Origin of the sequence: Nocardia carnea (assembly GCF_029868855.1) — a bacterium.
GTDB classification, from domain to species: Bacteria; Actinomycetota; Actinomycetes; order Mycobacteriales; family Mycobacteriaceae; genus Nocardia; species Nocardia carnea_A.
Genome location: NZ_JARWOV010000102.1, coordinates 1 through 46,671 on the forward strand (window position 1 = coordinate 1; position 46,671 = coordinate 46,671).

At 67.0% G+C, this 46,671-nt stretch carries 47 protein-coding genes, 1 pseudogene and 1 riboswitch; of the genes and pseudogenes, 25 read left to right on the plus strand and 23 right to left on the minus strand.

All coding sequences use genetic code 11. The features are described from left to right. The 3 genes and pseudogenes from QH195_RS09200 to QH195_RS09210 form a co-directional block, all read left to right on the plus strand. A pseudogene (locus tag QH195_RS09200) lies at window positions 1-131 on the plus strand (inner membrane protein YhjD); the annotation flags it as partial. Between the two features lie 976 nt (window positions 132-1,107). Continuing rightward, on the plus strand, window positions 1,108-1,455 hold the full coding sequence (locus QH195_RS09205; protein WP_280420247.1) for a hypothetical protein: 348 nt from the start codon (window positions 1,108-1,110) through the stop codon (window positions 1,453-1,455). A 483-nt stretch (window positions 1,456-1,938) separates the two neighbouring features. Continuing rightward, window positions 1,939-2,226, plus strand: a complete 288-nt coding sequence (locus tag QH195_RS09210; RefSeq protein WP_280435039.1) for a hypothetical protein — start codon at window positions 1,939-1,941, stop codon at window positions 2,224-2,226. 198 nt (window positions 2,227-2,424) lie between these two features. Here the strand turns inward: QH195_RS09210 and QH195_RS09215 are convergent, their stop codons facing one another. Continuing rightward, on the minus strand, window positions 2,425-2,649 hold the full coding sequence (locus QH195_RS09215) for a hypothetical protein (RefSeq protein ID WP_280420249.1): 225 nt from the start codon (window positions 2,647-2,649) through the stop codon (window positions 2,425-2,427). 60 nt (window positions 2,650-2,709) lie between these two features. Between QH195_RS09215 and QH195_RS09220 the strand changes: the two genes are divergently transcribed. Further along, on the plus strand, window positions 2,710-4,215 hold the full coding sequence (locus QH195_RS09220) for a PLP-dependent aminotransferase family protein (protein ID WP_280435040.1): 1,506 nt from the start codon (window positions 2,710-2,712) through the stop codon (window positions 4,213-4,215). A 196-nt stretch (window positions 4,216-4,411) separates the two neighbouring features. On the opposite strand, the gene QH195_RS09225 is transcribed toward QH195_RS09220, so the two are convergent. Together QH195_RS09225 and pta are read right to left on the minus strand one after the other, a co-directional pair. After that, the gene (locus QH195_RS09225) at window positions 4,412-5,611 is read right to left on the minus strand and encodes an acetate kinase (RefSeq protein ID WP_280435041.1); all 1,200 of its coding nucleotides are present in this window, start codon (window positions 5,609-5,611) and stop codon (window positions 4,412-4,414) included. Between the two features lie 26 nt (window positions 5,612-5,637). Continuing rightward, complete coding sequence (gene pta, locus QH195_RS09230; RefSeq protein WP_280435042.1) at window positions 5,638-7,710, minus strand: phosphate acetyltransferase; 2,073 nt, start codon at window positions 7,708-7,710, stop codon at window positions 5,638-5,640. A gap of 157 nt (window positions 7,711-7,867) precedes the next feature. On the opposite strand from pta, the gene QH195_RS09235 reads away from it, so the two are divergent. Continuing rightward, the gene (locus QH195_RS09235; RefSeq protein ID WP_280435043.1) at window positions 7,868-8,695 is read left to right on the plus strand and encodes an alpha/beta fold hydrolase; all 828 of its coding nucleotides are present in this window, start codon (window positions 7,868-7,870) and stop codon (window positions 8,693-8,695) included. A 190-nt stretch (window positions 8,696-8,885) separates the two neighbouring features. Next, on the plus strand, window positions 8,886-9,845 hold the full coding sequence (locus tag QH195_RS09240; protein WP_280435044.1) for an AraC family transcriptional regulator: 960 nt from the start codon (window positions 8,886-8,888) through the stop codon (window positions 9,843-9,845). Window positions 9,846-9,994: 149 nt separating this feature from the next. Here the strand turns inward: QH195_RS09240 and fgd are convergent, their stop codons facing one another. Continuing rightward, complete coding sequence (fgd, locus tag QH195_RS09245; RefSeq protein ID WP_280435045.1) at window positions 9,995-11,005, minus strand: glucose-6-phosphate dehydrogenase (coenzyme-F420); 1,011 nt, start codon at window positions 11,003-11,005, stop codon at window positions 9,995-9,997. A 203-nt stretch (window positions 11,006-11,208) separates the two neighbouring features. Here fgd and QH195_RS09250 point away from each other — a divergent pair, with 203 nt between their 5' ends. Beyond that, window positions 11,209-11,964: an HAD-IIA family hydrolase gene (locus tag QH195_RS09250; RefSeq protein WP_051158047.1), complete on the plus strand. Its 756-nt coding sequence runs from the start codon at window positions 11,209-11,211 to the stop codon at window positions 11,962-11,964. 107 nt (window positions 11,965-12,071) lie between these two features. Here QH195_RS09250 and QH195_RS09255 read toward each other — a convergent pair whose 3' ends face one another. The 4 genes from QH195_RS09255 to QH195_RS09270 all read right to left on the minus strand — a co-directional run bounded on the left by QH195_RS09255 (window position 12,072) and on the right by QH195_RS09270 (window position 15,707). Continuing rightward, the gene (locus tag QH195_RS09255) at window positions 12,072-13,316 is read right to left on the minus strand and encodes an NAD(P)/FAD-dependent oxidoreductase (protein WP_348537349.1); all 1,245 of its coding nucleotides are present in this window, start codon (window positions 13,314-13,316) and stop codon (window positions 12,072-12,074) included. A 100-nt stretch (window positions 13,317-13,416) separates the two neighbouring features. Next, window positions 13,417-14,631, minus strand: a complete 1,215-nt coding sequence (locus tag QH195_RS09260; RefSeq protein WP_280435047.1) for an O-succinylhomoserine sulfhydrylase — start codon at window positions 14,629-14,631, stop codon at window positions 13,417-13,419. Beyond that, window positions 14,628-15,044 carry a rhodanese-like domain-containing protein gene (locus QH195_RS09265; protein WP_280435048.1) on the minus strand — a complete coding sequence of 139 codons (417 nt, stop codon included), beginning with the start codon at window positions 15,042-15,044 and terminating at the stop codon, window positions 14,628-14,630. The genes QH195_RS09260 and QH195_RS09265 overlap by 4 nt, the downstream gene beginning before the upstream one ends. Window positions 15,045-15,060: 16 nt before the next feature. Further along, a riboswitch (SAM riboswitch) is annotated at window positions 15,061-15,173 on the minus strand. Window positions 15,174-15,236: 63 nt separating this feature from the next. After that, window positions 15,237-15,707: an Rv0361 family membrane protein gene (locus QH195_RS09270; RefSeq protein WP_280420259.1), complete on the minus strand. Its 471-nt coding sequence runs from the start codon at window positions 15,705-15,707 to the stop codon at window positions 15,237-15,239. Between the two features lie 225 nt (window positions 15,708-15,932). Between QH195_RS09270 and QH195_RS09275 the strand changes: the two genes are divergently transcribed. Continuing rightward, entirely contained in the window at window positions 15,933-17,321 is a 1,389-nt protein-coding gene (locus QH195_RS09275) for an FAD-dependent oxidoreductase (protein ID WP_280420260.1), read from the plus strand. A gap of 73 nt (window positions 17,322-17,394) precedes the next feature. After that, window positions 17,395-18,279, plus strand: a complete 885-nt coding sequence (locus QH195_RS09280; protein WP_280435049.1) for an amidohydrolase family protein — start codon at window positions 17,395-17,397, stop codon at window positions 18,277-18,279. 183 nt (window positions 18,280-18,462) lie between these two features. On the opposite strand, the gene QH195_RS09285 is transcribed toward QH195_RS09280, so the two are convergent. Then, on the minus strand, window positions 18,463-18,945 hold the full coding sequence (locus QH195_RS09285; protein ID WP_280435050.1) for a DUF456 domain-containing protein: 483 nt from the start codon (window positions 18,943-18,945) through the stop codon (window positions 18,463-18,465). A 155-nt stretch (window positions 18,946-19,100) separates the two neighbouring features. Between QH195_RS09285 and QH195_RS09290 the strand changes: the two genes are divergently transcribed. Next, a complete protein-coding gene (locus QH195_RS09290; protein WP_280435051.1) occupies window positions 19,101-19,907 on the plus strand; it encodes an MOSC domain-containing protein in 807 nt (268 codons plus the stop codon). Window positions 19,908-20,368: 461 nt separating this feature from the next. On the opposite strand, the gene QH195_RS09295 is transcribed toward QH195_RS09290, so the two are convergent. Beyond that, window positions 20,369-20,905, minus strand: a complete 537-nt coding sequence (locus QH195_RS09295) for a TetR/AcrR family transcriptional regulator (RefSeq protein ID WP_280435052.1) — start codon at window positions 20,903-20,905, stop codon at window positions 20,369-20,371. A 90-nt stretch (window positions 20,906-20,995) separates the two neighbouring features. Here QH195_RS09295 and QH195_RS09300 point away from each other — a divergent pair, with 90 nt between their 5' ends. Further along, window positions 20,996-21,946, plus strand: a complete 951-nt coding sequence (locus QH195_RS09300) for a quinone oxidoreductase family protein (protein ID WP_280420265.1) — start codon at window positions 20,996-20,998, stop codon at window positions 21,944-21,946. Between the two features lie 134 nt (window positions 21,947-22,080). Here the strand turns inward: QH195_RS09300 and QH195_RS09305 are convergent, their stop codons facing one another. Beyond that, complete coding sequence (locus QH195_RS09305; protein WP_348536821.1) at window positions 22,081-22,626, minus strand: PadR family transcriptional regulator; 546 nt, start codon at window positions 22,624-22,626, stop codon at window positions 22,081-22,083. Window positions 22,627-22,673: 47 nt separating this feature from the next. Here QH195_RS09305 and QH195_RS09310 point away from each other — a divergent pair, with 47 nt between their 5' ends. After that, a complete protein-coding gene (locus tag QH195_RS09310) occupies window positions 22,674-23,240 on the plus strand; it encodes a peptide deformylase (protein ID WP_280435054.1) in 567 nt (188 codons plus the stop codon). A 114-nt stretch (window positions 23,241-23,354) separates the two neighbouring features. On the opposite strand, the gene QH195_RS09315 is transcribed toward QH195_RS09310, so the two are convergent. After that, window positions 23,355-23,963: a TetR/AcrR family transcriptional regulator gene (locus QH195_RS09315; RefSeq protein ID WP_280435055.1), complete on the minus strand. Its 609-nt coding sequence runs from the start codon at window positions 23,961-23,963 to the stop codon at window positions 23,355-23,357. Between the two features lie 98 nt (window positions 23,964-24,061). Between QH195_RS09315 and QH195_RS09320 the strand changes: the two genes are divergently transcribed. The 4 genes from QH195_RS09320 (at window position 24,062) to QH195_RS09335 (ending at window position 27,066) form a co-directional block, all read left to right on the plus strand. After that, window positions 24,062-24,943, plus strand: coding sequence for an alpha/beta fold hydrolase (locus QH195_RS09320; RefSeq protein ID WP_280435056.1), 882 nt, complete (start codon window positions 24,062-24,064; stop codon window positions 24,941-24,943). A gap of 113 nt (window positions 24,944-25,056) precedes the next feature. Continuing rightward, a complete protein-coding gene (locus QH195_RS09325) occupies window positions 25,057-25,986 on the plus strand; it encodes an ABC transporter ATP-binding protein (protein ID WP_280435057.1) in 930 nt (309 codons plus the stop codon). Beyond that, on the plus strand, window positions 25,983-26,834 hold the full coding sequence (locus QH195_RS09330) for an ABC transporter permease (protein ID WP_280435058.1): 852 nt from the start codon (window positions 25,983-25,985) through the stop codon (window positions 26,832-26,834). Before QH195_RS09325 ends, QH195_RS09330 begins: the two co-directional genes overlap by 4 nt. Beyond that, window positions 26,824-27,066, plus strand: a complete 243-nt coding sequence (locus QH195_RS09335) for a helix-turn-helix transcriptional regulator (protein ID WP_280420272.1) — start codon at window positions 26,824-26,826, stop codon at window positions 27,064-27,066. The genes QH195_RS09330 and QH195_RS09335 overlap by 11 nt, the downstream gene beginning before the upstream one ends. Before the next feature lie 59 nt (window positions 27,067-27,125). On the opposite strand, the gene QH195_RS09340 is transcribed toward QH195_RS09335, so the two are convergent. Further along, window positions 27,126-27,503, minus strand: coding sequence for a MerR family transcriptional regulator (locus QH195_RS09340; protein WP_280420273.1), 378 nt, complete (start codon window positions 27,501-27,503; stop codon window positions 27,126-27,128). Window positions 27,504-27,556: 53 nt separating this feature from the next. On the opposite strand from QH195_RS09340, the gene QH195_RS09345 reads away from it, so the two are divergent. Then, the gene (locus tag QH195_RS09345; RefSeq protein WP_280435059.1) at window positions 27,557-28,186 is read left to right on the plus strand and encodes an NAD(P)H-dependent oxidoreductase; all 630 of its coding nucleotides are present in this window, start codon (window positions 27,557-27,559) and stop codon (window positions 28,184-28,186) included. A 104-nt stretch (window positions 28,187-28,290) separates the two neighbouring features. On the opposite strand, the gene QH195_RS09350 is transcribed toward QH195_RS09345, so the two are convergent. Beyond that, window positions 28,291-29,094 (minus strand): alpha/beta fold hydrolase, encoded by an 804-nt coding sequence (locus QH195_RS09350; RefSeq protein WP_280435060.1) that lies wholly within the window; start codon window positions 29,092-29,094, stop codon window positions 28,291-28,293. Between the two features lie 273 nt (window positions 29,095-29,367). Further along, entirely contained in the window at window positions 29,368-29,907 is a 540-nt protein-coding gene (locus QH195_RS09355) for a methylated-DNA--[protein]-cysteine S-methyltransferase (protein ID WP_280435061.1), read from the minus strand. Window positions 29,908-30,056: 149 nt separating this feature from the next. On the opposite strand from QH195_RS09355, the gene QH195_RS09360 reads away from it, so the two are divergent. Further along, window positions 30,057-31,154 (plus strand): CaiB/BaiF CoA transferase family protein, encoded by a 1,098-nt coding sequence (locus QH195_RS09360; protein WP_280435062.1) that lies wholly within the window; start codon window positions 30,057-30,059, stop codon window positions 31,152-31,154. Between the two features lie 86 nt (window positions 31,155-31,240). Here QH195_RS09360 and QH195_RS09365 read toward each other — a convergent pair whose 3' ends face one another. After that, window positions 31,241-31,828: a PadR family transcriptional regulator gene (locus QH195_RS09365; RefSeq protein WP_280420294.1), complete on the minus strand. Its 588-nt coding sequence runs from the start codon at window positions 31,826-31,828 to the stop codon at window positions 31,241-31,243. 118 nt (window positions 31,829-31,946) lie between these two features. Between QH195_RS09365 and QH195_RS09370 the strand changes: the two genes are divergently transcribed. From QH195_RS09370 to QH195_RS09380, 3 genes are read left to right on the plus strand one after another with little or no spacing between them, the layout of a single operon-like run. Next, a complete protein-coding gene (locus QH195_RS09370) occupies window positions 31,947-33,068 on the plus strand; it encodes an aromatic ring-hydroxylating dioxygenase subunit alpha (RefSeq protein ID WP_280435063.1) in 1,122 nt (373 codons plus the stop codon). A gap of 1 nt (window position 33,069) precedes the next feature. Beyond that, a complete protein-coding gene (locus tag QH195_RS09375; protein ID WP_280435064.1) occupies window positions 33,070-34,059 on the plus strand; it encodes a PDR/VanB family oxidoreductase in 990 nt (329 codons plus the stop codon). Between the two features lie 53 nt (window positions 34,060-34,112). Continuing rightward, window positions 34,113-35,459 carry an MFS transporter gene (locus QH195_RS09380; protein WP_280435065.1) on the plus strand — a complete coding sequence of 449 codons (1,347 nt, stop codon included), beginning with the start codon at window positions 34,113-34,115 and terminating at the stop codon, window positions 35,457-35,459. Between the two features lie 118 nt (window positions 35,460-35,577). Here the strand turns inward: QH195_RS09380 and QH195_RS09385 are convergent, their stop codons facing one another. From QH195_RS09385 to QH195_RS09395, 3 genes are all read right to left on the minus strand, one after another. Beyond that, window positions 35,578-36,108 (minus strand): polyketide cyclase, encoded by a 531-nt coding sequence (locus QH195_RS09385; protein ID WP_280420281.1) that lies wholly within the window; start codon window positions 36,106-36,108, stop codon window positions 35,578-35,580. Window positions 36,109-36,305: 197 nt separating this feature from the next. Then, entirely contained in the window at window positions 36,306-36,905 is a 600-nt protein-coding gene (locus QH195_RS09390; RefSeq protein WP_280435066.1) for an ABC transporter permease, read from the minus strand. Beyond that, window positions 36,902-38,020, minus strand: a complete 1,119-nt coding sequence (locus QH195_RS09395) for a medium chain dehydrogenase/reductase family protein (RefSeq protein WP_280435067.1) — start codon at window positions 38,018-38,020, stop codon at window positions 36,902-36,904. Before QH195_RS09395 ends, QH195_RS09390 begins: the two co-directional genes overlap by 4 nt. A 104-nt stretch (window positions 38,021-38,124) precedes the next feature. Between QH195_RS09395 and QH195_RS09400 the strand changes: the two genes are divergently transcribed. Further along, on the plus strand, window positions 38,125-38,760 hold the full coding sequence (locus QH195_RS09400; RefSeq protein ID WP_280420284.1) for a TetR/AcrR family transcriptional regulator: 636 nt from the start codon (window positions 38,125-38,127) through the stop codon (window positions 38,758-38,760). A gap of 65 nt (window positions 38,761-38,825) precedes the next feature. Here the strand turns inward: QH195_RS09400 and QH195_RS09405 are convergent, their stop codons facing one another. From QH195_RS09405 to QH195_RS09415, 3 genes are all read right to left on the minus strand, one after another. Further along, complete coding sequence (locus QH195_RS09405) at window positions 38,826-41,042, minus strand: serine/threonine-protein kinase (protein WP_280435068.1); 2,217 nt, start codon at window positions 41,040-41,042, stop codon at window positions 38,826-38,828. A 191-nt stretch (window positions 41,043-41,233) separates the two neighbouring features. After that, a complete protein-coding gene (locus QH195_RS09410) occupies window positions 41,234-42,289 on the minus strand; it encodes a glutamate ABC transporter substrate-binding protein (protein ID WP_280435069.1) in 1,056 nt (351 codons plus the stop codon). After that, window positions 42,286-43,644 carry a hypothetical protein gene (locus QH195_RS09415; RefSeq protein ID WP_280420287.1) on the minus strand — a complete coding sequence of 453 codons (1,359 nt, stop codon included), beginning with the start codon at window positions 43,642-43,644 and terminating at the stop codon, window positions 42,286-42,288. The genes QH195_RS09410 and QH195_RS09415 overlap by 4 nt, the downstream gene beginning before the upstream one ends. Window positions 43,645-43,829: 185 nt before the next feature. Here QH195_RS09415 and QH195_RS09420 point away from each other — a divergent pair, with 185 nt between their 5' ends. The 3 genes from QH195_RS09420 to QH195_RS09430 are packed head-to-tail and all read left to right on the plus strand — an operon-like array spanning window position 43,830 to window position 45,786. Beyond that, on the plus strand, window positions 43,830-44,594 hold the full coding sequence (locus QH195_RS09420; protein WP_280435070.1) for an NUDIX hydrolase: 765 nt from the start codon (window positions 43,830-43,832) through the stop codon (window positions 44,592-44,594). After that, on the plus strand, window positions 44,594-45,364 hold the full coding sequence (locus QH195_RS09425) for a RibD family protein (RefSeq protein ID WP_280435071.1): 771 nt from the start codon (window positions 44,594-44,596) through the stop codon (window positions 45,362-45,364). Before QH195_RS09420 ends, QH195_RS09425 begins: the two co-directional genes overlap by 1 nt. Further along, the gene (locus QH195_RS09430) at window positions 45,334-45,786 is read left to right on the plus strand and encodes a deaminase (protein ID WP_280435072.1); all 453 of its coding nucleotides are present in this window, start codon (window positions 45,334-45,336) and stop codon (window positions 45,784-45,786) included. The genes QH195_RS09425 and QH195_RS09430 overlap by 31 nt, the downstream gene beginning before the upstream one ends. Window positions 45,787-45,995: 209 nt before the next feature. Here the strand turns inward: QH195_RS09430 and QH195_RS09435 are convergent. Further along, window positions 45,996-46,671 (minus strand): OB-fold nucleic acid binding domain-containing protein (locus QH195_RS09435; RefSeq protein ID WP_348537350.1); only part of this gene is annotated, 676 nt, incomplete at its 5' end.

Genomic DNA, 46,671 nt, shown 5'->3' on the forward strand with positions numbered 1-46,671 from the left:
TGGAGATGCCGGGGTCGCGGTGGCTGTTGTGGCTGCTGTCGACGCTGCTCGCATTGGTCGCCTCGTGGGCGTTGTTCGCCTGGATCATCGCCCGGCTGCCGCGGGAACCGGTCACCGTGCGCAGCGCCGCCTGGTTCGCGCCCACCACCGCGCCCTCGCTCCACCATATCGCCGACCCCCACCCCGCCCTGGCCGCCGCGGCGCCCGAAACCGTGGCCGGGTTCGGGGCGATGGCCACCACCACCAGCGAACACCACGACGAGCTGGTGGCGATGCGCAAGGAAATCGAAGGGTTCCTGCGACAGTTCATCATCGATTCCGCAGTAGAGGCCGCGGTCACTGCCGGTATCACCGTCGCCGCCTCCTTTGTCACCTTCGGTGCCGCGGCCCCGATCGGTGCCGCGATCGGCGGATCCCGCCTGGCTACCCTGTGCGCCAAGTACGGGGCGAAGATCAAGCCGTTCATCGCGCTGTTCAAAACCCGCGGCCTCGGCCGCGGGTTCAAAGACGTTCCGGACTTCTCCAGCCACAAAGTGGAGATGGACCGGATCTGGCAGATGATCAACAAGAAGGCGCCCGGTGGGCGGCGGCCCACCGGTACGAACTGGTCGCTTACCCCCGAAGATGTCAAGGTCCTGCAAACGGGGCAGATGCAGACGCGACCGGATGGAACGACGCTGAACCAGCTGCTGTTCCGCGGTACACCGTTGAGCCCTGAAGAGCAGCAGCAGGTTCGCGCGCTCAATGAGGCATTGGCCAAATTACCCTCGCATGAGGGGCCTGTGGTGCGGCATATGAACCTGTCGCCGGAACAGCTCGCCCGCTACGAACCGGGTAAGCCGATCACCGAAAACGGGTTTACGTCGACCTCGCTGAAGCCGGACGGCACCAATTCAGCGTTCGCCGACACTCAGAATGTCGAGTTCCAGATCGTGAGCAAGACCGGCAAGCCGGTCGGCGAATACTCCGGACTCGACGACGAAGTGCTGTTCGGAGCCGGGACACCGTTCATGGTGCACAACAAGGTTCCCGGCCCGAACGGGACCACCATTATCCAGATGACCGAAATCTAGGCGGGGCTCGATGTTGGAACGATTCAAAGGTCGCATGAGGAAGGGACGTGAAATGTCCGGTGCCGACTATCTCAATAGCGAGGAATACACCCACAATCAGGCAATATTCGATCAACTCAACGCCGAGAAACGTAATCTCCGTGCCGCCCGGGACGCCGACCCGAATCGGGGCACCATCGACGATATCGACCCCGAAACGCTGCGAAGGCTACGTGCCCGCGCCAACGACATGGTGACTCCCGAAACCGAAGGGTGGCATCAGGACGCGGACCACTGGTACAACGGTGCCGGCGAGGTCGTCTACACCCGCGGCGCAGACGGTTGGTACGACACCAGTGGTATTCGCGTCTATGACCTGGTTTACAACCGGATCACTCAGTAGCGCCATGGCTGCTTCTCATGCGAAGCAGCCATCCAGCGCCTTGTCCGACAACATGGCGAACCGGAAAACCGGTGGTGTCCCTTGATTTGTCCGGGGGGCCTGAGCGTTGTCAGGATTCACCCGGCGCCCGGGCTTTGCAGATGCCGGACTCAGCCCGCCAGTGCCGGCCACGTATCCCTATCGGCCCGCGGGTACGGGCCGCCCACGCCCCGTACCCGCGACTGAACCTTGATCGAAAGTCGTGGCACGTCCGGAGCATTCTGGCTTCGATGCACAGCATTCCTTCGCTCCGGCGAGATGAAAGCCCTCACGGTTGCCGTTGATCTGGGTTTCGACGTTGGCGTAAGAGACATTTTCGGTAGCCCAGCCGATGGCCACTCGGTCGGTGCTCTGCCTCGCGGTGTTCGATGGGCGTTTCCAGGTTCTTGCGGTATCGGTTAGGCTGGCCGCTCGTCGAACACCCCGGGGGATGTGGAGGTGCGTATGGGCAGGAAATCCACCGGTCGATTCGCCGTGACAGTCTCGCTGTGCGCCACGACTGCGCTGCTCTACGGGTGTGCGCAGGACACCGGTGGCCACGCCACGGCCGCGGCTCCGGTGGTAGCGCAGGCGACGACCGAGACCCCGCAGGAGCGCAGTCTGCGTATCCGGGACGAGCTGGTGCGGCTGGGTTGCGATACCAATTCCTGTATCCAGACCTATTTCGCCTGTGAGGACGGTTTGCTGTCGGGTGAAGCGTGTGAGTTCTACCGGCAGCATCCGCTGAAGTAGCCGAAACCAGTCCAGTTGAAAAACTGGACTGGTCGATTGCTGTGGATTCTCGGGTGCGGTGGCCGCCGGATCGGGGACGGTCCTCGATATTTCTGTGCACCCGCGGCCGGGTCGATCGGTTCGGTCGGCCCCGAGTTCCCGATTCGGCCGACCAGCGCTACCGGCCGGTGACCTGCGCGGACTTCCAGGGCGCGGGTCTCAGGTGGTGCGGGTGCGCAGCGACGGTGCTTCCCGGTGCGACCGTGCGGCATTCAAGTCCCGGTACCCGCGTTCGGTGTCGTATCGCGTCGCCGATTCATCGGTGATCGAACCGAGCGGCCGGTACCGCTCCAGTAGTTCCGGTAGTCGTGATTCGGTGACCAGGTACTGGTAGGCGAAAAAGACGAAGGTTCCCACTCCCACGAGTGCCACAAAGAGTGTCATGTTCCCACTATCGCTCGATTGGACTTGCCGATAAAGAGCCAATCGGTCGATACTGGACTTATGTCGACGAGAGTGCTCGGCGCCGCGGGGTTGGCCCGCGATCTGGGGCAGTGGCGCGGCCCGGACCCGGCATCGGCGGAGGGAGGTGCCCGGCGTCCCGCCCGGCCCGCCTATCTCGCCCTGGCGGAGGGAATCCGGCTGCTCATCCACGACGGCCGGGCGCCGCTCGGGATCGCCCTGCCCAGTGAACGCGATCTCGCCACCACCCTCGGGGTCAGCCGCACCACCGTGACCTCCACCTATGCCCTTCTGCGCGAACACGGTTACCTCATCACCCGGCAGGGCTCGCGGTCCACCGTCGCGCTGCCGCCGGCCATCGCGCACGACGGTGGCCGTGCCGGGCGCGGGATTCTGGCCACCATGGCTACCGGTGCCCAGCCCGCGGTCGACCTGACCTATGCCGCGATGACCGCTCCGCCGGAGATGGAGGAGGCCTATTCTATTGCGCTGCAGGGGATTCCGTCGTATTTGAGCACCCACGGCATGGACCCGGTCGGTATCCTGCCGCTGCGCGAAGCGATCGCCCGCCGCTACACCGAACGCGGATTGCCGACCGGCGCCGATCAGATCCTGGTGACCCTCGGCGCCCAGCACGGCCTGCGGTTGCTGCTGAACGTCCTCGCGCCGCCCTCGGCCCGGGTGCTCATCGACCATCCCACGTACCCGAATGCGATCGAGGCGATCCGGGATGTCGGTGCCCGCCCGGTGCCGGTGCCGTTACGTCTCGAGGATCCGGGCGCGGCCTGGGATCTGGACGGTCTGCGCAGCGCCGCTCGGCAGACGGCGGCGAGCCTGGCCTATCTGGTGCCCGACCACAACAACCCGACCGGATTCCTGATGGACGAGCCGGCGCGTGCCGAACTGGCCGCGATCGCCCGGGAAACCCGGATGACGCTGATCATCGACGAATCCATGGCGAACCTGTCGCTCGGCGATACTGGCCCGGTCGCGCCGATCGCCGCATTCGCGAAGGGCGCCGAGGTGATCACCATCGGCTCGGCGTCCAAATCGTTCTGGGGTGGTCTGCGGGTCGGCTGGATCCGGACCTCGGAAACGCTGATCACCCGGCTGCTGACCACCCGCGCGACCGTCGACCTGGGCACACCGGTAATGGACCAGCTCGCGTCGGTCCATCTGCTCGAGCATGCCGAACCCATTCTCGCGCGCCGCCGCAAAATGCTGCGCGATCAGCGTGAGGCACTGCTGACGGCGATGGCCGAGGAACTGCCGGACTGGTATGTGCTGCCCGGTGTGGGCGGAATGTCGGTATGGGCGCAGCTGCCCGCCCCGGTCTCGACCGCGCTGGCCGCCACCGCCCCCAATCACGGTGTGCTGCTGGCGGCGGGACCGCGGTTCGGGGTGCAGGGCGCGTTCGAACGTTTTCTACGCCTGCCCTATACGAACCCCGAACCCGAACTCCGCCGGGCGGTCACGGCCATAGCGGCCGCATACGACAGTCTGGGGCCGCGGGCCGGCGACCAGTTGCAGCCGCTCACCTGTTACTGACAGCGTTTTCGGTAACTCGTGGGGTTACCCGGCACCGTCCTTCTCGGGCGTCATCGGTTCTCACCGTGATCGGCGTGTGAACCCCGGGCGAACAGCGTCCTGCTCACGATACGCCCGGATATGGGGGAGCCCAGGAGGACAGCGCCTCCGGGCGCCGCCCGACGTCAGCACGGCTGTTCCCCGGGCACGGCGCGATTCACGAGTTCTGGGTAACCGCGACCGCGGCGCGGGCGATGGCGAGTTCCTCGTTCGTCGGGACCACCAGGACCTGCACCGGGCACTCCGGTGGAGAGATCCGGCGGGGCCCGCGCTCTTTCACGGTGTTGAGACCGGGATCCACCACGATCCCGAACCGGTGCAGCCCGGCGAGAGCGTCCGCGCGCACATCGGGGTTGTTCTCGCCCACGCCCGCCGTGAACGTGATCGCGTCGACCCCGCCCAGGTCGATCAGGTAGGCGCCGAGATAGTGGCGCAGACGGTGCACGTAGACGTCATAGGCTGCGCGGGCCGAAGTATCACCGGAATCGATCCGGCGGCGCAGTTCGCGGAAGTCGTTGACCCCGGCCATCCCGCGTAGCCCCGACCCGCGATTGAGCAGCCTGTCGATACCGTCGACGTCCAGATGTGCCGTCCGCATCAGGTGCAGGATTATCCCGGGGTCCAGATCACCGGATCGGGTGCCCATGACCAGCCCCTCCAACGGGGTCAGCCCCATACTGGTGTCCACCGGGCGTCCGCCGCGCAGGGCCGATACCGAGGCACCGTTACCCAGGTGGAAAACGATCTGGTTCAGCGTTTCCGGTGGGCGGCCCAGGAATTCGGCGGCGCGACCGGAAACGTATTCGTGCGAGGTGCCGTGGAAGCCGTAGCGGCGGATTCCGTGCGTTTCGGCGACCTGGCTGTCGATCGCGTACGTTCTCGCGGCAGCCGGCAGACCGTGGAAGAAGGCGGTATCGAATACCGCGACCTGCGGTGTATCGGGCAGCAGTTCGCGAACGGCCTCGATCCCGCGGATATTGGCCGGATTGTGCAGCGGCGCGAGGGTGCTCAGCTCGCGCACAGTGTTCAGGACCGCGTCGTCGATCAGGGTGGGCCGGTAGAAGACCTCGCCGCCGTGCACGACGCGATGGCCCACCGCGGTGATCCCGGCGGCGGTGAGATCGTGGCCGGTTTCGGCGAATTTTGCGAAGGCCAGGCGCAAACCGGCGGTGTGGTCCGGGATCTCTTGCTGTTCGGTGACTGTCCGATCCCCCGCGGTGTGCTCGATCGCGCCGCCTTCCTCACCGATCCGCTCGACGAGACCGGACGCGATGATCGAGCCCGAATCCGGCTCCATCAGCTGGTATTTGATCGAGGAAGAACCCGAGTTGACCACGAGTACGCGAATCGGTTCCATCGCCGTCTCCTGTCCGCCGGACCGCGTCACTGCTGCTGCGCCTGAATGGCGGTGATGGCCACCGTGTTCACGATATCGGTGACCAGCGCACCCCGGGACAGGTCGTTCACCGGTTTGCGCAAACCCTGCAGCACCGGCCCGATCGCGACCGCACCCGCGCTGCGCTGCACCGCCTTGTAGGTGTTGTTGCCGGTGTTCAGGTCCGGGAAGATGAAAACCGTGGCCCGGCCCGCCACTTCGGATCCGGGTAGTTTGGCGTCGGCGACCGTCGGCTCGATCGCGGCATCGTATTGGATGGGTCCCTCCACCAGCAGTTCCGGCGCCCGGTCCCGCACCAGCGCGGTCGCGACCCGCACCTTGTCCACATCCGCGCCGCTACCGGATTCGCCGGTGGAATAGGACAGCATCGCCACTCGCGCGTCGATACCGAAACGGGTCGCGGTGGCCGCCGAGGACATGGCGATATCGGCCAGCTGCTCGGAGGACGGATCGGGGACGACGGCGCAGTCGCCGTAGGCGAGCACCCGATCGGCCAGGCACATCAGGAACACACTCGAGACCGTCGAAACCCCCGGGACGGTCTTGATGATCTCGAAGGAGGGGCGGATGGTGTGCGCGGTCGTGTGCGCGGCCCCGGACACCATTCCGTCGGCGAGTCCGCGATGCACCATCATCGTGCCGAAATAGGAGATATCGGTGATCGTTTCGCGGGCCCGCTCCAGCGTCATGCCCTTGTGCTTACGCAGTTCGGTGTATTCGCGGGCGAAATCCTCGAGGTGTTCGGAAGCGCGCGGGTCCAGCACCTGCGCACCGGTGATATCCACCCCGAGCTCCGCGGCCCGGGCCCGGACGGCCGTTTCGTCACCCAGGATTATCAGGTCGGCGACCTTGCGTTGCAGTACCCGGCCGGCCGCACGCAGCACCCGGTCGTCGTCGCCTTCGGGAAGCACGATGGTCTTGCGATCCCCGCGGGCACGTTCGATCAGCTGGTATTCGAACATCTGCGGAGTCACCACGCTGGTGAGCGGCACCTCGAGGCGGTGCAGGAACTCCGCCGCATCGACATGGGTTTCCATCAGCGCCAGCGCGGTATCCACCTTGCGCGGGTTGTCGGCGGACATCCGGCCGCGGGTGCGGTGCGCGACACCGGCGGTGTCGTAGGTACCCGATGCGGTGGTCAGTATGGGTAATCGTGGTTTCAGCCCGGTGATCAGGCGGGCGATCGCGGGGTGCGGGAGCAGTCCACCGTTCATGACGATCCCGGCCAGTGACGGGAAACTCTCCGCCTCGTGCGCGTTCACCACACTCAGCAGCACATCGGACCGGTCGCCCGGCGCGATCACCACGGCACCGTCGAAGAGCCGTTCCAGAATGTGTTCGGCGGTCATTCCGCCCACCATCACCCCCAGCGCCTCGCGGTGCAGGAGTTCGGGGTCACCGCTGTAGATCTCGCCGTCCAGTGCATCCCGCAACTCGGCCATGGTGGGCGCGATCAGCAGCGGCACCTCGGGCAGGCTCCAGCACGGGACACCGAATCCGGCGAGCCGATTCCGCACCGGCTCGAGATCGTCGGGCGCGCAACGGTTGGCGATTATCGCCAGAAGCTGTGCGTGCTCGCTCGCCAATTCCGCCGCGCACAGCTCCGCCAACTGCTCGACCTCGTCCGGTGACCGCTGCGCACCCCGTACCACCAGCAGCACCGGCGCCCCCAGGTTCACCGCGATCCGCGCATTGAACCGCAGCTCACTGGGGCTGGCCACATCCGTGTAATCGCTGCCGACGATCACCACGGCATCACATTCCGCCGCCACCTCGTGGTACCGCATGACGATTTCGGAGACGGCGGCGTCCGGGTCGGCGTGCACCTGCTCGTAACTCACCCCCACCGCCTGCTCGTATTCGATATCCACGGTGCTGTGTTCGAGCAGCAGTTCGAGAATGTAATCGGGTTCGGTCACCGACCGGGTGATCGGCCGGAACACCCCCACTCGCGCGGTGGTCGCGCACAACATCTGCAGCACCCCGAGCGCCACGGTCGATTTCCCGGTATCGCCCTCCGGCGATGCGATGTACACACTGGACGCAGCAACCTCGGCCATGAGCTAGAGCCTAACGGTGTGCACTGGTGCCCGTGGCCTGCCGCGGCCCGGTTACCGCACGACAGGCGGTAACGGTAATCATCGTGCGCGTTTCCGGTTGTCCTTTGCGTGGATACGGTCGAACGGCCGCAGGCGCGGTCATGAGAATGAGCAGCCTATGGAAACCAGAGATGTATTCGTCCCCACCCGACTGGGGCAATTGCACGTTGTCGTCACCGGCCAGGGCGATCCGATTCTCCTGTGGCCCAGTCTCCTGATGGACGCAAGCCTCTGGGATTCCCAGATCGACTACTTCGCGCGAAGTCATACCGTTATCGGGGTCGATCCCCCTGGCCACGGCAGATCCAGCCCGCTCGAACGGCAGTTCACATTCGGCGAATGCGCTCAGTGCGTAGTCGACATACTCGACCATTTCGAAATCCCGTGGACCTACTTCATCGGAAATTCCTGGGGGGCGATGGTCGGCGCGACATTCAGCGCCGGATTCCCGGAACGAGTCCGCGCGGCTGTCCTCATGAACGGCACGGCATCGCCGGCCTCCCGGCGTCAGCGGCTGGAATACCGAGCCCTGCTCGTTGTGGTGCGCATGCTCGGCGGTATCAGGCCACCGCTGACCTGGTCTGTCGTCCGCGCCTTTCTCGGACCGACATCGCAACGGTCCCGCCCGGATGTCGTCCGCCGGGTGCTGACCATTGCGCAGAAAAACGATCGGGATTCACTGATCCGAGCCGTCCGGTCCGTGGTGATCGCGCGTCCCGATCAGCGCCCCGCGCTCGCATCCATCACCTGCCCCACCTTGGTGATCGCCGGCAGAGAAGACCGGACATTTCCGCTGCCCGAGGTCGAGGCCATGGCCGAGAGCATTCCGGGGGCGACACTGGCCGTCATCGACGATGCCGCCCACCTGGTAGCGGCGGAGGTTCCGGATCGCGTCAACGATGCGATCCGTACCTTCCTCGCTCGGAATACCCACACCGGCAAGTGAACGGATCATCGAGCGCCGGTGGTATCCGGTTTGCTCGCGCTGCGAGCCGGGCACGTCGTCGGGCAGGCCCACACTTTTCCGGTTCCGCTGTGATCGCACTGGTAGGTTCACATCCGACTGTCCATGCTCGTCCCCGCCGGATCCGGTCCGTGCAGCGGACACCGGGGCACACAGCGGGTGGAGGTTGCTCATGGCACCGGTCGAATCGTATTTCGTGGGCGAGGCCGATACTTCCGCGGTCCCGGCGGCCGCGTCGGCCGACTTCTGGGCCGAGCACGTATGCCGCAACCAGGGCACTCTGCAGTTCCGTTTCGCCGACGCGCCGACGTTCCGCGGCAGTATGTCGATTCAGGGTGATGCGGACTATCTGTTGATCGATGTCTGCTCCGACGACATCGTGTACACGCGGACGCGAAAGGATATCCGTTACGACGACGACGCCGGCCTACGGTTGGCCGTACCGACCACAGGTGTGCTCGGTCTTCGGCAGGACGACCGTACTGTGCGGGTTCGTCCCGGACAGGCCGCAGTCGTGACGAAAACACGTCCGGCGGATTTCCGGCAGCCGCGGGGTACGCGAGCACGTGTACTGAATATTCCGGCCGGCGCGCTGCCTCTCGCCCCCGGATCCGGTCCGTCGGTCATCGACCTGGAACAGGGCTTGGGGCCGGTTGTCGCGGGTATGGTCGGCGGACTCGTCGAACAGCGCGCGACACTGGACCGATATGGGTTCGCGGCCGCGTGCGACATGATCGTCGAACTACTCGGGTTGTGCCTGCGGCCCTCCGGAAACGCTTCCACCACCCTCGGGGCGGTCGATCTCGCGGTCCGTGACTACATCCGCCGGCATGCTACGGAACCCGAGCTCACGCCCGCGGCGATCGCGCACAGCCTGGGCTGGTCGTTGCGGCAGATTCAACTGGCGCTGCACGGGACCGGTACCACGCCCAGTCGACTGATCCGTACCGAGCGGCTCGCCACGGCACACCGGCTACTGCGCCGCGGTCCCGCGGACCGCACCATCGCCGATATCGCCTTTACCAGCGGTTTCCGGTCGCTCAGTACCTTCGGCACCGCCTTCAAGGACCGGTATGGATGTGCGCCGCACGAGGTACGCACTGCTGGTCAGCGAGCAGGAAACAGTGGTTGACGAGCGGACACGCCGTCCTATCGCGCACGGCGCCGGCGACCGATAGCGTCGTCGGCGCCTCTGTATCCGGTGCAGTGCTCGGCCGGCGCCCGGCAGTACAAGTGATACTTCGCCACCTGCGCCCGCTGGGTCACCGGCCGAGTAGTCGCTTATCCCAGGTCGCGCAGGCGCGGTGCCAGGTCACGCTGGAACAGGTCCAGGAACCGTCGCTGGTCGTGCCCGGGGGCGTGGAAGACCAGGTGATTCAGGCCCGCGTCCACGTACGGCTTGATCAGGTCGACCGCCTGGTCCGGGTCGCTGGCGACGATCCAGCGTTTGGCGATCTGCTCGATCGGCAGCGCGTCGGCAGCCTCCTCCATTTCGATCGGGTCGGTGATGCTGTGTTTCTGTTCCGCGGTCAGCGACAGCGGTGCCCAGAAACGGGTGTTCTCCAGCGCCAGGTCGGGGTCGGTGTCGTAGGAGATCTTGATTTCGATCATCCGGTCGATCGTGCTCACCTCCCGGTCCACCTTCGCCGCACCTTCGGCCACCGCCGGCATCAGTTTCTCGGTGTAGAGATCCATCCCTTTGCCGGAGGTGCAGATGAACCCGTCGCCGGCCCGCCCCGCATACCGGGCCACCACCGGGCCGCCGGCCGCGATATAGACCGGAATCCCACCGTCGGGCACGTCGTAGATCGAGGCGCCGACCGTCCGGTAGTAGGTACCGTCGAAATCGGTGCGCGCGCCCGTCCACAGCGCCCGCATGAGGTCCACCGATTCCCGCAGGCGGGCGAACCGCTCCTTGAACTCCGGCCATTCCCCGGCATACCCGGTGGCGATCTCGTTCAGTGCCTCGCCGGTGCCCACGCCCAGCATCACCCGGCCGGGATAAAGGCAGCCCATCGTCGCGAAGGCCTGTGCGATCACCGCGGGGTTGTACCGGAAGGTCGGGGTGAGTACCGAGGTGCCGAGCATGATCCGCTCGGTGCGCTCACCCGCGGCCGCCATCCAGGCCAGAGAGAACGGCGCGTGCCCGCCCTTGTGCCGCCACGGCTGGAAATGGTCGCTCACCGTCGCGCTGTCGAGGCCGTGTTCCTCGGCCAGGACCGCCAGCTCCACCAGTTCGCGCGGTCCGAATTGTTCCGCCGACGCCTTGTAACCGAGCTTCAGCTCACCCATATGCGCCACTCCTGTCGCGTTGTGTTCGGACCGTTTCCGGCCCGGAATCGACCTTAGCCAGCGCGGCCGACGACTGCGCCCGGTGGTCCGTATCACCGAGCCCGCGCCGCGGTTCCGGGCGCGGCATACCCATCGCGGGCGCCGCGAAGCGGAGAATCGACCGGGTGAGCACCGATGAACCGATTCTGTCCTACCTCACCGATATGGACGGGGTACTGGTGCGTGAAGAGCACCTCGTGCCCGGCGCCGACGAATTCCTCGCCGAACTACGTGCCGAGCAGATCCCGTTCCTGGTGCTGACCAACAATTCGATCCGCACCCCGCGCGATCTGCAGGCACGGTTACGCCAGAACGGGCTCGATATCCCGGAGCAGTCGATCTGGACCTCCGCGCTGGCCACCGCGAGTTTCCTGAACGAGCAGCGGCCCGGTGGCACCGCCTACGTGGTGGGCGAATCGGGCCTGACCACCGCGCTGCACGAGATCGGCTACGTACTCACCGACGTCGATCCCGACTACGTGGTTCTCGGTGAAACCCGCACGTACTCGTTCGAGGCGATCACCACCGCCATCCGGCTGGTCGAGCGCGGTGCCCGCTTCATCGCCACCAACCCCGACGCCACGGGGCCCTCGCGCGACGGTGTACTCCCCGCCACGGGTTCGGTTGCTGCGCTGATCACCCGCGCCACCGGTCGCGACCCGTACTACATCGGCAAACCGAACCCGCTGATGATGCGGTCCGCGTTACGCCGGATCGACGCGCATTCGCGGAGCAGCGTGATGATCGGGGACCGGATGGACACCGACGTCATCTCCGGGATGGAGGCCGGTATGCGCACCATCCTGGTCACCACCGGTATCTCCACCCGGCACTCGATCGAGCACTATCCGTACCGCCCGACCATGGTCCTGGATTCGGTGGCCGACCTGGTGGGCCGGGTGCGCACCCCGTTCGCCTGATGTCGATCGCCACCGGGCGCACCTCTGCTTGTGTCGGTAAGTTCCGGTCGGGTCTCAAACCGTTGGTGCCGCCTTCGCTGAGCCTTGTGAACTTGCATCCTGGTCGGCTAACGGGTGAATCTATCGGGGCGCAACCACTCGGACTCGTTACGTGTCGGCCCGGGACCGATGACGTACTCGGTAATCAGCTCGGCAGTAACGGGAGCGAGAATCATGCCCCACATCCCATGGCCTGTGGCAACGGCAAGGTTCTCGACTCCCTTGGCTACGCCGACAAGGGGCAGGCCATCAGGGCTACATGGGCGCTCGCCGGCCCACTGGTCGATAACGCGCCGATCCCGCAGAGTGGGTAACACGGTACTTGCGACATCGACCAATGCGGCGCCGCGCTTATGAGCAACGGGTCGGTGTTCGTTACCGAACTCGATCGATCCACAAACGCGAACGCGGTCTTCGAGGGGCGTTACGACGATACGGTGCTCCTTTATTCGGACAGGAATCGTGGGATCGAAGCCAGACCGGGCCGCCAGATCTACGACGTATCCCCGGCCACCGCGCAGGGGAAGTCGTATACCCACCTGTGCGGCCAAGGCCGCCGAATGTAGTCCTGCGGCCAGCACGACCTTCTCGGACCGAATCGTGCCGCTGGGTGTTCTGACCCCCACGACGCGGCCACTGTGGGAAAGCAGCTCCTGAACTGGTGTCCCGAAAACTATTTCGGCCCCGTGACCGGCTGCGTCGTCGAGCATTGCTCTGACGAAACTGCGGCTTTCCAGCGTCCACTCCTCGGCTTCGTGAGTGCCACCTGTGACCGGCGCCAAAGTCGGTTCGAAGCCTTGCAGCTCCGCATAGGAGAGGAGCTTCTTCTTCTCCTTCTGGTGCGAGCGGAGATACACGTCGATTGCCCCCGTCTTCCTGAACGTAGGGTTCAGGCCGAGGTCGGCCAACGCGCAGTGAAGTTCCGTGCTCCGGATCGCCAGATCCTGCATTCGGGCTCGAGCGATGCTTGCACGGTGCGGGGCCGCCGACACGATCAGTCTGCTCATCCACGGAACCAGCGTTGGATCGGGCATCAGGCGTACAGCGGGAGGGCGACGAAGCATTTGGACCGGCGCCTCGCGGAGCAGCGCCGGCGTCGCCAGCGGGGTCACGTGGCCCGGAGCCACGATGGCGGCGTTGGCATAGGAACAGCCCCCGCCGATCGCGGGTGCCCGGTCGATAACGGCTACACGGACGCCCCTGCGCGCCAAACTCTGTGCAACGCCGGCACCGACAACGCCTGCGCCGATGACAACACAGTCGAATGATCGACCGTTACTCCGCTCGTCAAGGGGGACCATGTGTCGAAACATAGTCTTCCCCCAGACCGCTCGCTTCCTCCCTGAGGGAGGCAGTGAGCGCTTCTGTCGCTGCCTGTAGACGGGAAGAAGCGTATTGCGTCGATCGGAGTGCTCAGCGCAGCGCGTGGTCCAGGTCGCCGAGGAGGTCCTCGATATCCTCGAGCCCCACGGAGACCCGTACGACCCCGTCCGACAGGCCGATACTCGCGCGCCCCTCCGGGCCCATGGCCCGATGGGTGGTGGTCGCCGGGTGGGTGATCAGCGATTTCGCGTCGCCGAGATTGTTGGAGATATCGATGATCCGCAACCCGTTGAGCACCTCGAAGGCGCGCTTCTTGGCCGCGTCCGCGGCGGCTTTCAGTTCGAAGGTCACCACGGTGCCGCCGCCGCTCATCTGGTCGGCGGCCAGCTTGTACTGCGGATGCGTTTCCAGGAACGGGTAGCGCACCCAGCTCACCGCCGGATGCTCGTCGAGGTAGCGCGCGATCCGCAACGCCGATTCGGTCGACTGCCGGACCCGCAGCGGCATGGTTTCCAGCCCCTTGAGCAGCGTCCACGCGTTGAACGGGCTCAGCGCCGGCCCGGTGTGCCGCATAAGGGTTTTGACCGGGCCTTCGATGTATTCCTGCGAGCCGAGGATCGCACCACCGAGCACCCGGCCCTGGCCGTCGATGTGCTTGGTGCCCGAGTACACGATCACATCGGCGCCGAGTTCGAACCCGCGCTGCAGCAGCGGGGTGGCGAAAACGTTGTCCAGCACCACCTTCGCGCCCGCGGCATGCGCGAGCTCGCACACCTTGCGCACGTCGACCAGGGTCTGCATCGGGTTGGCCGGGGTTTCGAAGAACACCGCGGCGGTGGGTTCGGACAGTGCCGCTTCCCACTGGTCGAGGTCCTCACCGTCGACGAAAACCGTCTCGATTCCCCAGCGCGGGAGGATCTCGTTGCACACCACGAAACACGACCCGAACAGGCTGCGTGCGGCCACCAGCCGGTCACCGGCGCGCAGCAGTGCCCCGAGCGCGACGAATACCGCCGCCATACCGCTGGCGGTGGCGAAACACGCTTCGGCGCCGTCGAGCAGCCGCATCCGTTCCTGGAAGGTGGCCACGGTCGGGTTGCCGTAGCGGGAGTACACGTAGTGCGGGGAGTCGCCGGTGAACGCGGCCTCGGCGGCCTCGGCGCTGGCGTAGACGAACCCGGAATTCAGGTACAGCGCCTCGGAGGTCTCCTCGAAACCGGATCGGTTCAGGCCGCCGCGGACGCCCAGCGTGGCCGGTCCGACACCTTCGGGCAGGACGCGTTCGAACGCGCCACCGCTGATCACGACTGCCGCCAGGGGAGTCCCAGGGCTCGCCAGCCGGTGCCACCACGATGCCCGAATTCGTCCAGTGGGCCTTCGAAGCCGTCGGAGATGTTGTAGGAGGGTGCGATACCGGCCGCGGTCGCGGCGTTGGCGGCATGCGCCGAGCGCTGGCCCGAGCGGCACAGGAACAGCACCGGCGCGTCTGCGGGGCGGTCGCCCAGCGCCGTACGCAACTGGTCCAGGAACCCGGTGTTGCGGGCGCCGGTGGAATCGACCCATTCCACCAGCAGCGTCGGTTTGGCGACGGAGCTGGTGTCGGGAACACCGACGAATTTCCATTCGGCTTCGGTGCGCACGTCCACCAGGACGGCGTCCGGGTTCTCGGCCAGCAGTTCCCAGGCCTGCTGTGGACCGATATCGCCTGCGTAACTCAACGTGATACCTCCTGCGAATCCGCACTTGCCGCATCCGTTCGATGCGTGCCAGGTCGTCACCCGGAGCACCCCACCGCGGAGGAGGGTTGCCGACCAGCGAGCCGGGGCTTGGCGCTGGCACTCATGACCTAATCCAAGAGATTGCCCGGACCTGCCCGGCCTGTCAAACCCCGGTTGACGTCCGGCGGGAACTCATTCGACCGGCTGGTTGCACACCTTCCAGTCGCCGTCGGTCCGGAACAGCCACCAGGTCGACGTCGCTTCCTGGTCTTCGACCCGGCTGGTCACTTCGATGGTCGCGGTCTCGCCGTTGACCTGCACCGGTCCGAATTTCGTGATCTCGACATCTTTTCCGGTCTCGCCGGGTTGCAGCCGCCCGGCCATGGGCGACCGGGCCGGAACGAAACCGGGGCACACCGCTTCGCGCGGTGGTTCCGGCCCGTAGCGGCTGCTCACATCGGCGAACTCGCGGACCGCTCCGGCGATCCGGTCGGAATCTGTGACATTTTTCTCAACCGGCGCCAGCCAGCCGGTGAGCACGATGCCGCCCAGGATCACGGTCGCGATCGCCGCGGCCACGACGAACGGAGTGATCGTGCGCTGTGGTGGGGTGTCCTCCGGGTCGGTGGGCGCCGGTTCGTCAGCGGGTCCGGGATCGCTCATACCGATGATCATCCCTGGTCCCGGGATCGGTGGTGTGCCCACACCCCGATAGAATCGCGGATGACCGCGGGTGGACGGCACAGCAGTCGCCGCGGGGACGTGGGAAGACGTAGTGCCGGCCGACCGGTACGGCGCGATTACGGCGCATACAAGCCACGCGTCAACTTAGCCTAAGCTAAGTGCAACGCCAGTGATTCTTTCGACCGATAAGGGTGCGCGAAACAGATGACCGAGCAGAAGGAAGCGAATCGCCCGCTTCGGATCGCGATCGTGGGGGCTGGTCCGGCGGGAATCTACGCCGCTGATGCGTTGATGAAGTCGGACGCCGAGGTCTCGATCGACCTGTTCGAGCGGATGCCCGCCCCGTTCGGGCTGATCCGCTACGGTGTCGCGCCGGACCATCCGCGGATCAAGGGGATCGTCACCGCGCTGCACAAGGTGCTGGACAAGGAGCAGGTGCGTCTGCTCGGCAATATCGATTACGGCACCGATATCACGCTGTCGGATCTGCGGCGCTTCTACGATGCGGTGATCTTCTCCACCGGCGCCAACGCCGACCGGGCGTTGCCGATCCCGGGTATCGACCTGGACGGCTCCTACGGTGCCGCCGATTTCGTGTCCTGGTACGACGGGCACCCGGATGTGCCGCGCACCTGGCCGCTGGACGCGGAGAAGGTCGCGGTGCTGGGTGTGGGCAATGTGGCGCTGGATGTGGCGCGGGTGCTGGCCAAGACCGGTGACGAACTGCTGCCGACCGAGATCCCGCCGAACGTCTACGCCGGGCTGAAGGAGAACAAGGCCGTCGAGGTGCACGTCTTCGGGCGCCGCGGTCCCGCGCAGGCCAAGTTCACCCCGCTGGAGCTGCGGGAACTCGATCATTCGCCGACGATCGAGGTGATCGTCGATCCGGAGGACATCGACTACGACGAGGGTTCCGAGGCCGCGCGCCGGCATTCCAAGCAGGTGGATATGGTCGCCAACACCCTCGAGCAATGGGCGATCCGGGATCAGGGCAACCGCCCGCACAAGCTGTTCCTGCACTTCTTCGAATCACCCTCGGAGATCCTGGGCGAGGACGGCAAGGTCGTGGGGCTGCGTACCGAACGCACCCAGCTCGACGGCACCGGCAACGTCAAGGGCACCGGGAACTTCCGCGACTGGGATGTCCAGGCGGTGTACCGGGCCGTGGGGTACCTCTCGCAGAACATCTCGGAACTGCCGTTCGACGATCAGGCCGGGGTCATCCCGAACGAAGCCGGCCGCGTGCTGGTCGACGAGGACGCCGACGGTTCCGCCCGCTACATGCCCGGCACCTATGTGACCGGCTGGATCAAGCGCGGCCCGGTCGGGCTCATCGGTCACACCAAGGGTGACGCCAACGAGACGGTGGCCTGCCTGCTCGACGACAGCAAGAATTTCGGTGCTGCCGAGAACCCGGAACTCGACGCGGTGACCGACTTCCTGGAGAGTCGCGGTATCCCGTTCACCACCTGGGCGGGCTGGTACCGCCTGGACGCGCACGAGCGTTCACTCGGCGAGCCCGAGGGCCGGGAACGGGTCAAGGTTGTCGAACGCGAAGATATGCTGCGCGCCAGCGAACCCCACAAGGTGTAATTCCGAGCCCGCTCCGGCCGTCCAGAGTTTGCCGGAGCGGGCATCACCACGACATATCAGGCATTCTGTATCCGTGTTCGATGCCCATGTGCACATCATCGATCCGCGATTTCCGCTGATCGAGAACGAGGGCTACCTACCGGAGCCGTACACCATCGCCGATTACCGGCGCCGGATGTCGCGGTTCGAGCTCTCCGGCGGCGCGGTGGTCAGCGCGTCCTTCCAAGGAAACGACCAGAGCTACCTGCGGGCGGCGCTGGCCGAACTCGGGCCGGGCTGGGTCGGCGTCACCCGGCTCGATCTGGATGCCTCCGATTCGGACATCCTCGATCTGCACGAGGCCGGGGTGCGGGCGGTGCGGTTCAATCTGAAACGGGCTGCTGCCGATATCACCGGAATGACCCGCCAGGCCCTGCGTGCGCACGAACTCGTGGGCTGGCATGTGGAAATCTACGTCGACGGCCAGATGCTGGCCTCTTTGCAGCCGGTGATCCTGAAACTGCCGAAGGTGTCCATCGATCACCTCGGAATGTCCGAGGAAGGTCTGTCCTATCTGCTCGACCTGGTCGATCGGGGTGCCCGCGTGAAAGCGACCGGATTCGGGCGGGTCGATATGGATGTGGCGACGGCGCTGCGCCGGATCCACGCGGTGAACCCGGAGGCGCTCATGTTCGGCAGCGACCTGCCCGGTACGCGCGCCGGCCGACCGTTCCGGGAGGCCGATGTGGAGCTCATCGCCGATGTGGTCGGCACCGATATGCACGCGGTTCTCGAGGACAATGCCCGCGCGTTCTACGGACTGCCGCCCATCGACCGAACCCTCGAGGACCCCGCTCCGACCCTGCCGATGTTCGCTCCGTCGCTACGGGAAGCCGCCCGCCGCCCCGCCTCCGACGGCACCACCCGGCCACTTCCGATCCTCGATCCGCGATCGGGGCGTGCGCACGGTCCGGAATGAGGAGATGATCCGGCCACGCCGGGCACCGGCTGTTCGGCCTCGGATCGCCGGAGCCCGGAATCCCGGGGCATACGCAGTCCGATCCGGCCATGAGCCGATCTCGCAAGCGCAGCGGCGACCGTCGGCCCCGCCGGTCGATATGTAGGTCGGCCGGACCTCCGATTCACGCGTTTCCAGGTGGTGTCAGGTGGCGATCGCCCCGATCACCCAGACTCCGCTCGCGAGCAGGGCGCCCAGCAATTCCACCAGAATCGACAGGCCCACCCCCTTGATCGCATGCTTGCTCGACACCCAGGCCTGCCGGTTGTCGGGTATCCGGGCCATCTCCGAGAGATACACCCCCACAACGAAACCCACGAACAGTCCGATCACCGGAATCACGAAGAACCCGACGATCCCGGCGAGCCCACCCAGCAGCAGGGTCCGGTTGGGAATCCCCGCCTCCTTCAGATTCCGGCCGGGCCAGGTGTATTTCACCACCCCCGAGATCACCAGCAACAATGTGCTGATCCCCAGCACCACCCACGCCATGGTTCCGCCGGTGAGGAATGCCCACACCGCGACCGCCGCGAAGATCAGGATCACCCCCGGCAGAATCGGCACCACGATACCGATCAAGCCCACCAGAATCACCAGGCCGACGATGATTTCACCCCATACGCTCACGCCACCAACGTAGCCCGAGTCGCAGTTGCGTGCCGGACCGGCGGAACGTGCCGACCCCGACGGCGGGACCGCCGCCGGGGCGGTCGATATAATCGCGGGTTCCGTGACGATCGGGCTCGACGAACGGGTGACCGAGCAGAGGAGGTCGATAGGTAGTGCAGGTTACGACACTGCGCCGATACCCGGTGAAATCCATGCTCGGCGAGGACCTACCCGAAATGGTGGTCGACGAGAGCGGTGCCGCCGGGGACCGGGCGATGGCAGTTGTCGATACTGCCACCGGTCGGGTCGCCACTGCCAAACAGCCACGGTTGTGGCGGCGGCTGCTGCAATGCTCGGCTACCGGCGAACCGGGCCGGGTACAGATCACGTTGCCGGATGGGCGCACCGTCGAGGCCGGTTCGCCCGACGCCGCGCTGCTGCTGAGCGAACTGCTGGAGCGTGACGTCCGCCTCGGCGATCGGCGCCCCGACGGCGCGGAAATGGAACGACCGGACCCCGAGGATGTGCTGGCCCGTGGCGTGGATGCGCCGCTCGACTACGCGACCCTCCCGGTTGGCGCCGGCACCCCGGGTGCTTCGTTCGTCGACTTCGCGCCGCTGCATCTGATCACCACCGCCACCCTGGACCATCTCGATATCGAGGGCCTGAGATACCGGCCGAACCTGATCGTCGCCACACCGCCGGGGTTTTCGCCGTACGGCGAAAACAACTGGATGGGAAAGGAATTGACCATCGGCGGCGTGCGGCTGTCGCCGATAACCCCCACTCCCCGCTGTGCCGTGCCGACCTTGGAACACGGCGACCTGCCGCGTGCCCCGCAGGCGGTCCGCCGCCCGATGGCCGAGAACCGGGTCGATGTCGATATCCCGGGACTCGGCGCACTGCCGTGTGTCGGGCTGTACCTGGCTGTGGTGCGGGGCGGTGCCATCCGAACCGGAGATCAGCTGGTAATCGGCTAGCCCGGCGATCCTCGATGCCGAACATGCCGCCACGCGCACGTACTGATCACGCCCATCGCGAGGAAACCGATCCAGGAGGGCCCGGCCGGGGCCGAACCAGCGAGCGAGGAACCCGCCCAGCAGGGTTCCGGCTGCGACACCGATGACGTCGAGCAGGCTGTGCACGCGGACGATCCGCCCCGGCAATCGCTCCGGAACCGCCCGCTGCCGGACCGTGGAAACCGCCACGCCCCAGATCGCCGCGTGCACACCGAAAGCCGCGATCGTCGCCCGGCAATCCATGCGTCGGTGGTGAGCGCGAGCACGAGATGGGTAGCCGTCTCCGCGATCAGGCCCGCCCGCGACGCCGATCTGGTGGCCGCCGTAAGTGTTTCCCAGGATTGCTCAGTTTGTGCGCGGGCGGTCATTTCGTACCCAGCGCAGCCCCCGTTGCCGGCCGAGGTGGATCCGCACGGTGGCGTCTATCCCGGTGGGTCGAGTCCGAGCACGCGCGCGGTGATGTCCAGGACGCCGGCGCGGTGGCGCCGGTCGCCGACGAAGTCCGTGAGATCCGGTCGCATGCTGGAGAACAGGGCCAGGGTCAGGAATTCCGCGTCGGCATCGGGGTCGAGCTGGGCGATGAGTTCGGTGAGCTGAGTACGCCAAGGTGCCCAGGTCTCGGAATTGCACCCATCGGGCATGACGCGGGTGAGGGGTTGCAGTTCGATGGCGGTGAGATCGAAAACCGCAGCTACGTAGGCCAATATTCGTTCTCCCACCGGAACCGTCGTATCCGCCGCCTGTTCGCGCGCCGCATTCCACGCGCGCTGGGCTCGGTCGTCGAACACGGCGCGGATCAGGCCTTCGCGGTCGGTGAACCGCCGGAACAGCGTGCCCTTGCCCACCCCGGCGGCCGCCGCGATCTCGTCCATGGAGACGTTGTCGCGTTTGTCGTCGCAGATCAGGCGCCCGGCCACCGTGAGGATCGCGGCGCGGTTGCGTTCGGCGTCGGCGCGCATCGAGAGCCTCCTGTTGACATAAGCGGACTGATGGTCCGTATGATAGCGAACAGCTAAGCGGACTGACAGTCCGGAACGAGAGGTGGAGTTATGCGTGCCGTTCGCTATCACGAGTACGGGCCTCCGGAAGTACTGCAGATCGAAGAGGTCGACGACCCGGTTCCGGCCGCGGGCGAACTGCTCGTTCGGACCGTCGCCACCGGCGTCAACTACTTCGAGGTCCAGGTGCGTGCCGGGGTCCTGCCCGAACCGCTCGGCCTACCGCTGCCGCATACCCCTGGTATCGAGGTGGCCGGAACGGTGACCGCGGTCGGAGCCGGCGTCGACACGAGCCGGATCGGTGAGCGCGTGGTCGCGACCGTGGGTACCGGCAGCTACGCCGAACTGGTGGCCGTACCCGCCGCGGACGCCCGGCCTCTGGATGAACGACTCGGCGAGCACCAGGCGCTGGCGCTGCTCGGCCAAGGCGCGACGGCCGTGGGCCTGGCCGAAGTGGCCGAGCTCGGCCCGGGCGATACGGTGCTGGTCGAAGCCGCGGGCGGCGGTATCGGAACCTTGCTGGTGCAGCTCGCCAAACGGGCCGGCGCCCGGGTGGTCGCCGGAGCGAGTGGAGACGCCAAACGCGCCTTGGCCGCCGATCTGGGCGCCGACACAACTGTGGATTACACGCGACCCGGCTGGACCGAAGAAGCCGGACCGGTATCGGTCGTATTCGAAACCGTCGGCGGGCCGACTGCCCGTGAGGCGTACAGTCTGCTCACCGAACCCGGAGCTCGGATGGTGGTTTTCGGTACCGCGAGCGGAGCACCGGTCGAGATCGGCTCGGATCTGCTGCTACCGGTGGGTGCCGCGCTGATCCCGTTCAGCCTGGGCTATCGCCCGCAGCGGTGGGCCGAGTACATCAGGCGCGCAGAGGAACTGACGGTGCGTGGCGAAATCGCGCCGGTCGTGGGAACGGTGCTTCCGCTGGCGGAAGCGGCCACGGCACATCGCGCGTTCGAGGAGCGCACGGCGCTGGGGAAAACGATTCTCACCGTTTGACCCTCCGGGCACCTCCGGCCCGAGTCCAGCGGCAGCCTCGGGCCGGTCCGACTCGGCTGCTTCGCAGTAGATATCGAGGTCGCGGTGCGGTGCGGTGGGGCGCGGGTCGGCCGTTGCCGACAGTAACCAGTGGCTCAGTGGGGTGTGGTGAGTTTGTCGATATCGGCGAGGACCCGTTCGTGCCAGTCGATTTCGCTCTGGATCCGGATTCGGACATGTTCGACGATCAGATCGTCGGCCATGTTCTGGTCCGGCCAGCGGCGGTCGAGTTGGTGTTCGATGCGGGAGCCGCGGGCGCGGAGCGCGGCGATGCGGTCTTCGAGGTAGCCGCGCAGCAACTCGCGGTCGAGGTCGGTGCTGACGGCCAGGGCCAGGTCGACCGGGTCCGGTCGCAGATCGACTTCGGTGAAGGCTTCGTCGCGCAGGGCGCGCAGTTCGCGGTGGCCTTCGTCGGTGATCTCGTAGACGGTGCGGGCGGGCAAGGCGCCGTGCTGTTCGGTGCGCAGGGGGCGGATGAGGCCCTCGTCCGCCATCCGGTGCAGGGCGCCGTACAGCGAACCGGGTTTCACCTGCGACCACAGGTCGGCGCGGTCGAGGCGGGCGTCCCGCCGGAGCTGATGACCGTGCATCGGCCCGCGCCGGGAGAGTGCGGCGAGGACGAACAACCGAGTTTCGTTCACCATGCAAGTCTGACACGACTACTCGTTTTTGAGTACTCTCTATTGACGTGACTGTCCGACCGATTCTGATCGCCGGTGACCCGCGCCTGGTCACCCCGGCAACCCCGGTGGCCGTGTTCGACGACGAGCTCGCCGCCTTCGTCGAGGACCTGTTCGACACACTCAACGCCGCCAACGGTGCCGGCCTGGCCGCGAACCAGATCGGTGACCCGCGCGCGGTTTTCGTCTACGACCTCGTGGATGTCGACGGCCGCCACCGCGGTCACGTGGTGAACCCGGTTCTGGAGACTTCCGCGATTCCGGAAACCATGCCCGACCCGGACGATCTGGAAGGCTGCCTTTCGGTGCCGGGTGAGTGGTTTCCGACGGGGCGTGCCCACCGTGCTCAGGTCACCGGCGTCGATTTGAACGGTGAGCCCGTATCCGTCGATGGCACAGGCTATTTGGCGCGCTGTCTACAGCACGAAACCGACCACCTGGCCGGGCGGCTCTACCTGGACCGGCTGCTCGGCCGCAACCGCCGCGAGGCCCGCCGCATGATCAAACAGCGGCAGTGGACGGAACCCGGTCGTAGCTGGCTTCCAGGGGTGGATCCCGGCATGGACGAAATCTGAGTCACCGTTCGAACTCGGGAGGGTTGCCGGGCGCCTGTGTAAATCCGCGGCGACCCCGATTGTCACCGAATACGCCCGTTCGTCGGCGCGGCCGGGGGCGGGTGCGGCGGAAGGTCAGCCGGTCGCGTCCGGCCCGCAGACGCGGTCGAGGAGATGGTCGACCAGGGTGACCGCCGAGTCCGCTGTGTAGTGGCCTTGGATCATCCCCTGGGTGATTCCGCCGGCTGCTACCAGGATGAGTTCCGCATCGAGTTCGTGGGTGTTCGGTCCGGACGGTGCCGGGCCGGTTCGGTCGAGTTGCTGGGTGATCAGGGTGACCAGCGCCCGCGGTGCCGCCAGTGTCTCTTCGCCGGTGATTCCCTGTCCCGTGGTCGCGGCCGCGGCGAAGGCGCCGAGGACGATCGCTTCCTCTCGGCGCTGGTCGTCGAGCGGGAGTAGTTCGGTCAGTACGGCCCGCACGGCTTCGCGGGGGTTGGCCTGTTCGCCCAGTTCCGACCATCGCTGCGCGAAACGGGCGCCGGCGTCGTCCATGACGGAGCGGTGCGTGGCGAGCAGGAATTCCCGTTTGGTCCCGAAGTAGTACTGCACCAGGCGTACCGAGAATCCGGCCTCGGCGGCGACCGTTTGGAAGGTCACAGCTCCCAGGCCGCCTGTCACGATGACGCGGCGGACCGCGCTGGTGATCTGCCTGCGCCGCACCTCGTGGTCGACCAATCGCGGCACGTGGCCCGCCTTTCCTCCGGAAATCGGTTCTCGCCTTGATGGTATAGCCATACCCTGTATATGGTATGTACATATCATCAAAACCGAGAGGGAAGACCATGCCGAAGCTGGGTCGATTCGCCGATGAACAGGCAAAAGCCGCCTACCTGCGTCATTACGATGCAGTCGCGGCACGCTGGCCGGTTCCGTCCGAGGATTCGGACGTGGAAACGTCCTTCGGGACAACGCGGGTGCGGAAGTCCGGAAGTGGCGGCAGCACGCCGATTCTCTTGTTGCCCGGCCTGTCCGGGAACGGCCTGCTGTGGAGTCCGTTCATCGCGGAATTTTCGCGCGACCGTGCTGTCTACACTCCTGATGTCATCGGGTGGGCGGGGCGCTCGGTTCAAACCGCGCCGGTCCGCAACGGTGGAGATATCGCACGGTGGGTGGTCGAGGTATCGACCGCCCTCGGGCTGGATCGCGTGCATCTGGCCGGTGGTTCGATGGGCTCCTGGCTGGCCGCGCAGGTCGGGGTCCATCACCCGGAGCGGCTGGCGAGCTTGACCATGTTCGAACCCAGCGCGGCGACATTCACCAAACCGCCCCTGCGGGTGTTGCTGAAGTTCTTCGGTATGGGTATGCGGCCCGGCCCCGAGGCGATGCGCAAATTCAACGGATGGCTCACTCCGGGGGTCGAGTACACCGGCGCAGAGTGGGAAATGATGCTCGCGGGTATGAAGTTCCGGTCGGCGCTGCCCTGGGATCGGCCACTCACCGACGGGCAACTCGCCGCTGTTGCCGCTCCCTTGCTGGTGCTCTACGGTGCCGACACTGTGATCAACGATCCCGAGGCCGGGGCGCGCCGGGTGCGTGAGCATGTTCCCTCGGCCGAGGTGGAGATCTACCCCGGGGTGGGGCACGAGCTGCTGTGGGGGATTCCGGATCGGGTCGTACCCCGGTTTCTCGAATTCGTGCGCAAGCACGACTCGGTACGTGCGTGAGGTGATTCTGCCCCGTTCTGTCCTGTTTGCACGGAAAGTGAGGGAGTACTGACACCTCCATATGTAGTACATGTGCTACATTATGTTCAAGTTGGACAACTTGGGAGGTCTGAATGGCTTCGGGTGACGACGTAGTACTCGATGTCGCCGCGCTGCGCATGCGCTACGACACCACGGACGTGCTGCGTGATGTGACGTTCCAGGCGCGGCGAGGGGAAGTCCTGGTGATGCTCGGGCCGAACGGGGCGGGGAAGACCACCACCCTCGAGATACTGGAAGGGTTTCGCACGCGTTCGGCGGGCGAGGTGCGTGTCCTGGGCGTCGATCCGGCGCACGGCGGCGAAGCCTGGCGGGCTCGGGTCGGTGTGGTGTTGCAGTCCTGGCGCGACCACGCCAAATGGCGGGTACGGGAACTGCTCGCCCACCTCGGCGCCTACTACCGGCCCTACTCCGATGGCCGAACCCGAGAACCTTGGGACACCGGAGAACTCATCGAATTGGTCGGGCTCGCCGAGCAAGCGGGTGCCAAGATCTCCACGCTCTCCGGCGGGCAGCGCCGGCGGCTGGATGTGGCGATCGGAATCGTCGGCCGGCCGGAATTGCTGTTCATGGACGAACCCACCGCCGGTTTCGATCCCGCGGCCCGGCGCGATTTCCACGATCTCGTGCACCGTCTCACCGACCTCGAGGACACCACGGTCCTGCTCACCACCCACGACCTAGACGAAGCGGAGAAACTCGCCGACCGGATCCTGATCCTGGCCGGTGGGCGCATCATTGCCGACGGTTCGGCAGATGAGCTGTCCCGCAGTATCGCCGGGGACGCCGAGGTCCGATGGACGCTGGGCGAACAGCGGTTCGTGCACACCACCACGGAATCCACGAAATACGTCCACGAACTGTTCAAACAGCACGGCGACCGGGTCGGCGATCTGGAGGTTCGCAGCGCGTCGCTGGAAGACACCTATATGACGTTGGTCCGCCGATACGAATCCGGGGAACCCGGGGCGGCCGTTCATACCCTCGCGGAGGTCACCCGATGAATCCCACCGCCACCGCCGTACGCGGCGGTTTCGCCCGCGCCTGGATCGAACTGCGGCAGATGTACCACAGCGCACCCGAACTGATCGGGCAATTCCTGACGCCTGCCCTGTCCCTCGGTGCGCTGTACCTCCTGCGCAACCGGGAGTACGCGGACAGTGAACTGTCGATCGCCGAACTCGCGCTCCCCGGACTGCTGGGGAGCATCATCGCCTTCAACGGCCTGTTCGCGATCACCAATGTGCTGGTGCTCGACCGTGAGGACGGCACACTCCTGCGAGCCAAGACCATCCCGAACGGCATGGTCGGATATTTCGTCGGCAAGATCACCACGGCGGCGGGATCGGTTCTCGTGCAGGTGCTCGTGGTATTCGCGGCCGGTATGCTGATCATCGGCGGATCGGCACCGGACGGTCCCGGCGCGTGGCTCACATTCGGCTGGGTCGTACTACTGAGTCTGCTCGCCACCCTGCCGGCCGGCGCGATCCTCGGTGGTGTCCTCGAGGGACCGCGCGCGACCTTCCTGCTGACCATGCCGCTGATGGGTCTCATCGCGATCTCCGGCATCTTCTACCCGATCACGGCGCTGCCCGGTTGGTTGCAGGCCGTGGCCCAGGCCTTCCCGATGTACTGGGCAGGTCTCGGTATGCGGTCGGCGCTGCTGCCGCCCGAGACGGTGACCATCGAGATCGACCAGTCCTGGCGTCACCTCGAAACCGCCGCGGTCCTGGGAGTCTGGGCCGTCGCGGGCCTGCTCATCGCGCCGGTAGTGTTGCGACGCATGGCGCGTCACGAATCAGGGTCGAGTATGGCCGCCCGGCGGGAGAAGGCGATGCAACGTGCCTTCTGAGGTCATCTACAACCGGATCGCGATGCTGCGCGCCGAGCGCGGTATCTCGCGGCGTGAGCTGGCCGACGCGCTGGGCGTCCACTATCAGACCGTGGGCTACCTGGAACGCGGCGAATACAGTCCCAGCCTGCACCTGGCGTTGCGGATCGCCGCGTATTTCGAGGTAGCGGTGGAAGTCGTGTTCTCCACCACGCCGTTTCCCCGGCTCGGGTCGGCTTCGGAATCGGCCTGAGCTGCCGGCTTCGACCCCTTCGCAGAGAGCCGGGACCGTCGGTCGCGCCTTCTGTCGAATCAATTCGGCGTGGAACCCGCCTCCGCCTCGATGCTCGAGCGGAGTCCGAGAATATTGGCCTTCTCGGCCTGGAGCCGGGCAATTCCGGCGTCCAATCGGCTTGTCCGCTCGTCGAGCTGCGCCAACGCGGCTTTCCGGTCGGCATCGGAGGCACCGGCCGGGTCGATGCAGGCGACCTGCAGAATCGCTGCGGCCTCGGACAGTGACAGGCCGGATGCGAGCAGACAGCGTATGTGGTCCACGATCTGGACATCCTCGGGGCCGTACTTCCGGTAACCGTTGGTGTCTCGTTCAGGCGAGAGGATTCCGGCGCCCTCGTAGTGCCGGAGCATTCGCGGGCTTGCCCCGGTGGCCAGGCTCAAATCGCGTATCCGCATCCGGCTGCCTCTCCTTGACATTGACGTTAGTGTCATACTTTAGCTTCGCCGGTATGACGAACGAAGACAATCGGCCGAAGGTGATGCTCGTGGTCGCGCATCCGGACCACGAATCCGCTACCTGGGCGGTGGCGCGGGCCGTCGAGCACGGCATCCGATCCGACGGAAACACCACCGCCGTAATTCACGATCTGGTCGCGTCCGGGTTCGATCCGGTCTACGGGAAAGCGGATCTGGCGCACCACCGAGGGCTTTCGGAACTGCCCGCCGACGTCGGGCGCGAGCAACAACTGCTCGAATCGGCCGAGGTGACAGTCGTCCTGTTTCCCGTCTACTGGTGGTCCATGCCCGCGCTCGCCAAAGGCTGGTTCGACCGGGTATTCGGTGCGTACGACGACGTTTCGCACGGTAGCCCGAGTGCCGTACAGGAACTACATCTGGTCGCGCTGGCCGGTCTCGGTGAAGGCACGTTTGCCCGGCACGGATACAAGACGGCGTTGACGACCCAGACGATGCACGGCATCGCCGACTACTCCCGGATCGGCGATGCCTCTATCGAATTCCTCTACGACACCGAATCCAAGGACCCGGATGTCCACGAGCAACTGATCGCACAGGGACACAAGATCGGCGCGAAGATGGCTCAGCGTGCGCACATGGCATACGACCGGGTTGGGGTCTGAGCGATTCGGCGTGCACGCCGGCTTGCGGGCCGGGCGGTCGATCGAGCGGCAGGGCCCCGCCGGGGAAGCCTGCCGCATCACCTGGCGGCAGCCGAGCAGAGGTATCAGAACAGGAAGTCCGCGAGGATCCGGGCAACATCGCGGGGAACCGTGGAGGGGGCGAAATGCGTCTGCCCGGGCAAGGTTTCGAGATGTGCGCCCGGCATCACCGCCGCGAGTCGTTCGACGGTTTCCGGCATCGGCTGCCAGGTGTCCGAGCCGCGCATGAGCAATGTCGGCGTGGTCACCGAAGACCAGCGGTCCAGGTAGCTGGTGTCGCCGACCATCGACTCCAGATCCCGGCTCCAGCCGTAGGAGTCGTCGGGGGTGTCCGCGGCGGCGTCGATCGCGGCCGACTGCTCGAGCAGCGCGGCCGGCACCCGGGCGACCTTCTCGGCCAGCAACCGCTGGGCTTCGCCGCGGTCACCGTTCGCCGTGAGTTGCTCGAACCGTGACAGAACGGGCGCGAGTTCCGCGCCCGCCGCGTACAGCGGAGGCTCCCACAGGGCCAGCGACCGGACGGCCAGCCCGGAAGCCGCCGCGTGCAGGGCCACGGTCGCCCCGTACGACATCCCCACGAGGTGGGCCGGTCGGCCGATCATGTCGATGATCGCCCCCAGATCGCGCACCTCGTCCGTGAAATGTTTCGGGGTCCGCCCCGGCCCGCTCGGCGCATAGCCGCGCCGGGCCGGCAACCACAGATCGAACCGGTCCGGTAGATGCTCGGCCACCGGCTGCCAGGAATGCAGCCCGCCGCCGGAACCGTGGATCATGATCACCGGTGACCCGTCCCCGGCCCGGTGATAGCAGATCATGGTCCCGTCGAATGATTCGAAGGTCGCGGGCGGCAGGTCGGTGAACAACGGCATGCGCATACTCTCGCAAAAGTCCGCCCCGCCCCTCCAGCGCATTCGCGTCTCGATTCTCGCCGGCCGGGTTACTGCTTCCGCGTAGCCGGAACCGACTACCGAGCAGGTACCGGGGGCCGTCGGCAATCGGCCTTGTCTCGGTCGGCCGGACGATCCGATGGCTCGAGGCGGGCAGCCACGGCTTCCTTTTCCGAGGACCGGAGCGCGAGCCGTCGGCTCCTGATCGCGGTGGCGCGAGGTGTTTCGAGCAGCCCGGGTGCGTGTCCGGCCTGATCAGAAGAGGGTCGGTTCGCCGAACCCCGCCGTGCGTTCGATGGCGAGTAGGCGCTGTTTGGTTTCGATACCGCCTGGTGCGGAGAAGCCGTGCAGGGCGTGGTCGGCGGCCAGGACCCGGTGGCAGGGGATTATGAGCGGGATCGGGTTGCGGCCGAGTGCCTGGCCGACGGCCTGGGCGGCGCCGGGCGCGCCGATGCGATCGGCGACCTCTCCGTAGCTCAGGGTGCGGCCCGGGTCGATGGCGCGGGTGACGGTGTAGACAGCGCGGTGGAATTCCGGCAGGCCGGTGAGGTCGAGCGGGATCCGGCGGAGATCGTCCAGATCGCCGTCGAGATGAGCGCGGATTCGGGTGAGCACCTCGGCACGGGGTCCGGTTTCGGGGGTGGGGACCCGGCGGGCCTCGTCCATGAGCGGACCGGTCAGGAGATCAGGGCCGGGCAGCCGGAATCGGACCACCGCGTCACCGCGCCACGCGACAGCGCAGCGGCCGATCGCGGTGTCGAAATCCGTCGCGTCGAACAGGGCGGTGCCGGGCATGTCCACAGTCTGCCCGGGCGCACCGACAGCTGCGGAAACCGGATCGATCGCGGGCGACACCGTGACGTGACGCACCTGTTGTCATACTGTCAATATGTCCGCGGGCGGCCGCGGGCAGACACTGGATCGACGACGAACCGAGGTACGGCGTGAGCACACCATCCACCGCCAAGCAGGGCCCGCTCGCGGGCATTCGCGTGATCGAACTGGCCGGGATCGGTCCGGGGCCGCATGCCGCATTGCTGCTCGCCGACCTCGGTGCCGATGTGGTGCGGATCCAGCGGGCCGGCCAGCTCCCGGGTGGCGCCGACCGCCCGACGCTGCGGGGGCGCACCGTCGTGGAGGCGAACCTGAAGGATCCGGCGGATATCGAGAAGGTGCTCGGCCTGGTGGAAAAGGCGGATGTGCTGCTGGAGGGGTTCCGACCGGGCGTCACCGAGCGGATGGGGCTGGGGCCCGATATCGCCTTGGAGCGCAACCCGCGCCTGGTCTACGGGCGGATGACGGGCTGGGGCCAGTTCGGTCCGCTGGCCGACCGCGCCGGGCACGACATCAACTACATCAGCCTCACCGGCGTACTGCACGCCATCGGCCGTAAAGGCGAACGTCCGGTGCCGCCGCTGAACATGGTCGGCGATTTCGGTGGTGGTTCGATGTTCCTGGTCTTCGGTGTGCTCGCCGCCCTGGTGGAACGCCAGAACTCCGGTAAGGGGCAGGTCATCGACGCCGCCATGATCGACGGCACGCTGGCCCTGTCGCAGATGATCTGGGCCTTCCGCGGGATGGGCGCGTGGAGCTCGGAACGCGGCACCAACCTGCTCGACACCGGTATGTCGTTCTACGACACCTACGAGACCTCCGACGGCAAGTACATGGCGGTCGGCGCGATCGAACCGCAGTTCTACGCGCAGCTGCTGGCCGGACTGGAGATCGATCCCGAAGGCCTGCCGTTCCAGATGGACCCGGCCGGCCAGGACGAGCTGAAGAAACTCTTCACCGAGAAGTTCCGCAGCAAGACCCGCGACGAATGGTCGGCGATCTTCGCCGGTACCGACGCCTGCGTCACCCCGGTGCTCACCTTCGAGGAAGCCACCGAGAACGAGCACATCGCCGCTCGCGGTTCGCTGCTCGAACTGGAGAACGTCACCCAGCACGCACCCGCGCCGCGCTTCTCCCGGACGCCCAGCGGTATCCCGACCCCGCCTCCGACCGAACCGGCCTCGATCGATTCCGTCTGGGCCGACTGAACCGGAAGCAGGCCGGCCCGAGGTTGTCACCCGGGCCGGCCTCGTCCGAACGCAGGTTCGCGTGCCGGCCTGTCGGCGCCACGCCGCTACTCCTGCGGCGAAAGCCGATCTATCAATTCGAGACCTTTTCGCGCCCAAGTTATTTCGGCTTCGGCGCGCATGATCAAACCATCGTAGGCGAACGCCTTGTACGCCACGATCCGTTCGTGGTCCGCTTCGGGGTAACGGGCCAGCCGACGGCTGATGGTGGGACTGCTGGCGTCGAGGATCGCCTGCCGCTGCGCCACCCACTGGGCGAGTTGTTCGGTGTAGTGCGCGATATGGCGGTGGAGGTGTTCGCGCGCACTGTCCGGGTCCGCCCATTCGAAGTAGGCGGCCTGCATATGCGGTGCGTCTCGTAGTGGGGCGTAGTCGAGGGGTGTGTCCATCCATTTGCGGAGAGCGTGGATCCCGTCGTCGGTGATGCGATAGCGGGTCTTGGTACTCCGGGGACCCCAGCGCACCTGTTCACCGTCGACGAGACCCTCGGCTTCCATCCGCCGGAGTTCGGGATAGATCTGCGAATCCGGCGCGTGCCAGACGTGTCCCACCGAGCCGCTGAAGCGTTTCGCGGCGTCGTATCCGGTGAGAGGTTCGGCGGTGAGCAGCGCCAGTAGGGCGTAGCGGAGGCTCATCGCGATCTCGTCTCCCATCGAGTGACGTGCTCTTGCCAATGACTATATCCATAGCTAGTGTGTGCGCCACATCACCCAATAACTATGGTGATAGCTAGTTGCACGTCCGGAGGACCTCATGACCGATCTCGGCCCCACCGGGGCAACCGCCAAGAACATGGCCTACCCCGCCGACGCCTGGTACGCCGCTGCCTGGGACCACGAAGTGGGGCGGCGCGAGATCCTCGCCCGCACCATTGCCGGTCGGCCGCTCGCCCTGTACCGCACCGAGGACGGGCGCCCGGTCGCCCTCGCGGATGCCTGCTGGCATCGGCTGGCCCCGCTGTCGATGGGCAAACTCATCGGCGCCGACGGCATTCAATGCCCCTATCACGGTCTGCAGTACAACTCGGCCGGCCGGTGCACATCGATGCCCGCCCAGCAGACGATCAACCCCTCGGCGATGGTCACCTCTTACCCGGTCGTCGAGCGGCACCGCTTCGTATGGGTGTGGACCGGCGATCCGATGTCGGCCGACCCGGCGACCATCCCCGATATGTTCCAAATGGATTCACCGGACTGGGCCGGGGACGGCCGGACCATCGATGTGCGGGCCAACTACCAGCTCGTTCTCGATAACCTGATGGATCTCACACATGAGGAATTCGTGCACTCGTCGTCCATCGGCCAGGAAGAACTCAGCGAATCCGATTTCGTGGTCACCCACGACGAGCGCACCGTCACGGTCACCCGGTGGATGCACAACATCGACGCGCCGCCGTTCTGGCTGAAGAACATGCGGGACAAGTTCCCCGGTTTCGAAGGCAAAGTGGATCGCTGGCAGATCATCGAGTTCCAGGCGCCGGGGACGATCCGGATCGATGTGGGCGTCGCCGAGGCCGGTACCGGAGCCCCGGACGGCGACCGCAGCCGAGGCGTGAACGGCTTCGTGATGAACACGATCTCGCCGGTCGACGAACGTAGCGCGCTGTACTTCTGGGCATTCATGCGTAACTACCGACTCGACAGCCAACTGATCACCACCCAGCTCCGCGACGGTGTGCACGGTGTATTCGCCGAGGACGAAGCCATGCTCACCGCCCAGCAGAGCGCCATCGAAGCCAACCCGGATCACGAGTTCTACAACCTCAATATCGACGCCGGTGGTATGTGGGTGCGGCGGATCCTGCAACGGATGATCGAAGCGGAACGGCGCGGGACCGCCGATACTGCCGCATTCAGCGCGGAAGCGGTGCAGTGAGATGGCGGACAACCAGATCATCTGGCAGAACGGCCGGGTCACTTCGACGAGCCGGGTGGCCGAGGGTATCGCCCGGATCGATATCGCCACCGAAATCGCCTGTCCCGCAGCGCCCGGAGCGCATGTGGATATCCGGACAGACACCGGCGATATGCGTTCGTACTCGATCGTCACCAGCGCCGACGGCGGCCGCCACCTCACTCTCGGGGTGCGGCTGTCGCCGGCATCGCGCGGCGGATCGCGGTTCATGCACGGTCTCGTTCCCGGCGATCCGCTCGTCCTCACGACCCCGCAGCAGAACTTTCCGCTCAGGATCGGCGCCCGCAGCTACGTGCTGCTCGCGGGCGGTATCGGCATCACCGCGGTGGCGGCGATGGCCGCGGTCCTGCGCCGGGTGGGTGCGGACTATCGCTTCGTCTATGTCGGCCGCAGCCGCGACGCCATGGCCTTTGTCCCCGAACTCGCCGCGTTGCACGGCGACCGGCTCGAGCTGCATATCGACGCCGAGGGCACCGGATTGGCGGTTCCCCGTTTTGTCGAAGAGATCGATGCGGGCACCGAACTGTACATGTGCGGTCCGATCCGGTTGATGGACGCGGTACGGCGCCGGTGGGAAGCCGCGGCGTTGCCGGGACCGAATCTTCGGTACGAGACCTTCGGTAACAGCGGATGGTTCGATCCGGAGGAATTCACCGTCGCTGTTCCCGGACTCGGCCTCGAAGTGGCTGTCGGCGAGAACGAATCGCTGCTCGATGCCCTCGAACGTGCCGGCGCCGACGTGATGTCCGACTGCCGGAAAGGGGAGTGCGGACTCTGTGTGGTCGACATCGTCGATCTCCACGGGACGATCGATCACCGCGACGTCTTCTTCAGCGAAGCGCAGAAATCCACGTCCACCAAGATGTGCGCCTGCGTTTCCCGCATTGTGCGCGATGCGAAACGCGGCCGGTCCCGCGCGGGTGGCGCCGCCGTGACACTCGACCTCCAGTAACACCACCCCAGCGCCCCCGGAACCGAGGGGCGCTGCCCCGGAAGGAAAATCGCGTGGACCTTCGCGCTCGCATCGACGCCTCGCCGATGCACCCTTATCAATGGCTGATCGTTGCGCTGTGTGTCGCGCTGAACCTGCTCGACGGGTTCGATGTGATGGCGCTTGCCTTTACCGCCAACAGTATTCGCGACGATTTCGGACTCGACGGCGCGACCATCGGCGTCCTGCTCAGTGCGGGTCTCATCGGTATGGCGGTCGGTGCGTTCACTCTCGCTCCGGTAGCCGACCGATTCGGGCGGCGGCCCCTGATCCTCGCCTCCGTCGCGCTCGCCACGCTGGGAATGGCGTTGTCGGCCGCCGCCGGCTCGGTGTGGCAGCTGGGCACTTGGCGAGTGGTCACCGGACTCGGTATCGGCGGAATCCTGGCCTGCACCACCGTCATCGCCAGCGAATACTCTTCCGGCCGCCGACGCGGTCTCGCCATCAGCATCTACACCGCCGGATACGGGATCGGGGCGACGCTGGGTGGACTTGCCGCCGTTCAGCTGCAGAACGAGTTCGGCTGGCGGGCAGTCTTCGTCACCGGTGCAGTCCTCACCGGTCTGGTACTGGTGCTGCTCTTCGTCGCACTACCCGAGTCGATCGAATTCCTGGCCTCCCGCGGGCGTCCGAGTGACCTGTCCGAGGTGAACCGGATCGCGGTGCGCATCGGGCAGGACCCGGTCGAGAAGCTCGAGGCAGGCACCGCGCCGGAGGAAAACCGGGCGGGACGTGCGACAGAACTGTTCTCGCTCCGGCATCGACGCCCGACGCTGCTGCTCTGGTTCGCCTTCTTCACCACGATGTTCGGGTTCTATTTCGTGAACTCCTGGACGCCGTCGCTGTTGGAGACGGCCGGGTTGTCGAAAGACCAGAGCGCCACCGCGGGAATGATGCTGACGCTGGGCGGTGCCGTGGGATCGGTGTTCTTCGGGGTGCTGGCCGGCCGATGGTCGACACGCGGGGTGCTGATCGTGTTCACCGTGTTGTCTGCGCTGTTCATGGCCGTTTTCATTGCTTCGACCACGATTCTCATGGTGGCGTTCGTCCTCGGAATCCTGATCGGCGGCCTGATCAACGGTTGTATCGCGGGCCTGTACACCCTGGCGCCGTCCCTGTACGGCCCGCGGGTGCGCAGCACCGGGGTGGGCTGGGCGATCGGAGTCGGCCGGGCCGGTGCCATCCTGGCCCCGACCGCGGCCGGTGTGCTGCTGGACCTCGGATGGACTGCGGAACAGCTGTATATCGGTGTCGCGGGAGTCGTCGTTCTCGCGGCGATAGCACTGACGTTCCTCCGCCCGGAGGTGCCGGGCAAGTCCGCCACTGCTGCTCCCTCGGCGGCGGTCGCACTCGGGCACTGAAACCTCGAGTCGTCTGAACCACACACCGGGCAGGTCGGGGGCCGGACAGGTGATGGCGCCGGCCGGCCCCCCGGTCCGGAGCGACCGATCGGCCCGACGGCCGGCGCAGGTTCTCGGCTCAGGCCGGCCGTGACGGGTCACCCGCGCTCCGGAGCACGGGTGCCCCGGCGACCGCTTTCGCGGTGGCGAGTCCGGCCAGATGGTGCAGCGAGTTGACGAGATGTTCGGGGCCGAACGGCGGGAAGTCGAGGTACTCGCGGATATGCGGGGGTACCGCCGACCAGTCATAGGTGTGCGTGACCTCGGTTTCGGCCGGGCCGAGCGGCGTCAGATCGTACCGCCAGAACCAGCCGCCGAACTCCAGCCGGCCGCCGTCCTTTTCCTCGCCGGTGAACCAGCCGATGGTGCGCGGCGGATCCAAGACGTGGACTTTGTTGGCGACCCGATAGTCACCGTTCGGATGGTTCGGGTGATACATGTCCATCCGGAAGACCTGGCCCACGCTCGTCAGCGGCGCTCGATCGGCAGCCTCCTGGACCCAGCCGGTCCCGTCGAGCACCGAATGGGTGGTGGGGTCGGCCAGTACCGCGAACACCGCATCGGCCGGTGCGGCGACGATCAGGGTTGCGCTCACGTGCTCCTCGGTCACGGTGTGCTGCTCCTTATCCGCTCGGCTCCCGGCAATCGGGGCTGATTCGGCTTCCCGTTGGTCGGCAGGGATGCTCACTTGGTAGACGACGTGCCGGCGTGGGATTCATCGGTCCGGCGAGGACGACCTGCGGAGCACGTTCGGTTTCCGTACGTGCTCCGCCGGCTGTGGCTCGCGGATTGTTTCGGTCAGTGGGATCAGCGGGCAGCGAGGCGGCGGAACTCCAGCAACGTGGCAATCGCGTAGCCGATGCCGCCGGCGCCGGCGAGGACCCAGAACGGGCCTGATGCGCCGAAGCAGAGCGCGACGCCCGCGACCAGTGCGAGCCAAGCGCCCAGACTGTAGTGCAGGACATTACGGCGGGCAGCGCCTTCGCTGAGATAGATGAGGCCGACGATCAGGCTGGAGCCGGCGGGCCACAGCACCGACTGCAGGTCGGGCAGGTCCAGGACGGACGTGAGACCGGTGATGGCGACCGCGAGGGCGGCGAAACCCACCACCCAGGACAGACCGAGGAGTTTTCCGCTCAACGCTTCGGATTCCGGCACGGTCCGCTGGGCGCGCAGGGCCGCGACGGTGGCGCATACCGTCCCGGTTGCGAGACCGATTCCGAGCAGCGTTATCGGCAACCACTCGGGCAGGGTGACCAGGGAACCGGGTCCTGTGGAAATCGCGGCGGCTCCGTGGCCGATGAGGTAGGCGAGGCCGAAACCGATGTAGGCGGCGCGGTTGTCGACCTCACCCGGCCGGGTGGCGGGCGAGATGTCGATCGGGGTGGCGAGGGTGGTGGTGGTCATGCTGTGTCTCCAGAGTCGCGGTGCGGGTCAGGCGTATGTGGTCGGGTTGTGGTGGCGGTTTCAGTCGGAGAGTGCGTCGGGTACGAGGACGACCTTCCCGGCGACGGTGCGGGATTCGGCCAGTGCCAGTGCGAACCGGCCTGGGACAGCGGGAATTCCGCCGCGATCTGGGGAGTGATCACGCCGTCCGCGACGAGCCGGAGAACCTGTGTGAGGTCGTCGCGCAGCCGGCTCCGGAAAGTATCGAGGCGGCGTTTACCGGCCCAGAAGTTGTAGAAGTGCGCGTTTTTTCCGTTGGGCAGGTAATTCCACAGCGTCAGCCGGGCGAACAGTTTCAGTACCGGCAATTGTGAATTACCGTCGATGTCCTTGGTCGACGCGGTGCCGTAGGAGACCAGCGTTCCGCCGCGCCGCAGCAACCGCCACGACTCGACCACTCCCGCACCGCCGACGTGATCGAATACCGCGTCCACACCGTCGGGTGCGATTTCGCTGATCCGCCGGTACATCTGCGGGTCGCGGTAGTCCACCGGGATCGCGCCCAGCTCGCGGACCGCCGGATGGTGCCGGGGCGCGGCCGTGCCGATCACCGTGACCCCGTGGTGGCGGGCCAGTTGTACGAGCGTCGAACCCACACCGCCGTTGGCGCCCAGAACCACGATCGTCCCACCGGGACGGACCGCGGCGGTGCGGTGCAGCATCTGCCAGGCGGTGATGCCGTTCACCAGCACGGTTTCGGCCGCGGTCGCGGTTACGCCGTCCGGTACCGCCACCAGGTCGGCGGCATCCAGGAGCAGGGCACTGGCCCAGCCGCCGACCTTGGTGACCGCGGCGAAACGCCGGCCGACGAGATCGGGGTCGACTCCCTGGCCGGTGGCCGTGACGGTGCCGACCACGTCGTATCCGGGAACGAAGGGGAACGGGGGCTGGTCGAAATACTTCCCGCGACGCATCTGCTGCTCGGCGAACGAGACGCCCGTGGCGGCGAGGGCCAGCACGACCTGCCCCGGTGGGGGCGAGGGGAGTTCGCGGGTTGTGACCTGGAGGCCGGCCGGCTCGACCTTGCCCGGCAGGACTATTTCGGTGGCGTAGGTGGGGGCGGTGCTGTGGCCCATGATGTGTATCCGATCGCTCAGAGGTAACGACCGTAAGGTTACGCATGTAAGTGCTAAATGTGCAAGAGCTAACAGCTGTAAGTTTTGTTGTGTAAGGTGTTCGCATGGAGGAGACAGCGCCCCGCCCCCGAGTACGCAACCGCCGCGGCGAAGGAGGTCGGCTGCGGGACGAAATCGTCGCGGCGGCGGTCGAACTGCTCGACGAGACCGGCGAGGAAAGCGCCGTCACCCTGCGTTCCGTCGCCCGCCGCGCCGGCATCGCGGCCCCTTCGATCTACCGGCATTTCCCGGACCAGCCCGCCATCATGCTCGCCGTCGTACGCAATGCCTTCACCGAGTTGGACGAACAACTCCGCGCCGCCTGGGACTCCGCCGCGGATTCACCCCGGGAGCGCCTGCTAGCCATATGCCACGGCTATCTGGAATTCGCGCGTACTCGGCCCGGTCGCTACCGGGCGATGTTCGCCGGGGTCTGGATACCCGATCTCACGCGGGCTTCCATAACCGAGGAGGACATGGCCACGCTCGGTCAGGAGACGCTCGCGTTGCTCACTCGGGCCGTCGAGAATTGTGTCGCCACCGGCTGCGCTACCAGCACAGACGTGCGGGCGGACACCGTGGCGCTGTGGCTCGGCCTGCACGGGCTCGCCCATCAGCGAATGGTTTCCCCGTCGTTTCCGTGGCCACCGGATATCGCCGAACGCCTCATCACCGCGCTCGCCCACCTCACCGAGACCTGATGGGCGCGCGGCCGTAGCCGGAAACACCGAGCAGGACACGGCGGGTGGTGGTTGCCGAGAATCGTTCAGAACCAGGTGGTGGGCCTGATGTAATTGGCCAGGTCCACCAAGGCGTAGCGGTGGCGGCGGCCGGGGGCCAGCCGGGCCAGGGTGCGCAGGCCTTTCTCGGTGGCGTCCCGTAGCGCGTTCTCGGTGAACGCGACACCGATGAGCGGCGGGTTCGGGGCGGCCGGGCTGTTGCCGGCCTGCAACCAGGCGAGTGCGCTGCCCAGGACGATGACCCGCAATTGCAGGGCACGGCGTTCGTCCGGCGGAAGCGCCTCCACTCGCTCCGCGGCGCGCCGGATGGTGTGCTCCGGCAGATCGGCCACGGGGGCGCTGGTGAGCAGCAGCAGTACCGCGGTCATCCGGGCGGTGGTGAAATAGCGTGAGGACCCGGGTACTTCGTCCAGGGCGGTAACCGCCTCGGCATAGCGGCCCGTGGCCGACAGGAGGCGGGCCAGGCCGAATGCGGCGCTCACCAAGCCGTGATCGGTGCGCCACGCGGTGGCGTAGAAGTTCTCGGCGTAGGCGCGCCAGGCCTTGGTCTCGTCCGGGTGCCAGTGCTGGAGCACGAGTTCGGCGGTCGCGGCGAGCGCCAGCTTGGGTGCCAGTTCGCCCGGCTGCACTCGTAATACGGCATCGAAGGCGGAGTAGGCCTTTTCGTAGTCGTTCTCACGCAACCCCGCCAGCCCGGTGTACCAGTCGATCCGCCAATCGCGGCGGCCCGCGGTCGGGATCGCGTCGAGCAGTTCGCCCGCATCACCGACCCGGTCCGAATCGAGCAGGATACGGGCTTCGGCGAGCCGTAACTCCAGTTCCAGGTTCTCCGGGGCGGCCGCCGGGTCGCGCGCCAGATCTTCTCGTGCTTCGTGCAGGGCGGCCAGTGCCTGATCGGGTTCGGCCTGCAGGATATCCACCAGCCGGCGGGCGGCCGGATCGGTCGGCGACGGCAGCGGGACCGGTAGCGCGGCGGCGATATCCGTGGCGGCGAGGGCCGTATCGTGGTCGGCGCCGTCGGCGTATGCGTCGGTGAGGCCGATCAGCTGCTCGGTGCCGAACGCGGTGCGTTGCTTACCGAAAACCACCGAACGATGCGGATGCTCGACCCCCGTGTCCAGCGCGAGAATTTCGCGCAGCACCCCGGCCAGCTGGTCGGCCATCGCACCGGCCGACGGAAATCTGCGGTCCGGCTCGGGGTCGGTGGCGCACAGCAGCAGCCGGTGGAACGATTCGTACTCGGCCAGGACCGGTTCGTCCTCCGGGGTCGGCAGACCGTCGCGGTAGGCGCCGTGCTCGGTGGGAATGTTCAAGGTCAGCACGGCGAGCGTCCGTCCGACCGTATAGATATCGGAGACGACGGTCGGCCCGGTGCGGGCGATCTCCGGCGCCTGGAAACCCCTGGTGCCGTACAGGTTCCCGTATGCCTCGATCGGAGCTACCGCACCCAGATCGAGCAGTTTGACCTGGTCCTCGGTGACCATGATGTTGTCGGGTTTCAGATCGTTGTAGGTGAGCCCGGTGGTATGCAGGTAGTCGAGGGCGGGCAACACCTCGAGGACATAGGCGATTGCCTGCGCCACCGGAATTCGCTCGGGTCGGCGGTGGTCGTCGAGCATGCTGCGCAGCGATCGACCACCCACGTACTCCATGACGATGAACCCGATCGGCTCATCCGCCGGGGTTCGATGTTCGACGAAATTGTGGATTTTCACGATCCCCGGATGCGCGACCTCGGCGAGGAATTCGCGTTCGGCCACCGCCACGGCCTGCGCCTCGATGTCCTCGGCGTGCAGCAGGCCTTTGAGCACCACCCAGCGGTCGCTGACATTGCGGTCGATCGCGAGGTATATCCAGCCCAGCCCGCCGTGCGCGAGACACCCCTGGATTTCGTACTGCCCGGCGACCATATCGCCGGGCCGCAGGCTGGGCCGGAAATCGAAGTGGGCACCGCAATTCGCGCAGATCCCGCGGGTGGCGGCCGGCCCGCTCGCGCTCGCCCTGCCCACCGGTTTCCCGCACCGCCAGCAGAATCGTTTACCTTCCGCGACGACCGGATCGGCCAGGACCGCCGCGGCCGGGTCGGCGGGTTCGACGGGCGGAACCTCGACCAGACCGGCCACCAGCGTGCGCACAGTGGGCCGGGACCGCACGGTCCGGGTACTGCGCCCGGTCCGCACCTGGCCGCCGCTGCCCCGGCCCGACCCGAGACTGGTCCCGGCCCACGGCTCGCCGGACCCCACGGCTGCGGTACCGGTAACTGCTGTGGTGCCTGGAACCGCTGTGGTGCCGGGAAGCGCTGTGCCAGCGCGGTCGGTGTCATCCGGGACGGAGCCTGCGGCGTGCCGGACGGGTTCGACGGCGCGAGTTTCCGGCGGCTCCGGTTCGTCACCGGAGCCGGGGCGGTTGCCGGACTCGTCCGTCGCCACCGGGATCAGTCCCGATAGGTCGCCGGCGGGGGCGCCGGGGTGGGGCCGAGGGCCGAGAGCCACTGGCCGTAGAGGCGGCCCCAGGTTCCGTCGGCGCGGATCCGGTCGAGAGTGCCGTTGACGAACCGCACCAGATCCTCGTCGCCCTTCGGGATTCCGATCCCGTACGGTTCCTCGCTGATACTCGGGCCCACCAGTTCGGTATGCGGGTCCTGCGCGGCGAGACCGGCCAGGATCGAATCGTCGGTGCTCACCGCGTCGACCTGCCGCTGTTGAAGCACCACCAGGCAGTCGGCCCAGGTGGGGACGGTGAGGATGGAAGCTTCGGGCTGGATCCGCCGGATATGCTCCAGCGAGGTCGTACTGCGGATCGTGCAGACCCGTTTACCCGCCAGATCTTTCAGGCTCTCGATACCGGAATCCTGTACGGCCAGTACCCGCTGGTGCGCCTGTAGATACACCGTGGAGAACGCCACCCGCTGCAATCGCGCGCACGTGACGGTCATCGTCTTGACGACCATATCGACCCGGCGATCGATTAGTGCCGCTTCCCGTTCTTCGGAACCGAGGCTACGGTATTCGATCCGATCCGGGTCGCCGAACAGGTCGCGGGCCACCTCGCGGGCGATATCGGCGTCGAATCCGACGATGACACCGCTGTTGGGGTCGCGGAAGCTGAACAGATTGCTGCCGGTGTCCAGACCGACCACCAGGCGCCCGCGCGCACGGATCCGGTTCAGGGCGGGCCCGGTGGCGGCAGGACCGGCGGGGCGCAGGCTCGCGGTGGGGTCGCCGCAGTTCGGGTCATCGGGAACCTCGACCGGGGCGTCGGCGGGTATCGCGGTCGCCTGGGCGGGTAGCGGTGGTTCGGCGTAGTCGCCGTGCGGGGTCTCGCTGTGCGGTCCGGCGGCGGTGGCGCAGCCGGTCAGGAGCAGCGCGGTGCAGACGATCGCACTCCGCAGCGGCCAGGACCGGATACCCGATCGCGGCCGGGTGCGACCGGGTCGGCGCAGCCGGGGCCGCGCCGCCACCGGGCGGAGCGGGTTGGGCGCAGGTCTCATCGATACTCCCGCAGTCTCGGCCAGATTCCGAAGGCTATGTACGCCGCGGCGGCGATTCCGAGGATCACCGCACCGGGCGCCAGATAGTCGAGTACCCGGGCGCTGTGGAAAATATTGCTGCGCAGCGCGTCCCGGGTTTCGGTGATACCGGCGGCCAGTGCCCTGTCCAGCGCTTCCACGTGGACCGTGGCGTTTTCGGCGCCGGGCGCGGTGGCGATCGTAGCGGCGCGGGCGAACTCGCCGCGATTCAGTGTGTCGTTCATCCGTTGATGCGCCGCCAGCCAATGCAGTAGGGCGGCGCGGGCGTCGGTGGTCGCACGGTCGGTGTGCCCGGCGAGCAGTTCGTTGAGCCGGGTGATATTGGCGTCGAAGGTGTGGTCGTAATCGCCGGTGGTATCGCGCCGCACCAGTTTCAGGGTTTCCGCGGAACGTGCCTGCTGCGCCAGGATCCGGCTCTCGGTGAGCCGGGCGGCCGGTACCGTGCCGTCGGAGCGGCCGCCCGACATCGCCGATGCCGATACGGATCCGGCGATCACCGTCCACAGCAGCAGGATCAGCACCGCACCCGAGGCGAGCAGCAGACCCGGGTTGAACGTCCGGTGCCAGCGCCGGGCCATCAGCCGCTGTGCCCAGACCAGCCCGGCCAACGCCGCCAGTAGTGCGACGATCGCGACCAGCGGCGGCCGCACGTGCCGGTCCTGCGCCTCGTCCACGGCGTCCGCGCGCCGGACGTAGAGTTGTTCGGCCATCGGCAGCAATTCGTTCTGCATCTGGTGCGACGCCTCGCTGAGATACGCGGCGCCGACCGGGTGACCTTCCCGGTTGTTCGCCCGCGCGGTCTCCACCAGACCCGAGTAGACCGGCAATCCGGAACCGATACCGATCCGCTGCCGATCGTCTTCGGCGCCCTCACCGGACAGGGTCACCAGTTCGGCACCCGCCTCGCCCAGCGCCTGGCTGTAGCGGTCGCGCACCTGCTGCGGTTCCAGGCCGGCGGAGATGAAGGCGGTGGCCGCGGCGGCGTCCGCGACCGAGAGCGAGGTGTAGAGCCGGTGTGCGGCATTGGCATCGGGTTCGGTGCCGGCGAGCAGGACATCGAGATCGCGCTGGCGGTCGTGCACGGTGGCCCCGGTTATCGCACCGGACCCCAGGCACAGCACCACCAGTAGCAGCCCGATTCCGATGAGCCGTCCCGGCGAGGATTGCGCGAACTGCCGCAACCTCGCCGGATTGAGCAACTTCCAGGCCGTTTCGACCCGGGGCCGCACAAGGCCGGACCGCCCGGTCGTGGGCGCCGGTTCCGGCTGGGCCGGTTCGGGTTCGGAGACCACCCGATCCACCGCCGACCGCGTCATGTCCACCCTCCAACTCTGGGCGCCGTGTGCGCTGTATCGCTCTGCGGTATGTGGGCGATTCCGCTCACACCGCTGTCCTGAGCGTATTCGGTATTGTGCCCGCTCGCGCTTCGACCGCCACAACGACCATCCCCGCAGCCGGGTACGGCAGGATGGAAGGGGACGGTCGACGAGGACGGTGCGAGATGCGCGGTGATGGAGACGGGTGGGCTGTGAGCCCCGGTGGGATACGGCACTGGGGGAAATTCGGTGCGGCCGGGCTGCTGCTGCGCGCCCCGATCGGTGCAGGTGGCGTCGCGGTATTGCTGCAGCACCGGGCGCCCTGGAGTCATCAGGGCGGTACCTGGGCGTTGCCCGGTGGAGCCCGGGACAGCGACGAGACCGCGGTGCACGCCGCGGTACGCGAGGCCGACGAGGAGGCCGGGATCAAGGCGGCCGATATCCAGGTGCGCGCCGAACGGGTCACGGCCGTCGCACCCAGTGGCTGGACCTACACCACCGTGATCGCCGACGCCGGTAAACCGTTGCCCGTCGAGCCCAATATGGAAAGCGTCGAACTGGCCTGGGTCCCGGAACACGAGGTGGACCAGCGGCCGCTGCACGCGGCGTTCGCCGCGGCCTGGCCGGAACTGCGGGTGACGCTTGCGCGAATGGATACCAGTGAATGCCCGCGGGACGATATCGCCGAACTGGCCGCGACCCTGCCGCGCACGATCGATCTGGGTGTGGAGTTCGTCTGGTTGCACGCCGACCCCGAAGGGCCCGGGGAGCGTGCCGTCCTGCTGGATCCGCCGTACCCGGCCGAGGGGACCGATGAGGGCGAGTCGGCGGAGGCGGCGGCAGCGGCAGCGGCAGCCGGTGACCCCGCCGCGGAGCTGGGTACGGCCGTCTCGGCGGAGGCCAGGGTGCTGGGTATTCCGCGGGACCGGGTACTCGGCCCGGAGGCCTGATGGATGCCGCGGGCGAGAACCGGCCGGGCGGCACCGCGGGGGCGGGCGGTTCGGGCGGGAGCCGGCCCTTCGTACTGCTGTCGGTCGCGATGAGTGTCGACGGATATATCGACGACACCACCGACGAGCGGCTGCTGTTGTCGAACGAGGCCGATTTCGACCGGGTGGACGAGCTGCGGGCCTGGTCGGACGCCGTTCTGGTGGGCGCCGAAACCGTGCGGCGCGACAACCCGCGGTTGATCGTGAAGGACGAGAGTCGCCGCCGGGCGCGCGCCGCCGCCGGGAAACCCGAGTACCCCCGCAAGGTTACGGTGACCGCCGCCGGGGATCTGGATCCGGCCGCCCGATTCTGGCATCACGGTACGGCCGAACACCCACCGCTGGTCTACACCACCGGGTCGGGAGCCCAGCGGCTGGCCGAACGACTGACCGCGCCCGCGGAAGTCGTCGCGCTGGGCGCCGAGCTCGAATTCGGAGCCGTGCTCGACGACCTCGCTGCTCGCGGGATCGCGCGGTTGATGGTCGAGGGCGGTGGCCGGATCCACACCGCCTTCCTGGCCGGCGGTCTGGCCGATGAACTCCATCTCGCCATCGGTCCCACCCTGGTAGGCGACCCGCTGGCGCCGCGTTTCCTGCATTCCGCCAGGTTCCCGGGCGGCTCCACCCACCGTATGTCGTTGCTCGGGGTGTCGCAGCTGGGGGATGTGGCAGTGTTGCGTTATCGACCCCAGGAGGCCCGATGCCCGAACCCGACCACCGCGACTGGATGAACCGGGCGATCGAGCTGGCGCGGCGCAGCCCGCCGGTTCCGGGCGCGTTCTCGGTGGGCGCGGTGATCGTCGCCGACGGAATAGAGCTCGCCACCGGTTTCTCCCGGGAAGCCGACCCCAAGAACCACGCCGAGGAAGCCGCGCTGGCGAAACTCGATGCGGGGGATCCGCGGCTACGCCACGCCACCTTGTACAGCACTCTGGAGCCGTGTTCGGAGCGGGCCACCAAGACCAGGTTGCCGTGTACCGACCGCGTGCTGGCAGCCGGTATCCCGGCCGTGGTGATCGCCTGGCGCGAACCGGCGACCTTCGTCGCGAACTGTGTGGGCGTGGAGAAACTGCGGCTGCACGGGGTGCGGGTGCTGGAACTCCCGGAGCTGGCCGAGGCCGCGATGTCGATGAACCGGCACCTGGAGTTGTGAACTATGCCGGGTAGCACGCATCACATCCGGCGTAGGAAATAGCTCGCCGGGTGCCCGGGTTGAATACCGATGTCGGCGTTCGGACAGCCCCGGGCCGCACCCCATTCGTCGCTACGAGCGACCACTCGCCGAGAGGCGCTTGTTGGACGTCGACCTCGAACGACGCCGCCGGGACCACCACCCGGCGGCGTTTCTGTATCCGCTCCCCATCACCGCAGGCAGGTGGACCCGAACAGCGCTTTCAGTTCGCCCATCAGCGCGGGTGAGGGGGCGATCCGGAACTGGGGATCCAGCGCCAGCAGCCGGGGACCCCGGGCGCCGATCAGGTTGATCCGGAGCTCGGTGGCGCCGGGGTGACGCTGCAACGTTTCCCGCAGCGCCCGCACCGACCGCGGTGTGCAGGCGGTGGAGGCCAGGAAGAGCGTCACCGGCCGACCGGACCCGTCGGCGGTCAGCTCCGGATCGCGCACCCGGTCGCCGAGCAGCGACTGACGGCCCTCGCGGATGCTGACCTGTGCACCGACTGCGACGACGGCGTCCTCGACGAGGAGAGCGGCGGCGCCGGCGTAGGCGGCCGGAAAGAACAGGATCTCGATCCCGGCCTCCAGATCCTCGAGGCGCACGATCGCCCAGGCTTCGCCTTTCTTGGTGACACGGCGGTCGACGGCGGCGATGATGCCGGCCACCGTGACCTTGCGCCCGTGTGAAATCCGGCCCTCGGTCAGCGCACTGATCGGGGTATCGCCGACCGTGGCGAGCGCGGTCGCGATCTCGTCGAGGGGGTGGCCGGATACATAGAGTCCGAGCATTTCGCGTTCGTAGCCCAGCCGCTCCCGGGTCTGCCATTCCTGATCGGGCACTGGGATATCGAAAACGCCGGTGTCG

Coding starts and splice junctions, on each gene's coding strand:
- pta (WP_280435042.1), bottom strand. CDS start 7,710: ATGGCCGAGGTTGCTGCGTCCAGTGTGTACATCGCATCGCCGGAGGGC.
- QH195_RS09270 (WP_280420259.1), bottom strand. CDS start 15,707: ATGAGCGATCCCGGACCCGCTGACGAACCGGCGCCCACCGACCCGGAG.
- QH195_RS09365 (WP_280420294.1), bottom strand. CDS start 31,828: ATGAGCCTCCGCTACGCCCTACTGGCGCTGCTCACCGCCGAACCTCTC.
- QH195_RS09425 (WP_280435071.1), top strand. CDS start 44,594: ATGGATGCCGCGGGCGAGAACCGGCCGGGCGGCACCGCGGGGGCGGGC.
- QH195_RS09295 (WP_280435052.1), bottom strand. CDS start 20,905: ATGCGCGCCGACGCCGAACGCAACCGCGCCGCGATCCTCACGGTGGCC.
- QH195_RS09330 (WP_280435058.1), top strand. CDS start 25,983: ATGAATCCCACCGCCACCGCCGTACGCGGCGGTTTCGCCCGCGCCTGG.
- QH195_RS09235 (WP_280435043.1), top strand. CDS start 7,868: ATGGAAACCAGAGATGTATTCGTCCCCACCCGACTGGGGCAATTGCAC.
- QH195_RS09355 (WP_280435061.1), bottom strand. CDS start 29,907: ATGCCCGGCACCGCCCTGTTCGACGCGACGGATTTCGACACCGCGATC.
- QH195_RS09430 (WP_280435072.1), top strand. CDS start 45,334: ATGCCCGAACCCGACCACCGCGACTGGATGAACCGGGCGATCGAGCTG.
- QH195_RS09395 (WP_280435067.1), bottom strand. CDS start 38,020: ATGGGCCACAGCACCGCCCCCACCTACGCCACCGAAATAGTCCTGCCG.
- QH195_RS09250 (WP_051158047.1), top strand. CDS start 11,209: ATGGACGGGGTACTGGTGCGTGAAGAGCACCTCGTGCCCGGCGCCGAC.
- QH195_RS09220 (WP_280435040.1), top strand. CDS start 2,710: ATGTCGACGAGAGTGCTCGGCGCCGCGGGGTTGGCCCGCGATCTGGGG.
- QH195_RS09400 (WP_280420284.1), top strand. CDS start 38,125: ATGGAGGAGACAGCGCCCCGCCCCCGAGTACGCAACCGCCGCGGCGAA.
- QH195_RS09205 (WP_280420247.1), top strand. CDS start 1,108: ATGAGGAAGGGACGTGAAATGTCCGGTGCCGACTATCTCAATAGCGAG.
- QH195_RS09275 (WP_280420260.1), top strand. CDS start 15,933: ATGACCGAGCAGAAGGAAGCGAATCGCCCGCTTCGGATCGCGATCGTG.
- QH195_RS09255 (WP_348537349.1), bottom strand. CDS start 13,316: ATGTTTCGACACATGGTCCCCCTTGACGAGCGGAGTAACGGTCGATCA.
- QH195_RS09325 (WP_280435057.1), top strand. CDS start 25,057: ATGGCTTCGGGTGACGACGTAGTACTCGATGTCGCCGCGCTGCGCATG.
- QH195_RS09340 (WP_280420273.1), bottom strand. CDS start 27,503: ATGCGGATACGCGATTTGAGCCTGGCCACCGGGGCAAGCCCGCGAATG.
- QH195_RS09420 (WP_280435070.1), top strand. CDS start 43,830: ATGCGCGGTGATGGAGACGGGTGGGCTGTGAGCCCCGGTGGGATACGG.
- QH195_RS09370 (WP_280435063.1), top strand. CDS start 31,947: ATGACCGATCTCGGCCCCACCGGGGCAACCGCCAAGAACATGGCCTAC.
- QH195_RS09415 (WP_280420287.1), bottom strand. CDS start 43,644: ATGACGCGGTCGGCGGTGGATCGGGTGGTCTCCGAACCCGAACCGGCC.
- QH195_RS09215 (WP_280420249.1), bottom strand. CDS start 2,649: ATGACACTCTTTGTGGCACTCGTGGGAGTGGGAACCTTCGTCTTTTTC.
- QH195_RS09350 (WP_280435060.1), bottom strand. CDS start 29,094: ATGCCGTTGTTCACCGACCTGCCGCCCGCGACCTTCGAATCATTCGAC.
- fgd (WP_280435045.1), bottom strand. CDS start 11,005: ATGGGTGAGCTGAAGCTCGGTTACAAGGCGTCGGCGGAACAATTCGGA.
- QH195_RS09240 (WP_280435044.1), top strand. CDS start 8,886: ATGGCACCGGTCGAATCGTATTTCGTGGGCGAGGCCGATACTTCCGCG.
- QH195_RS09300 (WP_280420265.1), top strand. CDS start 20,996: ATGCGTGCCGTTCGCTATCACGAGTACGGGCCTCCGGAAGTACTGCAG.
- QH195_RS09390 (WP_280435066.1), bottom strand. CDS start 36,905: ATGACCACCACCACCCTCGCCACCCCGATCGACATCTCGCCCGCCACC.
- QH195_RS09410 (WP_280435069.1), bottom strand. CDS start 42,289: ATGAGACCTGCGCCCAACCCGCTCCGCCCGGTGGCGGCGCGGCCCCGG.
- QH195_RS09225 (WP_280435041.1), bottom strand. CDS start 5,611: ATGGAACCGATTCGCGTACTCGTGGTCAACTCGGGTTCTTCCTCGATC.
- QH195_RS09375 (WP_280435064.1), top strand. CDS start 33,070: ATGGCGGACAACCAGATCATCTGGCAGAACGGCCGGGTCACTTCGACG.
- QH195_RS09345 (WP_280435059.1), top strand. CDS start 27,557: ATGACGAACGAAGACAATCGGCCGAAGGTGATGCTCGTGGTCGCGCAT.
- QH195_RS09210 (WP_280435039.1), top strand. CDS start 1,939: ATGGGCAGGAAATCCACCGGTCGATTCGCCGTGACAGTCTCGCTGTGC.
- QH195_RS09320 (WP_280435056.1), top strand. CDS start 24,062: ATGCCGAAGCTGGGTCGATTCGCCGATGAACAGGCAAAAGCCGCCTAC.